Here is a 56,957-nt window from a genome sequence, read left to right on the forward strand (position 1 = left end):
GTGGTGGAACTGATTGCCAGCGCCTTAAAGCGTATTGAGCAATTTATGGCGATCGCGCCGCTTCCCGTTGCCGAACGCGGGGAGATGCCGGAACGTTATGATATCCGCTTTGACAATATTCATTACCGCTATGACGACAGCGGCGCTCCCGCGCTCAATGACCTCTCTTTAACCTTTCCGGCGGCCAGTATGAGCGCGCTGGTGGGCGCTTCCGGCGCAGGTAAAACCACGGTCAGCAAACTGTTAATGCGCTATGCCGATCCGCAGCAAGGGCGGATTTCTATCGGCGGCGTCGATATTCGTCGCCTGACGGCGGAGCAGCTCAACAGCCTGATTTCCGTCGTTTTCCAGGATGTCTGGCTGTTTGATGACACATTGCTGGCGAACATCCTGATTGCGCGCCCGCAGGCGACCCAGCAGGAAGTGGAAGAGGCCGCCCGCGCGGCGCAGTGTCTTGAATTCATTACCCGCCTTCCTCAAGGCTGGCTGACGCCAATGGGCGAGATGGGCGGACAGCTATCGGGCGGCGAGCGCCAGCGGATTTCCATTGCCAGAGCCTTATTGAAAGATGCGCCGATCGTCATTCTTGATGAGCCGACCGCCGCGCTGGATATCGATAGCGAGCTGGCGGTACAGAAAGCTATCGATAACCTGGTTCACAACCGGACGGTGATTATTATCGCCCATCGCCTGTCTACCATCGTCGGGGCCGGAAACATCCTGGTGATGGAGGAGGGCAAAGTGGTTGAACAGGGCACCCATGCGCAGCTGCTCTCTCTTCATGGGCGTTACCAGGCGCTGTGGCACGCGCAAACGGCCGCCCGCGCCTGGCGCGCCGAAGGGAGTTCCACGTCAGAGCAGGTGGCGCATGAGTGACGTTCCGTCGAATGTGAAATCGCTGACGTTAACCACCGGGCGGGTGATTTTCGCCATTGCCGGCATCTATGTGACACAGAGTCTGGTATCAGCGCTCTCGATGCAGTCCTTGCCCGCGCTGGTGCGCGCTGCTGGCGGATCGCTTGCGCTTGCCGGGGCGACAACCCTGTTCATGCTGCCCTGGGCGCTGAAGTTTATTTGGGCGCCGTGGGTCGAGCGCTGGCGGCTACCTCCTGGTAGCCCGCAGCGCCGTTCCCGCATGCTGATCCTGCGCGGGCAGGCTGCGCTCGCGGCGATCCTGGCGATTGCCGCCGCGATTGGCGGGACAGGGCGAGAAGGCGGATTGCCCGAAACGCTAGTCGTCGCGCTATTTGCGCTGTTTATGGTGGCGGGTACGATCGCCTCAACTATTGATATCGCCAGCGACGGTTTTTGCGTCGATCAGCTGACCCGCGCAGGGTACGGTTGGGGAAACAGCGTGCAGGTCGGCGGCAGCTATCTGGGAATGATGTGCGGCGGCGGGGTGTTTCTGATGCTGTCGGCGACCGTCGGCTGGCCTGCGGCCATGCTGATGATGGCGGCGCTGATCCTGGTCTTATCCGTACCCCTGTGGCGCGTTGCCGAACCAACGCGCGCAGCATCTGTTCCGCATGTTCCGGCATTGGGTTATGCGCTTAGAAGGCGACAGGCTCGTCTGGGCTTAATGCTGGTATTGATGCTGAATTCCGGCATGCGGTTTGTGCTGCCTCTTCTGGCACCGCTGCTGTTGGATCATGGTCTGAGCATGTCAGCGCTCGGCGCGCTGTTCAGCGGCGGTAATATTGCGGCGGGCATAGCCGGAACGCTGGCGGGTGGATTGCTGATGAAATACCTCTCACCCGGCAGAGCGCTGTTTGCGGCTTATGGCGTGCAGGGCATCGCGCTGCTGGCGGTAGTGATGACGCTGCTGATAGCGCCGGGTCCTCTACTGCTGCCGATTCTCCAGGGGTTGATCGTTGTTCAATCTGTTTCGCTGGCCTGCGCGTTGGTCTGTCTTTACGCCACGCTGATGGCGCTTTCTTCGCCTTTGCAGGCCGGTGTCGATTTTACGCTCTTTCAATGTACTGACGCCGCCATCGCCATTCTGGCCGGCGTAGTCGGCGGCGTTGTCGCGCAGCGCTTTGGCTATGCGGCCTGCTTCCTGTTTGCCGGCGTATTCACGTTGCTGGCGGCGTGGATTGTTTCTATCCGACTGCGTTCGGCAAAAGAACTAATGACAAGCTCAATTGATTGATCCGGGAATAACACAGAGAGGTAAGGGATGAAAATCAGTGAATTTTTACACCTGGCGTTACCAGAGGAGCAATGGCTACCGATGATTTCTGGCGTCTTACGTCAGTTCGGAGATGAAGAGTGCTATGTCTATGAGCGCCAACCTTGCTGGTACATAGGTAGAGGATGCCAGGCGCAACTGCAGATTAATGCCGACGGCACCCAGGCGACATTCATTGATGATGCCGGAGAACAAAAGTGGGCGGTAGATTCGATTACCGACTGCGCGCGTCGTTTTATGACGCATCCGCGGGTGAGAGGATGCCGGGTATATGGCCAGGTTGGGTTCAACTTTGCGGCCCATGCGCGGGGAATGGCCTATGATGCCGGCGAGTGGCCGCTGCTAACGTTAACCGCTCCCCGTGAAGAACTTATTTTTGAGAAAGGAAATGTTACCGTTTACGCGGACTCCGCCGACGGATGCCGCCGTCTGTGCGAGTGGGTAAAAGAGGTCGATACGGCGACACCATGCGGGCCAATGGTTGTGGATACCGCCCTGGACGGTGAAGCGTATAAACAGCAGGTTGCGCGCGCCGTTTCGGCGATCCGCCGCGGCGATTACGTTAAAGTCATCGTCTCACGCGCGATTCCTCTGCCAGCGCGAATTGATATGCCCGCTACGCTGCTATATGGACGACAGGCCAACACGCCCACCCGTACGTTTATGTTTCGCCAGCAAGGACGCGAGGCGCTGGGTTTTAGTCCGGAACTGGTGATGTCGGTGACGGGAAAGAAAGTGGTCACTGAACCGCTGGCGGGCACCCGCGATCGCATGGGCGATACGGCGCATAATCAGGCAAATGAGAGGGAGCTGCTGCACGACGGTAAAGAGGTGCTTGAGCATATCCTCTCGGTCAAAGAAGCCATTGCCGAACTGGAGGCGGTTTGCCAGCCCGGCAGCGTGGTGGTCGAGGATTTGATGTCGGTTCGCCAGCGCGGCAGCGTCCAGCATCTGGGGTCTGGCGTCAGCGGCCAGCTCGCGGAAGATAAGGATGCCTGGGATGCGTTTACCGTGCTGTTTCCGTCAATTACCGCGTCAGGTATCCCTAAAAAGGCGGCCCTCAACGCGATCATGCAAATTGAAAAAACGCCGCGGGAGCTCTATTCAGGCGCAATCCTGCTGCTGGAAGATACGCGCTTCGATGCGGCGTTAGTACTGCGTTCCGTGTTTCAGGATAGCCAGCGCTGCTGGATACAGGCGGGGGCGGGTATCATCGCGCAATCTACGCCGGAACGCGAACTGACGGAAACCCGTGAGAAATTAGCGAGCATTGCGCCCTATTTAAAGGTGCCCGCGTGACGGTTATCGACCCTGTTTAAGGTTAAAAGTGCCAGCAGGCTGGCACTCTCTTTTGCCGGGTTCAGGCGCTTATTGTGCGTCGGCCAGCGCCAGCATCCATGGGCTGCACGGAGGTCAGAAACTTCGTCATCAGGCACAACAACGATCGTTCCATGAATCACGATAAATAATATTACCCTCCGTATACTTCCAGGTAATCGCCTCATAACGCAATTCGAGTGTTTCCAGATGTGTGCTACTCATGCCATTAGGGGCAAGGTATGGGGAAACCGTCGTTATTTTGACGTTTTCCAGGATGATATTGAAATATTCTGACTCAATGCCCGATTCCAGTATTCGGTACATCTTGATTGTTGCTTTTTTCAGTGTTCGGCCTTCACATACGGCGCGATACAGAACAGGTGTCGTTTGGTCAAATTCTTTTACTATCGTGATCGGGCTATGAACGCGCGTTCCAGTAAGTTTGCCCCAACTGGGGTCTACTGGAATGGTTACACCATGCGAAAATGATTTTAATTCGATAGAACCTAAACGCAGGGGCATTAAACAACTGCCAACAATCGGCGATCCGTTTTCATCTTCAAGCCATAAATGAGCGGGAGTAGACATATAATTTCCTTATCAGTGATGATTTAAATAACAGTGATATTCACCCTGTCACCATTTACAATAACGCGTAAAAACAACAATCATAATCATTGCAAATACGCCTATAGGCCAAACAGGGCTCTCAGGAAAAAAATACCCCTGAAGCAGCGCAAAAATAATCGTGAGGATCACAGGTCCGTACAACGATGATAAAAACCTGAGTTGCCACAGTAGAAATTTCTTTAGTGATTGAATCATGATTATCTAATCATCCGGGTGATAATATTTGCTATGCCAGAATCAGACACCCATTGCGCTTCAAAGGCACCTGCGCGCTCGAATAGGGGCTCAATCAAAAAATACATCATTTCTAGTTGTTGCATGTAAAGTGCTGAATAATAGGCTGGGTATTGGACGTGTAAACGATGGGCGCTATCCGCCGCTTTCTGAACCAAACCATATGTAGCCAAAACCCCCGCAACCGTACCCGCAGCGCGTCCCGTAAGGGCACTGAGTTGCATACTTAGATTCAATCCAATACGAATGCTGGTAGCGACCGCTAAAGCGTACCCTGCACCTGTAAGGGTGCTGGCAGCGATATGGACATTCACGGCCATAAGCGCTTTTTTAATATGCTCTAATTGAGCATTAGTTTTGTATTTGAATATTTCCTCAAAGTAGACCCGAAGCATTTCAAAGACAACGTCACCATGCTGGATAATGCGTATAACAGCATTCCTGAAGCGCAAATCTTCTGTCTTTTGCTGCTGGCAAACATCGTTGTATTCATCGGTGAAACAGGACGTGTAATACAGCAGGCGGGTTGCCCCCTTCCCTAATGCATCAACCTGGTTTCTGACCTTTTCGCCGACAGCAGAAACAGCATGATCGAGCTTCAGCGCAAGAATCTTGTTGGCTTGTAGGTAACTGATGACTTCATTGTTGTTGTACATAATCGCTCCTTGCTGATTTTTATTAAATCCGGTTTTCCATTATTTCCCCGGGAAAGCGTCCGATAGACCGTGGGGCGGGAGACGGAGAATAATTCAGCCAGATCGCTGATAGAGCATTCACCGCTTCCGTGCATCCTGCAAAGCTCTTTCTGCTGTTTATCTAACAGCGTCGACTGCTTCCCCCGCAGTTTTCCTTGCCCCGGGCAATAGCCATCTCTTCGCGCGTGCGAAGACGTATCAAGTCTCCTTCGAATTCGACAAACGTTGCCAGCACGTTAAAGAACATCTTAACCATCGAATCCGCAGGGTCGTAGAGGCTGTTGCCCAAAGCAAGCTTTACGCCACGGGCCTTTCTTGTCCGTCATTTTATGGCCTGAGTAAAGAGCACTACAAGAGCTTTTAGCGAAAATTGAGGGGGAGGGTGTCTATTTCCTTGCCCCTGATTTTTTGCGTTTTATTAATCGTATGACAAATAGTGGTTGTTATCTCTGCACGTGAATTATATAAATATCCAGCACGTTAAGTACACCCATACAAATAATAACGTATTAAAAATGATACTTTAAAAAATAATAAGATTTCAGTACTAATTTTGATGCGTTAAAAGGTGCCACTATAAATCAGGTTATGTGATCGCTGTTAGTGAATCAGCATAGTTGCATTTTATAAAATAGCCAAACAAACACAGCGTTTTTATTACCTGAATCAGAGTCAAATTAATTTGACCCTACTCTATATTACTGAGGCCATATTATGGAAACCGTTCAAAATACCCTCGTTGCTCGCGAGAGCAGCGGCTGGAGAAAAAGTGATACCGTGTGGATGCTGGGCCTGTACGGTACCGCAATTGGTGCAGGGGTGCTTTTCCTGCCAATTAACGCCGGGGTCGGCGGTTTAATTCCGTTAATCATCATGGCCATTCTTGCCTTCCCGATGACCTTTTTTGCCCACCGCGGTTTAACCCGTTTTGTCCTGTCGGGCAAAAATCCGGGAGAAGATATTACCGAAGTGGTGGAAGAACATTTCGGCACCGGTGCAGGTAAGCTTATCACGCTGCTTTATTTCTTCGCTATTTATCCGATTCTGCTGGTTTATAGCGTTGCTATTACCAACACCGTCGACAGCTTTATTACTCACCAGCTTGGTCTGGTGTCTCCGCCGCGCGCTATTTTGTCGCTGATTTTAATTGTCGGCATGATGGGGATTGTCCGTTTTGGCGAAAAAATGATTGTTAAGGCCATGAGCGTGCTGGTGTTTCCGTTCGTGTTCGCGTTGATGATATTGGCGCTGTATTTGATCCCGCAATGGAACGGCGCGGTACTGGATACGCTGTCGCTGAGCAGCGCTTCGGCAACGGGAAATGGTCTGTGGATGACCCTGTGGCTGGCCATCCCGGTCATGGTCTTCTCCTTCAACCATTCGCCGATTATCTCCTCATTTGCGGTGGCTAAACGTGAAGAATATGGCCAGGACGCCGAGCGCAAATGCTCCCGTATTCTGGGCTTCGCCCACATCATGATGGTGCTGACGGTGATGTTCTTTGTGTTCAGCTGCGTACTGAGCCTCTCCCCGGAAAACCTGGCGGAGGCGAAAGCGCAGAACATCTCCATCCTCTCATATCTGGCGAACCACTTTAACGCGCCGGTGATTGCCTGGATGGCGCCGATCATCGCGATGATTGCGATTACTAAATCCTTCCTCGGCCACTACCTCGGCGCGCGTGAAGGCTTCAACGGCATGGTGATTAAGTCACTGCGCGGAAAAGGGAAATCGATCGAAATCAACAAACTGAACAAGATCACCGCGCTGTTCATGCTGGTGACCACCTGGATTGTTGCCACCCTGAACCCCAGCATCCTGGGGATGATTGAAACGCTGGGCGGCCCGGTCATCGCGATGATCCTGTTCCTGATGCCAATGTATGCCATTAACAAAGTACCGGCCATGCGCAAGTACAGCGGCCACATCAGCAACGCGTTTGTGGTGGTGATGGGACTGATTGCCATCTCCGCTATTTTCTTCTCTCTGTTCAGCTAAGTTTTCAGCGCCGCCTGTCACCGGCGGCGCATCCGTTTTGCTATGTAACCGCGTGGGTGCCATATGATTAGCGTTTTCGATATTTTCAAAATCAGCATCGGGCCGTCCAGCTCACATACCGTTGGGCCGATGAAAGCGGGAAAACAGTTTGTTGATACCCTGCAGGAAAAAGGCCTGCTGCATAAAGTGACTCGGCTGGTGGTGGATGTGTATGGTTCCCTCTCATTGACGGGTAAAGGTCACCATACCGATATCGCCATTATTCTTGGTCTGTCAGGGTATCTACCGGATACCGTTGATATCGACGCCATTCCGGGCATTATTCGCGATGTCAACACCATGCATCGTCTGTTTATTGAAGAAGGCCAGCGCGAGATACAGTTCCCGGTGGCGGAATGCATGCGCTTTCACAATGAGTTTCTGCCGCTGCACGAAAACGGGATGAGCATTACGGCGTTTTGCGATGGCAAAATCGTCCACTTCCAGACTTACTATTCCATCGGCGGCGGTTTTATCGTCACGGAGGAAAACTTTGGTAAGAACCTGGAGGCGGAGGTTGATATTCCGTTCCCGTTCTATTCTGCCCGCAACCTGCTGGCGCACTGCCAGAACAACTGCCTGTCGATTTCCGCCGTGATGATGAAAAACGAGACCGCCCGCCACGGCCGGGAGAACGTTGAGCAAAATATGGCGAAAATCTGGGAGACCATGAGAAACGCCATTAACCGGGGGATGAATACGGAAGGTATTTTACCGGGGCCGCTGAAAGTGCCGCGCCGGGCTTCTGCGCTGCACCGCGTGCTGGCGCCGCAGAGCCAGTCGATTACGCCACTGAGCGCGATGGATTGGGTCAATATGTTCGCCATGGCGGTGGGGGAAGAGAACGCGTCGGGCGGGCGAGTGGTAACCGCGCCGACCAACGGCGCCTGCGGCATTGTTCCGGCGGTACTGGCCTATTACGATCGTTTTATCAAAGAGGTGACGCCGGAAATCTATATGCGCTATTTCCTGACGGCGGGCGCGATAGGCATTCTGTACAAGATGAATGCCTCCATTTCCGGGGCAGAAGTCGGTTGCCAGGGCGAAGTGGGCGTGGCCTGCTCGATGGCGTCTGCCGGACTGGCCGAGCTGCTGGGTGGCAGTCCGGAGAAGGTGTGCATCGCCGCGGAGATCGGCATGGAGCATAACCTCGGCCTGACCTGCGATCCGGTGGCCGGCCAGGTGCAGGTGCCGTGCATCGAGCGTAACGCGATTGCGGCAGTGAAGGCGATAAACTCGGCCAGTATGGCGATGTACCGTACCAGCGATCCAAAAGTCTCCCTGGATAAAGTTATCGAAACGATGTTTGAGACGGGCAAAGATATGAACGCCAAGTACCGTGAAACCGCCCGGGGCGGTCTGGCGATTAAAGTCGCGGTGTGTGAATCCTGAGTCCCCTAAAAACCGCCTGCCTGAGCCGCAGGCGGTTTTCTCTTCCCTGATCTTTAAAATCATCTGAAGCCTGTTAGCTTTTTTTCTCTCCGTCGGACGGCGTAAAAGACCACACCACGCTGTTAGAAGCCGATGAGGTGTACCATTCGTTAATCGTGGCGTCAGCCTCTTTGGTCTGGGCAGCGGCGGGCAATTTCTCTTTTGGCTGATGCGTTTTTTTCCGAATACGGATACGGGAAGGGGTTCCGGCACTGAGCTGCGCCTTAAATGTACGCATGTGCGAGTCAAATAAAATCGACTCCAGCTGGTGCAGCCGATCGAGACCGCGCAAAATACCAATCAGCGTACTGAGGGTAACGGATTCGCCTAATTCAACGCGTTTAATGGTTGCCGCGCCGACCTGAGCGCGTTCGGCCAGCTCAATCTGTGACAGGCCCAGCTGTATACGCGTTTCTTTAATTCTTCGGCACAGTTCAGAAATAATTTCACTGTCGGGCATGGTACTGAAACGCATCTTAATTCCTCTACTGCGTAATAAAACCTGACTAATTATTTAGCAAGCCAATTTATAAATAAAGCGAATAATTTCTCTTTTGCGATAGCGGCGACAATGTTTTTTGCCAATGCCATCAAAGAGTTGGGTATAGGGTCGTTCCTGCAAATCCCGCGGTTTCAGGCGCCGAATAAAGAGGCTTCGGATCATTCGCCTGGGGCGATACTCCGTGGCGCAGGGATGAGCCTCCGTCTCTGCCATAATGCAATTACGGCGAATTATGGTTATATATATCCCTTTCTGCGGCCCGGTTTCGCCGCAGCCACTCTTACGGATGATAACGATACGCCATGAATCTTCGTGAAAATATTGTGAGCCAATTCAGCCTGCTGTCGCCCGAACTCCAGCGCGCGGCGGAATTTTCCCTGCAAAATGCCAACCAACTGGTGGTGCAATCAATGCGCGCTTTCGCCGCGGAAGCCGGCGTTAAGCCTGCCACGCTGCTACGCCTGGCGCAGCGTCTGGGCTATAACGGTTGGCGGGAGCTGAAAAGCGCATTTATCGACGATCTCGGCTTAGGAAATGATACATATGTATCTAAGGCTGAAAAATTGATCGCCAAAGGGACGCAGCCCGCGCTGTACGAAGAGGTGTTCCTCGCGCATCAGGCCAATCTGGCATTCACTCAGGCAGAGAATCAACACGCTATGCAGCAAGCGGTTACGTTGCTGGATGAAGCGAAGCAGGTCTATATTTGCGGCTTCCGCGCCAGCTTTCCTATCGCCTGGTCGTTGTTTTATGTCTATCGATTGTTCAATCGCCAGGTATCGCTGATTGACGGGCTGGCCAGTAATATCGAAGTCTTCACCCGTGAGATCAACGCGGAAGACTGCCTGCTATTGACCAGCTTTTCTCCCTATTCCCGCGAATCTCTCGACGTTCTCAATGCAGCCAGGCAGGCCGGGGCACGGATTATCGCCATCACCGACTCTCCGGTTTCGCCGCTGGCGCAAACGGCGGACTGCACGTTGCTTTTCTCCCTCAGCAGCCCCTCTTTTTTCCCTTCGATAGTGTCCGGTATGGGCGTCGCCGAGTGTTTGCTGGCGATGCTGGTTGCCCGCCACGGTAGGGAGGCGGTGAATAAAATTGAGAGCGCAGAACGTTATCTGCAACGCTCCGGGGCGTATGTGATGCCCGATAAGTCCTGATAAATGATTCATTTGCTTTTATCATAAGAAAATTAAATACATTTGAATCATTATTGAATTGACGAGATTCAAATGGATCCTGCAAGATGCTTTCAACTTACGCGAAAGCGATTTCTAAAGCAGGATAAAAGCATGAGTCAAATCATTCACCGCAGCCTCCGTACCACCCCAGCAGTGGCAGTCAGTGCCCAGGGCGCTTACATCACCGATGCCAGTGGTCAACGCTATCTGGACGCCTGCGGCGGGGCGGCGGTTTCTTGTCTGGGTCATGCCCACCCGGATGTGCTGGCGGCGATGCACCGGCAGATCGATCGGTTGGCCTATGCCCACACCAGTTTTTTCACCAGCGATACGGTGGAACAACTGGCAGAGCAGCTTGTCCGCACCGCGCCCGGTTCCCTGAACTATGCCTATTTCGTCTCCGGCGGATCGGAAGCGGTTGAAACGGCGCTGAAGCTGGCGCGGCAGTATTTTGTGGAGATCGGGCAGCCGGATCGCACGCTGTTTATTGCCCGTAAACAAAGCTACCACGGCAATACGCTGGGTGCGCTGGCCGTTGGCGGTAACGAGTGGCGCCGCCGCCAGTTCGCGCCGCTGCTGATGGATGTGGTGCGCGTGTCGGCCTGTAATGAGTACCGTGACCGTGAGGCGGGTGAAAGCCAGCAGCAATATACCGAGCGCTTACTTGGCGAACTCGAAGCGGCAATTCTGGACGCCGGGCCGGAAAAAATTATCGGTTTTATCGCCGAAACGGTGGTTGGCGCAACCACCGGCGCAATGCCGCCTACGCCGGGTTATCTGCAAGGCGTTCGTCGGCTGTGTGATAAATACGGCATTCTGTATATCGCCGATGAGGTGATGTGCGGCATGGGCCGTACCGGCACGTTGCACGCCTTTGAACAGGATGGCGTTGTCCCTGACATCGTGACCATCGCAAAAGGTTTAGGCGGGGGTTATCAGCCCATTGGCGCAGTGCTGGCCAGTGAGCAAATCGTCGCCGCGCTGCAAGCCGGTAGCGGAATGTTCCAGCATGGTCACACCTACATCTGCCACCCGACCGCCGCAGCGGCTGCGCTGGCCGTGCAGCAGGTTATCGAGCGAGATCGTTTGCTCGAGCAGGTGCAGCAGCAGGGCGCGTATTTGCAGCAGGCGCTGCATGATGTGCTCGGCGGATTACCGTATGTCGGTGATACGCGCGGTCGCGGTTTGTTCGCCGGCGTGGAGCTGGTATGCGATAAAGAGCGCAAAACGGCATTCGATCCGCTGCTGAAGCTGCATGCGGCTATCAAAGCGCAGTGCATGGCGCACGGGCTGCTGGTCTATCCGATGGGCGGAACCATTGATGGCCAGCGGGGCGATCATATTCTGATTGCGCCGCCGTTTATTGTCAGCCGGTCAGAACTCGATTTCGTGGTGGATACCCTGCACAAGGTCATCAGCGAAGAGACGCATAAACTGATGAGACGTCAGCCATGAACCGTTTACCTGCGCTGTCAGAACAGCAGTGGAGCGATGAACAACGCCAGCTTGCGGAGGAGATTATCAACGGGCCGCGCGGCGCGCTGCTGCCGCCGTTTGAACCGTTGTTGCGCAGCCCGGAACTGATGGCCCATGCGCAGCGAATGGGGGAGTATCTGCGCTACCGTAGCGCGCTGGGGCAGCGGTTGTCGGAACTGGCCATCCTGCTGACCGCGCGTCACTGGTCGCAGCCGGTTGAATGGGCCATTCATGCGCCAATAGCCAGGGAAAAAGGGATCCCGGCGCAGGCGGTGCAGGCAATCAATGAACGGCGTCAACCAGAGGCGCTGGCGGCTGATGAATGGGTGGTTTACCATTTTTGCCAGCAGCTGCATCAGCATAAAAAAGTCAGCGATGATATCTGGCAACAGGCAATCGATCTCTGGGGGGAAAAGGGCGTTGTCGATCTGATTGGCATCAACGGTTATTACAGCTTTCTTTCAATGATTATGAACGGCGCGCAGACGCCAGTACCCGACACCAGGGATTTTATTCTTCCCGCATAAATAATTCGCACGCCTTCATTTTTATATCGCGTGCGAATGTAGGGATACTGTTTTTATTCTCAACGCCAATATCAGTTTTAGGGTATTGCGTGAAAACTCATGTCTGCTGTCTTAATTACGCTGAGGATTATTATGTCTGCATTATTGAAAAAATTAAAGATTACCCTGGCACTGGTTGCCTGTTCGGCGAGTTTTGCCGTCATGGCACAAGATAAATTATTAGTCGGTGTGGATACTGCCTTCGTTCCCTTTGAATTTAAACAAGGCAATAAATATGTTGGTTTTGATATCGATTTATGGGAAGCCATTGCGAAGAAAATGAATGTCAGCTACGAATTACGCCCTATGGATTTTGGCGGTTTAATTCCTGGGCTGCAATCGCGTAATTTAGATGTGGCAATGGCCGGGATCACCATTACCGATGCCCGCAAACAGGTCGTTGATTTCAGCGAGGGTTACTACGATGCGGATCTCTTAATGGCGGTGAAAAGTGGTGATAATTCCATCACCAAATTCAGCGAGCTTGCCGGTAAAAAAGTGGGGCTGAAGCAGGGCACCGCCGCGGCCAGTTTTATGAAATCCAAATATAAAGCCAACTATGTCGAATTCCCCAATATTGATAACGCCTATCTCGACCTGCAGGCAGGCAATCTGGACGCGGTCGTTCACGACTCCCCGAACGTGCTCTACTACGTGAAAACCGCAGGTGGCGGTAAGGTAAAATCGACCGGGGAAACGGACAGCATTCTGCCGCAGAAATACGGTTTTGCCCTGCAGAAAAACAGCAGCCTGACGCCGAAGGTCGATGCCGCGTTAAAGGCATTACGCGCGGATGGCACCTACGACAAAATTTATTTCAAATGGTTTAACAAGCAACCTAAATAACCCCCGCCGGGCCGGGTAACCCCGGCCAGAACCGAGAGTAAAAGACCGCATTATGAATTTCGAAACGAAATATATATGGGAATCCCTGCCGTTATTATTACAGGGGCTGCAGCTGACAATATTGATCTCTATGGTCGGTTTGACGGGCGGCTTTATCATCGGTCTGCTGGCAGGAATCTGTCGTGCACTGGGAGGCGGTATCGCGAAAACATTATCATTAATTTTTGTCGAGCTGATTCGCGGTACGCCAATTATGGTACAGGTGATGTTTATCTATTTTGCCTTGCCAATGATTCTGCCTGTTCGTATTGACCCCATCACGGCCGCGATGGTCACCATTATTATTAACTCCGGCGCGTATATTGCGGAAATTACGCGCGGCGCAATTTTGTCCATCAATAGAGGATTTAAAGAAGCCAGTCTGGCGATGGGATTATCGCAGCGCGCAACGCTATGGCACGTGATTATGCCGCTGGCCCTGCGCCGCATGATCCCGGCGTTGGGCAACCAGTGGATTATCAGCATTAAAGACACCTCGCTGTTCATTGTTATCGGCGTCGCGGAATTAACGCGCCAGGGGCAGGAGATCATCGCCGGGAACTTCCGTGCCCTTGAGGTCTGGACAGCGGTAGCCCTGATTTATCTTGTCGTCACCCTGTGCCTGAGCTTCCTGCTGAAGCAACTGGAGAAAAGGATCCATATTTTATGAGCATGGTTGAATTTAGCGCGGTCGATAAACATTTCGGCACCACCCAGGTGCTGCACGATATCAATCTGAAAATTGATGCCGGTGAAGTGGTCGTGATTATCGGTCCTTCAGGTTCAGGTAAATCGACGCTGCTGCGTTGTATTAACAAGCTGGAAGAGATCTCCTCCGGCACCTTGCTGGTTGCCGGAATGCACCTGACCGATCCTCACGTCAACGAGTGCGAAATCCGCCGCGAAGCGGGGATGGTATTCCAGCAGTTTCATCTGTTTCCGCATCTGACGGCGCTGGAAAATGTGATGTTTGGGCCTATTCGCGTACGCAGAATGAGTCAAGCGGCAGCCCGCAAACAGGCGCTGGCGCTGCTGGAACGTGTCGGCCTGGGCGAACGGGCCGAGCACTATCCGTCGGAGCTTTCAGGCGGCCAGCAGCAGCGCGTGGCTATCGCCCGCGCGCTGGCGGTGAAACCGAAAATGATGCTGTTTGATGAGCCAACCTCTGCGCTCGATCCGGAGTTGCGCCATGAAGTATTAAAAGTGATGCGTTCACTGGCGGATGAAGGGATGACGATGGTTATAGTGACGCACGAGATTGGCTTTGCACGCGATGTGGCCTCTCGATTGATTTTTATCGATGGTGGAACCATTGCTGAAGATGGCCCACCTGATATCCTGCTGAATGCCAGTAGCAATCCGCGCCTGAAAGAATTTTTACAGCACGTTTCCTGAACATAAGTGAATCCATCCCATGAAGAAAATCGACATCAGTGGTTCCCCGTTTGAGATTGGCCTTCGCCTTGGCGAGCTTGGCCGTGAAGCATGGCATCAGAAACTGATGCTCACGCCATTGTGGCAAACGGTGATGACCCTGCAGGCATCCCCTGAGACCCGGTTAATGCGCACCGAGGTGCAGCGGCATTATCCGCTCATCTGGCAGGAGCTGGAGGGGTTGGCGCAGGGGCTGGAGGCCAATGTTGATCAGGTCTTTGCCTGGAACTGCCGTGGCGATCTGGTGCGCTCAACGTCGGATGGCTGTACGACGGTGGCCGGGGTAAACGCCGCAGGCGAGCGGATTATCGCGCACAATGAAGACGGTTTTCCTCAGTTACGGGATGAATGCTTGCTGGCTACCATTACCCCGAGTCGCGGTCTGAGCTTTACGAGTTTTGCCTATCCGGGGTCGATTTGCGGCCACACCTTTGCGGTGAATGAAAAAGGTATCGTTAACACGGTGAATAACATCCGTGCAGTGCATCGTCCGCAGGGATTACCGCGTCAGATCCTGGCTCGCGCCTCGCTGAATGCGAACACCCTCGACGAGGCCATCACTATACTTATCGGCCAGCCGCGATCCGGGGCGTTTCACCATACGCTCGGGCAGCTGGGCGATGCGCGGCTGTTCAGCGTTGAGGCCACCGGGCAAGGCTGTTCCGTTCTCCCCCTGACGACGGTAACCGGGCATGCCAACCATCTGGTGCATGCGGCACTGGCTGGCGTTGAGCAGATCGTTACCGACAGTTCAGCGTCGCGGCAGTTACGCCTCGTGCAGTGGCGGGAAACGCAACCTCCGTTTGACGCCGCGGCGGCAAAAGCCATTCTCTCAGATACCCATGACGCCGAACTGCCAATTTACCGGCTGGCTGCCGACGATCCGGATGAGGAGAACACCCTCGCCACGGCAGTTTTCACCCTCGATGCCAACCACGTCAGGTGGCAAATTTTCGACATTAACCGCGACGATGCTAAATTTCAGGGAGAAGTGCGTGGGTGAGATAGCCGGTCGTCAGTCATAAAGGGCAGGGTAGTACCGTTGGCCCGGCGTTCGATAGTACCGTCCGGATACTGCCAGATATCGGCGTCCAGGGAGATGTCCTGAAGCGCGGTGTCCGGAATATTCAGGTTTGCGTCTCTATACGATTCGGGCCATCGCCGTTTCTCATCTGCCTCGTGCGTGCCGAAGCATACTCTCACGGACATACTACGAAAAACAAAATGTCTTGTTCAGTTATGTATGGCTTTCAGGACACCGCCTGTTAATTAGCCCTTACACCTTAGTTGATGATTTCAAGGTTACCGCTGTTTCTGCTTTCTTATCCTTTCGTATGTCGCCTGCATCTCACTAAAAAATTTATACAACTTTGTCAGAGTTACACTTTTTTACGTATTAACTTTTTTTTGCCGCGCTTAAAAACGCTTGACAAAATCAACACCAAAGTTAAATTTGAGCGACTGCTCTAATTTTATGTCATGCATTTAGAATGGTAAAAATGGTTCTTAATGATTTACAAAACACTCTATGACAAGGGGAATAGCGTGATGCCACTTTTTTTCCAGGAAACTCAGTTGAAGAGAGCAAATATGATTACCCTTGCTCTGGCTTTTACTTTCTCTATTTTTTCCGCACCAATCTCAGCAAATGCCTCACCATCAAAAAGTTATCGTATCGCTGTTTATAGGGGAGATGCCGGGTGCGCGGGGTGTTCAGAAATGGTGGTGAAATCGCTCGTCGGTACTGGCCTGCCGCTGAACATCGCTTATGTGGGTGAAAAAGAAACGCTGAAAGTGAATGAGCAAACGCTTAAAAAATTCGATATCTACATTCAACCCGGCGGCGGTCAGGATATACCCGGTTCTTATGACGTCATTGGTGATGATGGCGCTGAGGCTATCCGTCAATTTGTGAAAAGCGGCAAAGATTTTATTGGTATTTGCATGGGGGCATATCTTGCCGATAAAGACTGGATTGGGCTCATTGATGCTCCCCTTGAGTCAGAAGTGGGAAGACCTGGTTCACGCGCCTATGATGAGGGGGATTACACCTTGCAAGTGAAATGGAATAATAAACAGGAACCTTTTTACTATCAGGATGGCCCCTATCTGAACAACACAACCTCAAATGCTGGGTTCCAGGCGATAGCTTATTACGACAATGGGGATGTCGCTATCGCCAGATATCAATATGGGGAAGGACATGTCATATTATCAGGCCCTCACCCTGAAGCCGATGAGACATGGATAGATGCCCGAGTTGCGGGTAACACCACAGCGGAAAGTAAAATGAAACGCATTTTAAGCTATCTGGACATAAACAAGCGCTAATTTCCCCTGCGGGTTTTTCATGCGCTTCAGAAGGATTTACCAAGGATTTTAAAAGAAATCTCATATATTTCATTAAGAAAAGCGGTTCTTTTTTCTTTTGAATAATCGAGGATCAGCATACTCGAGTATCCATCTATTAATGCATTTATTTGTCTGGCGGATACCGAAGCGTTTATCGAGGAAAACTCGCCCTCATTAATTCCGGAGTCGATGATTTCTTCGAGTATATTGATCCATTGGAGTGATTGATTATGGACCAAATTAGCATAATCACCGTCGCGCGCGGCCATCGGCCAGAGTTCAAGGTAGAGCAGCCAGTGCGCTGATGGCGCATCAGGTAACAGCGTTTTGATATACAGCCTGACCCTGTCAGTTGGGCTCATACTTTCCGAGGCATTAAACGTTGCATGACATTCCTCGATGTCATTATCAAACATATATTTTATGGCCGATTTTTTTAATGCTTCCCAGTTACTATAATAATGATAGATGTGGCTCCTTGAAATATTAAGCTTTTGTGTAAGATCGCGGGTGGAGACATTGTTGAATCCTTTTTCTCTAAAAAGCTGCAGAGCGGCTATCTTTATTAGTTCCGAAAAATTTGTTGCTTTCAAAATTTAACCTTCATAGTGCGTAAAATTATCGTGTCGCAGAAAACGCTCTATCATTGCTCTGCACCTAATCAACAGCCAAATTTACTACACAGTCATGGCCAGAGGCAATGACTGGGTTTTACACAGGACGGTGAACGTTACCATCATGGCGTGGCGGTTTCTTACATCTGCGATTGCTCCCTGAACGATTTCCGAGAGGCGTTCGTAGGTAGAGCAGGGAAGCCAGCCGGGTCAGCGCGGCACAAACCGGCGCACCGTTATGCCATTATACTATCTGTAGCGCTCGTAGGTCACACGCCAGCCTTCACCTTTATCGACAGGCGACAGTTCAAGTTTATTTCCTGTTAAATGAAAAGCGCGCTCCATTTTGTGACCAATTAATACACTGGCAAGTGCAGAATTCACCGTTAAGATGAAACGCCCGGCAACATCGTCAATTTTAATATCACCATAAAGTGCTTCATAACCGTTTACCGTATAGGCGGAGTCAGGTACTGTTTTGTCCGGATTGCTTGCTTGCGCAGACAAGGTTCCGGCATCGGTGATAATAAGTTGTCCGGTGTAAGGTATCTCTTTCAATTCTTCACCAGTCCCGGTTTCAAATTTGACCATTTTCCACGCGCCAATCAGGGCGGACTGGTTGCTGTCTTTCCCTGATAAGGCACCTTTCTCTGTACAAACCGGCTGGACATTATTGCCATTGGCCATGACGGGTATAACCCGGGTGGCCATAAAAAGAATGACCGCAACCTTGATGTAAAAACGCATATATATTCTCCATTGTTTTATGATTAGAAATCTGAACGGCTGATTATAGGATTTTGATTCCTGTGACCTTTTGAAGATAGCTGAATAGCTTATCCTGATAAGCGATATGACTAATTCTCCTTGTAGCTGATGCGATCATTCGGCTTCGTCCCGAATTGGGTGTGGGAATGCATATTCACTGTTGATTTTTACAATCAGAAAACTGACCAATCCCGCTACGGTCATTAATAAGACATATTTCCGATTCCACGACCGGGTAACGATAGTTAACGGAATAGCGGCAAATAATGACCCGAGGGCGTAGACGGTGACCCACTGGCCTGCGCTAGCCAGCGAAATATTCATTGCCTTACTGATTTCTGGCAATAATCCTGCTGGAATAGTTTCCGTCATGATGCAAATAAATCCGGTCATCGCAAAAGCCATTAATGGCATATAGGGAAATGTGTCTTTCATTTTCTGCATTCTGCAATACCGTTAATGATTAATTAAGCCTGCCAGGTGCGCAGGCTTAGCGCCTAATGGAGTAGGTTGTTAGGCAATTAAAGTGCCATATTCAGTATTGTTTCCGCCACTTCAGCAGTAATTTTTCCATGTTCACCTAATGCGATATGCCCATGTTCTTTTAACTTGCCGATAACGGCTGAAATATCTTCCGCGCCCAGACCATAATCAGAAAGTCGGGTTTTAACGCCCATCAGTTCAAAAAATTCCACGGTGGCATTGATAGCCTCATCGGCCATTTTTTCGCTATCAGACTCAGGAATATTCCAGACACGCGCACCGTACTGAGCCAGCTTTTCTGCTTTTTCCTTTTTGCACAAGCGCCATAGTGCAGGCATAACGATAGCGAGGGTACGGGCGTGGTCGATTCCGTATAATGCAGTAATTTCCTGGCCAATCATGTGAGAAGCCCAGTCAGTTGGGACACCTGCGCTCAACATTCCATTCAGGGCCATCGTCGCAGCCCACATGATGTTAGCTCTGGCATCGTAGTTCTGGGGATTTTTAAGGGCTACTGGTCCTTCTTCTTTCAGCGTGCTCAGCAGTCCTTCCGCCAGGCGATCCTGCACCTTAGCGTTAACCGGGTAAGTGATGTATTGCTCAAGAACGTGGACAAAGGCATCAACAACCCCGTTTGCGGTTTGTTGTTCAGGCAGCGTGTAAGTCATTTCCGGTTCGAGCACTGAAAATTTCGGCATAACGTAAGGGGAGGTGAAAAAGAGTTTATCCTGGGTGGTCACCCGATTAATCACCGCCGTGTTATTCATCTCTGAACCCGTGGCCGCCAGTGTCAGCACGCAACCAAAAGGGAGAGCTTGTTTCACCACGCCGCCATAACTCTTGACGATCTCCCATGGATCATTTTCGTAGAGGGCTGCGGCGGCAATAAATTTAGTCCCGTCGATCACTGAACCGCCGCCCACGGCCAGAAGAAAATCAATTTTTTCTGCTCTGACAATCTCAACGGCTTTCATCAGGGTTTCATAATGTGGGTTTGCTTCTACACCGCCAAACTCATAAACCAGGGTGTTTGTCAGGGACTCTTTTACGCGTTTCAATATACCGTGTTTTATAACGCTGCCCCCGCCATAGACAATCATGACCTTTTTACCCTGCGGGACTTCTTGTGCTAACGCAGAAATTTGATCGCGACCAAAAAGAATTTTTACCGGATTATGATAGATAAAATCTTGCATAATGATTACCTCATTTTCAGAATTAAAAGCCGTCACTACAACGAGGACATATTCACGTCGTGGAATATAAAGTACCATTTTAAATTTTATTTATTAATCAACATAAATTTCACTTACTTGTGAAATTTATTTGATAATTAATGACAGGCTGGTACGCTGACGTCTCCAGTAGGGACCGAGGAGGAGGAATCGTGTGGATGAATTAAAGGTTTTTTTAACAGTGGCCAGGCTGAAAAGCTTTACCAAAGCCGCAGCTGAAATAGGTGTGACACCCTCAGCCATCAGCCACACGGTGAAATCTCTTGAGGAAAGGCTTGGGATCCGCCTGCTGGCCAGAACCACCCGCAGTATCTCCACTACGGAAGCAGGTGAAAGGCTCATTAACGAAGTTGGCCCGTTAATGGAACAGGTTGATGATGCTATTAGTCGGTTGAGTGAGCTTAGGGAAAAACCCACTGGCGTCATACGCCTCACGGCGGCAGATGATGTTATCCAGTATTTGATCCGTCCTGTATTACCGGACTTTCTGAGTCGCTACCCAGATATTCAGATTGAAATCGGCATTGACTATGGATTTACAGATATTGTTGATCAGCGTTTTGATGCCGGGATTCGTCCGGGCGATGTTCTGAATAATGATATGATTGCCGCAAAAATAAGCCAGAACTGGCGCCAGCTTGTTGTTGCTGCACCAGATTATTTTAAGCGTTATGCTAAGCCCAGGAAGCCGCAGGATCTTTTGAACCACAACTGCATTAACGTCCGCTATTCTGATACGAGTGGATTGTACGCCTGGGAATTCGAGAAAGATGCTCAGAAATTCAGTCTGAAAGTCAAAGGGCAATATATTGCGAACAGCACGATTCATCAGCTCGATGCAGCATTAGACGGGCTGGGGATTGCCTATATTCCCGAGTATGTTGCAGATGGATATATCAAAAGCGGCAAGCTGATTGCTGTTCTGACCGAGTGGTGTCCATATTTTGACGGCTACCATATTTATTATCCTCACCGCCGACAGGATTCTCCTGCGTTTATGGCTTTTCTGCAAGTTTTGCGTGACAGGTACAATAATGGAATAAGATAAATTTATGAGTAAAGGATTATGTCCACGATAAGCACCTGGGTCGATTCCTGGGAGGCGGCCATGAGGGTAGGGAAGCGCCGTCCCGTCAAGTCAGCGTAATGCTCTGCCAGTGTTACAACCAATTAACCAATTCTGATTAGAAAAACTCATCGAGCATCAAATGAAACTGCAATTTATTCATATCAGGATTATCAATACCATATTTTTGAAAAAGCCGTTTCTGTAATGAAGGAGAAAACTCACCGAGGCAGTTCCATAGGATGGCAAGATCCTGGTATCGGTCTGCGATTCCGACTCGTCCAACATCAATACAACCTATTAATTTCCCCTCGTCAAAAATAAGGTTATCAAGTGAGAAATCACCATGAGTGACGACTGAATCCGGTGAGAATGGCAAAAGCTTATGCATTTCTTTCCAGACTTGTTCAACAGGCCAGCCATTACGCTCGTCATCAAAATCACTCGCATCAACCAAACCGTTATTCATTCGTGATTGCGCCTGAGCGAGACGAAATACGCGATCGCTGTTAAAAGGACAATTACAAACAGGAATCGAATGCAACCGGCGCAGGAACGCTGCCAGCGCATCAACAATATTTTCACCTGAATCAGGATATTCTTCTAATACCTGGAATGCTGTTTTCCCGGGGATCGCAGTGGTGAGTAACCATGCTTCATCAGGAGTACGGATAAAATGCTTGATGGTCGGAAGAGGCATAAATGCCGTCAGCCAGTTTAGTCTGACCATCTCATCTGTAACATCATTGGCAACGCTACCTTTGCCATGTTTCAGAAACAACTCTGGCGCATCGGGCTTCCCATACAATCGATAGATTGTCGCACCTGATTGCCCGACATTATCGCGAGCCCATCTATACCCATATAAATCAGCATCCAGGTTGGAATTTAATCGCGGCCTCGAGCAAGACGTTTCCCGTTGAATATGGCTCATAACACCCCTTGTATTACTGTTTATGTAAGCAGACAGTTTTATTGTTCATGATGATATATTTTTATCTTGTGCAATGTAACATCAGAGATTTTGAGACACAACGTGGTTCCCGCCATGTGAAAATCCGGCCAGACCAACATCATTCTGGCGCTCCGAAAGAAGGGATATTCGCCGCCGTGACTAGCCTGAAGCGGATCGCATAATCTTTGGCCGCTTCGTAGTCGAGGAACATGGCATCGAGCGTGCCAATAAATTTTGAGCTTGATAGGATTTTGATGTTATGCTATGAAAAAGAATCATTTACAGGTCTGGAGGTAATTTATATGACGCCAAAAGAAATACTTTGCCAATGGGTTGACGCATTTAATAATGCAGATGTAGAAACTATTTCAGAATTATATGATGATAATGCAATAAACCATCAGGTAGCCAATGAGCCAGTTATTGGGAAAGAGGCTATAAAGAAAATGTTTGAACAAGATTTTTCTTTTCCAGAAATGGTTTGTATCGTTGAAAACATTTTCGAAGATGGACAATGGGCAATTTTAGAGTGGCGTGCCCCATTAGGTTTGAGGGGTTGCGGTTTTTTTCAAATAGTAAATAATAAAATTATATTTCAAAGAGGCTATTGGGATAAGCTATCTTTCTTAAAACAGCACAATTTACCTATTGAATAAAATTCATATATACCTTATATGAATAGCTTGCAAATTTCTTAAAGTGTGCATTAAGGGAAGCATAATAACTTCCCTTAACCAATCTGTGGATTCTTTACACCATCGTATAATGTGATCCTGCTTTTCCAGGTAGCCCCGGGTGGCCTCAAAATAGGTGAATGTCGATTCCGGTTTTACAAATCGAAGCTGCATCAGGTGGCTCGTCGCGTCGTCGACGTAGATCAGTGCGGTACAGGCGGGTGCACGGTTCTCGAACCAGCGATGGTTGCTTGCAGCCATCAATCTGCATCAGTTCGCCGCAGCAGGCCCGGCGATAGCGTGGCTGCTGAATCTTTGGTGCTCGTTGTTTGCGGGGGATCCAGAGACCGGCTTTGACCATGAGTGAACGGACAGTCTCTTTGGACAGGTGAACATCGTGCAGTTCTGCGAGTTTCACATATGCAAGCGTCGGCCCAAAGTCGGTATAGCGATCTCGGATTATATTGAGCGCGTACTGTGCAAAACCATCAGGCAGCTGGTTATTGCTCAGGGTTCCTCAACGGCGGTTAGCCATACAAAGCGGGCCAGATTCACGGTAACGCGACAGAAGACGCCGGCACTGACGAGCGGAGATACCGTGGCGCTGCGCGGGCATCTGCGTTGTCAGGTGCCGGTCGACAACATGGGTTAACTTCATCCAAAGTAAAAAACTGCGCTGAATGGGCCAGAGCAGAATCCCGGGATGGTTAACTGAGTTCTGATCAAAGCCGCATAATCTTGCTACTTCCATATTTGTCAAGGCTCGATAGAAATGTCTATTTGCTGGCTCATTAGAAATGTCCAACTGCTGAAGGGAAGTGGATACCACGCCCGCAGACTTATGTTGCACAAGGGCGAGAAGGTCAGCTATTTACTAGGCATCTTCCCGCTGTAGCACATTTAAAGGTTTTAATTTTATTTTCTTTATATACATATTGTTATGTAAAAAATTGACGTTTTTACACGATGTGTTGAAGTGGGAGGTAATTTATTCTGAATGGTTATTACCTAGTAGACAGGTAAATCGTGCAACAATTTTTAAAGGTAAGTAGTTAATCTCTATCCTCATAAAAGGGTGTTCTACTTGCATAACGGCTTCCAATGTGTTTTTGAAAGGGTAGAATGGCGCTCTCGGTATTACCGATGATATGCACCATAGCTTGGGCCGCCACTTTAGTATTGAACTCAGTAACAGTGGCCTCATCAACCTGATTTTTGCCTGGTAAAAATCGTTTGGAATCGCAGATGATATAGGCAATGCGAGGCGAAATTGGGTAATAGAAATCAGCGTGTTCAGGTGCAGAGAATTCTGTCTCTGAGATACACGCATGTACATTGACGATCGGCTGATCGGACGTAATGAAAGGATGCTCTGTGTCATTTACCAGCAATGCATGTCTGGTGTCGTGTCGACTTGAGTAGAGGCTGAATCCGATATTCATTCCAAACATGTAGCTTAGGAACCACCATGCGTGTGTCATCGCATCGGCTACTTCAATTTCAACAATATTGCGGCGAGGCTGAGCCCTGAGCACACCATCTCGAAAAGCTTTCGTCCGGGCGATTTGATGACCCAAAAACATCATGAACTCTATCATCTGCTGCTTATCTTGCAGTATATCAAGCTGTTCATCAGCTAACTCTGATAAAATCGGTAGTACACTTTTTTCGTGGGAGGCATGGAGATTTTCCATTAGGTTACACTTCATTGCATGGAGAAGAGCCTCAGCTTCCGGAGCTTGAATATCAGACTCATTATAAATGGCCTCCAAACGCTGCATTTTAAGGAAATCATTAAGATACGACATGTGCTGTTGTTGAAGATGCTCGGGACTTTGCCGGGAAAAGCTTTTTATCACTTCAACATGCTTACTTGTCAGCATTGTAGTTTTGTAGAAATAGTTGTCAGCAGCTATGGCACGCACGCTGTCATAGGCTATCTTGCCAGTCTTCGTAGTATAGAAAACGTTTTTCGTCCCTTTACCCCAGCGGGTGAGGTACTTCGCCCAGACGTAATGATGTCGCTTCTTGGCTTCGAGATTTTTGTGTGACATAGAAATTTGTTCCGTAGATTGCAGTAGTACGCCAAGGGGGCTGATTTTTACACATTAAAATTATCAGGTATATTAATTCGTTATTAAAGACAGCCAACTATAACTTAGAGTAAAGCATAAAATTTGTCCTAGTACTTATAGTTATTCAGTTTTGGGTTTGGGTTTGATTCCATACCAAGAACTATTCCAGCCCCCTAACTCTAACGGTATGTCAATTATCTCATAGTCAACCATATTTTTTGGAAGATATTGACGCTCCTCTAGCCATTTAACAGTGGATTTTAAATTTTTCCTCTGTTTGAGTTCATCGGTGAAATGACGAATCTTTATTATCGGAACTATCGGGTTCTGTACATCAAAGTGCCCGATCCAATTTCTTGAACCCACAGCCACCTTAAAGATGTATTCTTGGTCTATTTTCAATAGATTATTGAGCAAATCTTCGTCATTTCTTTCAAATTTTCTCATGAAATTCAATGCCTGCTCGACACCTTTTTGAAGCTCCTTTGATCGCTGAATAACTTCTCGAATCTCCGCAGGTTCGATGAACCATTTCAGTTCGAACGCAATACATAGCTTTTCTTTTCTATCTATAATTGCGAGATCGAGATCGGTATCAACAAGTTTTCCATTGACAACCTCAAAGCCGAGTGGTTCAATTTCACTTTTCAATAAATCACGTAAAATATCTTCTTTCTGTTGGACCAAGTTAGAGTATAGTTTTCGATCATTTTCGACCTGATTCAATAGAACGCTTAAATTTCTCTCTGCATCTGAATTCATAAACACGAATGAGGAAAGTGCAAGATAGCCGTTTTTAAGGTCAACAATCGGCTGGATGGCAATATCTGGATTTCGAACATCAACGCCTCCGAATGTTAAATAATCGAGAATGGATTCTATAGTTTCATTTTTTAAAGATGTATATCTAGACAATCGAGAGGTTAATTCAGAGCAAGAAAGTACCCAAACCGAGTCCGGATAGCCAATTCCTCTCAATCCCTCACTTGCCAGTTTTGTTCTGGCAATAAAACGCCCATAAAGTAAGGACTGAAGCGTTGTAAATATCTTTTTATATTCACCAAGTGTAAATTTATCGAACTGCCAGTCATCAGGAAATCTGTATCGCTCATGCGATACAGAATGATAATTTTCTATTAATATAGAAGCTAATTTAGGGGTTAGATTCATTTTAAATCTATTACTTGTAGACGATACATTGGCCATAATTGCTGAAAGAACATCATTTGGATTAACAGCTTTATCATAGGCTATTCCATCTTTACCATTTAGCCGATTGTATACTTCATATGCAATTTCTTTGCTTTTATAGTCATTTGTATTTAGTACATTACCTTCTATAGTGAGTTTTATTTTTTTATTCCACCAGAGAGGGAATATAGAACAAAAAGTATTATAGGTTATAGATTTCTCAAGCCAATCCACAGCAAAGCCATAGTGTTCATCTATAATCTCATGCTTTATTTTTGTGCTGGGATTATTATTATTTCTAACAATTGATCTCAATGGATGAGTCAGCGCATTTAAATATACATCGGCATGAGCGCGCTTTTGCTCTGACGGTAGCTCATCAATGTAAGTAAACTTCAGAAACTTGTCTTCCATTACTGATAAAATGGTCCAGAGTGCTTGAGAATATGAAATCCCATTCAAAGAATTGCTATCATAAGCCTTATCAATTTCCGCCTCACACTCTTGAACTTTATTTGAACTCATTTGAAACCTCACAGTGCCAACTATGTAAACTTTGTAGTCAAAATTTATCATGACTCTGACCGCAAGCTCTTAATATAATAAGTGCATATCGCATTAGCTCCTCACTTCGCTGTGGCTCAAACCATCGGCCGTTGAATTTTCCTCCGTGAAAAAGATTGTTTCTTACGCGACATATCAACAGCAAGATAAGTTCAGCTTTGCTGCTGTGAGCCGGTAAGGTTTCATCCCAGGTTAGAACACCATCTCTAACTATCTGCTTTTTAGGCGGATATTCCATAAAGTAGTTTATTGATTCCATAAGATCTGGGGATTGAGGTAAGTCAATGATTTGCGTGACCTCGGCCGCATACTTGCTCCAGCTTGCCTTTGCAGCACGAGTGCCTTCTAGGAGACCAATTGATTTGAGGCAGTACTCGTAGCGAGCAAACTCTCGAAAAAACTCATAACCTAAATCGTCAAGCATTATAATTATCCTATTGGGTGATACGTCCACCAATTTACAATAAATTATAAGTACAGATCGGTGTCATGTCTGCGGCAGATGTGAGAAAAATTGTCTAGTGACGCGGATAAATCTTTAGACCATATGATACAGTGAAGCAAATATCTGAAAAGAGGAAGCCGTCCGTCAAATCAAGGAATGTGGCTATTTCGTTGCCGCACACAGCTTTTACACGTGGCTACGGACTATTAAACCAGATAACAGCGAGCAGCATACCAGCGATTTACTGGAAGCCAAAAGCGAGGTCCTTCAGCTACGGGCGAAGTTGAAACGCACCGAAGGGTAAAATCATGACACTTAACCCGAGAAGCGACTGTGATTTGCTTCTGGTTCTCGCCTCAAACGACAGGCAGGAAGCATTTATGCAGGGAGGGTATTCCTTTTCCTCAAGTCAGATGATTTTTGGCGGGGGTTGGTCAATACTCGAGGGAGGACTTGACTGAAAAATGTCCGTTTGAGGAGGCTCAGTTAAATGGTTTTGGTGTTGTACGGGAGCACTGGCGAAACACTTGTATGAGGGGAATATGCAGCAATTTTCTAAAACCGAGATTTTGTCTCTGTCCGCCAAAACCTGCGACCGCTGCGGCCGACGTGCTGAAGTAGGCGATTCTGAATTTCAGGAGTTTTTGTCGGTTGACCGTGTTGCGGGTTTTGGCTCTGTATTTGGTGATGGGGAGCTAATCAGACTGGATTTGTGTCAACACTGCGTCAAAATTGTTGTAGGCCAATGGATGCAAAAAGGCAAAACCGCCTGACTGATGGAGGAAAAAAATCCTTGAGACGCAAAATCGTCAGGCGCAATAAATTGAGGTTGACCCGCCGTTTGCGGGCTAATCGGGAGGCTTTTTTTGTTGTTGAACCGGTCATTGCAGGATGTCAGTGAGGGGTTATTTATTGACTCTGCTGAGCTTCTGGCACAGAGGCGGCGAAAAAAAATTTAGATTGGGGGAATGTTGAAGCGTATAATTGTTAGACGCAATATAAAGAAAATACAGATGGCTGATGCAACCTTATTTCTTCCTAAATATAACGTCAGATTCAGTCTGAAGTTTGGTCAAAGCCTCCAGCATATCGTTTTGGTTAAGTGCTCTCTGTGATTTTTTTCCTTTTCCCCCGAGACGATTGCGAGTAAAGTCAGGGCCGTCAACGGAGGGTACAGATCTTGATCTGGTGTTATCTCTTTTTTTCTGAACCTCCTGTGCCATTTGCAACGTATGCCCGAGGCGCTTATTATTTACAATCTGTCCTTGGTCTACTACTGAAAGTTTATCGTATGTAATATAGGGTAGGGGAGAGCCATTCATCCAAATCTCTTTGTGATCATTCGGGAAGTGGTAAACCTCCACGTATTTACCAATAGCTTTGCGGCTTTGTTCGTTATCCTCAATAAGATATAATACTTTATCGTATTGAATAGTAAGGCTTTTTGAGACTCTGCGAGGTTCTCTCCAAGTAAAAATCAAATCGAGATTGTCACTGGGATCAAGAGGGCGGTTAGCGTTAAAATCGTGGCGAGGCGGCTTAGCAAATCTATAATTATAATCGTCGATGAAATTATCAATATATGAATTCGCATCTTTGATGTTATTAATATTATTGAGCCTAAGCTCCTTAACAAGCCGGTCTTGTAGAGTAAGATGGGCGCGTTCTACTCTTCCTTTTGCCGAGCTGGTTTCTGCGCATATAGTTTGTATATTCAATTCATGCATAGCTCTGCCAAATTGGGTGAATCCGTCTCCGCTTGTTGCATTTTTGTTATTAATACGAAATACGCTTGCTTTATCACTGTAAAATGCCATAGGTTTTCCATGCCGTTCGATATAACCTCGGGTTGCTTCAAAGTAAGAGAATGTAGATTCTGACTGAACAAATCGCAGATGCATCAACTGGCTGGTTGCATCATCAACATAGACCAACAACGTACAAGGACGAGCTCGATGTTCGAACCAGTAATGATCACATCCGTCAATCTGGATAAGCTCACCGACACATGCACGCCTATAGCGCGGCTGCTGAATTTTTGGCGCACGCATTTTTCTAGGAACCCATAAACCAGCTTTAATCATGAGCCTTCTGAGTGTTTCTTTACCAATAATCAATCCATGAACTTCTTCCAGTTTCTCTCTAGCCAGCGTAGGACCAAAATCCGGGTATTTTTCCTTGATGATATCGAGTGCCTGATCGGTAAAAGCTTTGGGCAGTAAACGATTGCCGGGGTTGCCTCGGCTACGGTTACTGATGCCCAGCGGACCATGTTCACGATAACGGCTGAGTAAACGACTACAATGACGCGGTGTGACGCCAAGTAGTTCAGCAGCTCGGCCAGATGTCGTCCTGCGGTCAATGACATCCTGAAGGATCTTAATGCGGTTTATCTCTTTCAAAGTAAACAGTCCTGAGCTTTCTGCACTCATGGCCATTTCTCCAGGAAGTTTCCTTTTCTTTAACCCCCCGGAAAAAGAAAGATTATAAAAACCCCACATGAGCAATGTAGCGCAGACATTAGGATTGAGCCAGAAATAGACATTAGCATTGAGCCACTACAATGTTGGTGCGCATAATGTATATTATGTTAAATACGATTAAAGAAGCCGAGTCTGCGCAATACGCCCCCATATCCTTACCTTACCCCGCGCTAAGCCGGGATATTCAAATCATTTCCCGTCGCTAAAGAACTAACGCCATCGTGTCATCCACCTGCCGCCGCAACGCCTGGGAGCGCCTTCCGTCACGCGCAGCTCGCACTCATGCCGCGCAGACTCAGGAGTCTGACCCGGTGTGCCTGTTCGATGGCGTCGCTCCCTGCTGCTCTTTGGGCAATAATGAGCGAGGCGAGATGCCAAAGGCTTTGCGGAAGGCGTGGCTGAAATGAGAGAAATCAGAGAAGCCGAAATCCAGCGCCGCCTGGGACACGCTACTGACTCGTCCGCGTTCGAGGGCCTCTCGGCTCGCTCGCAGCCTCTCCTGCCAAATCACGGCCATCGGCGTTTTTTTGTGGCGGGCGAAAGCACGCGTGACGGTGCGAATGGAAACATGGTGCGCCCGAGCCAGGCTCTCAATGTTCAAATCTGGATCGACAAGCTGCCGCCGAATGTAAATCATCATCCTGGCGTACAGATCGCGCTCAGCACTCACGTTATCCAGATCCTGCAATTCCAGACTCAGCACCAGCAGATCCAGCATCGTCTGGGAGAAACGGCCAGAAATATCTGGGTTGTCCAGACACGCGGGCATCGCTGTCGCCTGACGCAGCATTTCACGCAGTGGAATCACGCCGGGCCGACTGTCGTCCAGTACCATAGCGGTGAGCGTTTCAATCCTCGGCAAACGACAACTCAGCAGATGCCGCGGGATCCTCACCAGGTGATTATCGCCCCCACCCAGGCTGAAACTGAACGTCTGCGCGGCGTCGTATAACACCAGGCTATCCGCCGCCAGCGCCGCCTTGCGCCCTCCCTGTTCAAGCTGGCCGTACCCGCCTTGCATATAGCCCAGCCACAGATCGTCGTCTGGCCCCTGCCTCAGATAACGTGCGGTGCGTTCCCAGCGGTGCAACGGCGCGGACAACGAACAGATATCCACCATCCCCACCCCGCGTACCGCAAGCCGGGCGTCAAAGTCGACCCCAGCCATGGGCACGCTGGCGGCCGGAATGCAGTGACGCAACACCACGTCGTTCCAATACTCGAAGCGGCGCGACTCGGCAACGCCAATGGTCGAATAGTGGGAGCAGACCGCAGACGGCATGATGCTATTCATAATTGCTCACCTCGCACCTTAATTCCCGCATCAATAACAGACACGGGTTCACAGACAGCAACTATCGTGCCAGCACTCAGATGTCCCTCCAGCTCTCACTCGCATCCGCGCTAAGGCAGAGGAAATATCGCTGACGCTCCGTCGATGCGCCAGGCGTCCCACGTCGCGAATGGCGTCGAAAAAGCGAGAACCGCACTCAAGGTGTGCACATCTGCGCTATGACGGAGCATCACGCTATGGGCCTTTTCAGCCTGCCCGCCCGTTGTCCCTGCCAGCCAAACGACTGTCCTTATGAAACAAGTACGCAGCAAATTTCTCCCTAATATCTGTAACCGTAAGGTCTTCCGGCCACGTTGGTACCGGGAAATAAACAAGAGATATCAGACATGAGGGTAACGTTATGACTGTTAGTGGCACCACATCTCGTATCAGCCTGGTCGCCTGCACACTCTGGCTGGCGACGATCCCGGCCCATGCGGTCGATCTCAACTCACAGGATCTCATTCCGGCTCCTGCCGGTACCGATGCCATTCTGGCGTATTTCACCTACGCCACGCGAGACAGCTTTACCCCCACAGGTGGCGACGAAATTAAGCAAGGCACCGGGCTGGACTCCTTCGTCAGCATCTTTCGTTACGTCCACTATATGGATGTGGGAGGCTTCACGGTCGCGCCGCAGGTGCTGATGCCCTACGGACGTCTTTATAACGGCTCCCTGGGCGGTACCCGCCTCGATTCCGCCAGCGGCCTGGGCGACCCCATTCTGGCCGCCCCGGTCTGGCTGGTGAACAACCCCAGCACCACCTTCGCCCTCGTGCCCTACCTGTACGTCCCTGCCGGTTCCTACGATGCCGGGCGCACGCTCAACGTCGGTGAGAACCGCTGGAAGTTCGATCTGCAGCTTGGCGGCGTGCAGCAGCTTGGTAACGGTTTCGCCACGCAGCTGTCCGCTGATGCGATGTGGTATGGCGACAACGACGATGCCACGGGCATCGGCACCGGCCGCCTCAAACAAGACAACACCTATCAATTTCAGGGCTGGGTAAGCTGGACGCCGCCCGCAGACACCACCTGGACCGTCTCCGCCGGTTACGCCAAATTGTGGGGCGGTAAACAGCAGATCGACGGCGTCGAGAACGGACAAGCGACGCGTTCGGATCAGGTAAGGCTGGAATTGTCGAAATTCATCACCCCCACGGTGCAAGTGCAGGGCTTGCTCCAACGCGACATCAACGTCGATGGCGGTTTTAAGGAAGATCTCCACACCACCCTGCGCGTGATGAAACTGTTCTGATTGAACAGAGGCCTATGCACCCCCTTCCACTCACATGTTACGGAGAAATCCACCATGAGCGAACAGCAGCAAAAGCCGTCTCTCTATGAACGTCTCGGCGGGTATGACGCCGTCTACGCCTTCGCAGGCGAAGTGTTGAAGACCTGTATGAAGCATCCCGACATCGGCCATATCTGGGCGCACGTGTCCGAGTCTTCATTTCAGAAAGAGCATATCAACTTCGTTGATTTCTTGTGCAAGCACTGGGGTGGCAACACCGTCTATCGGGGACGAGATATGGTGACCGCGCATCGCGGCATGGGGCTGACCGAGGTGCACTGGAAAGCCGTATTCGAGTCTATCGACGAGTGTTACGAAAACTTCAATGTGCCGCAGGATATTCGTGAAGAGGTCAACGCTTTCCTGACCCAATTCAAGCCCGCGGTCATCGGCAGTCCTTCGTATCGCGACGTGGTGCTCTCACATCCGGACATGGACGTGACCAAAGGCATGAAAAGTGTCGGTATCCACTGGCCTAAAGCCGATAAGCCGTCTTAACACCTTACGGACACCCACAGGCTGCGCGGGTGTCCATTTCAGCCAAACGACTGACCCGGATAACCAAGTCAGGATGGCATTCCGGGCTTATGTTCAAGACAGGCGCATGAGCAAACACAGAAAAAGGAAACAACATGGCTATTCAACGTCCCACTGCCGAACAACTCCAGGAGCTTGCCGGTCGGCTGCATATCAGCCTGACGACGGCGCAGGCCGAGGAATATCTGGCGGTGATGCAGGCTAACTTCGACGCCTACGATCTGATCGACTCCCTTCCCGACGATATCCCGGAGGTCCGCTATCCGCGCACCGCCGGCTATCGTCCGACTGGCGAGGAAAATCCGCTCAATGCCTGGTATTACAAAACGGAGGTAAAAGGTGCAGCGACTGGCGCGCTGGCCGGGCGGACCATCGCTCTGAAAGACAATGTCTCGCTCGCCGGCGTACCGATGATGAACGGCGCCTCCACGCTCGAAGGTTTCGTCCCATCCTACGACGCGACCGTGGCCACCCGCCTGCTGGATGCCGGGGCGACGATTCTCGGCAAAGCCACCTGCGAGCACTTCTGCCTCTCCGGCGGCAGCCACACTTCCGACCCGGCCCCGGTGCACAATCCCCATCGTCATGGCTATTCCTCCGGCGGTTCGTCCTCCGGCAGCGCCGCACTGGTGGCGGCTGGCGAAGTGGACATGGCGATAGGCTGCGATCAGGGCGGTTCCATCCGTATCCCTTCCGCCTTCTGTGGTACCTACGGCATGAAACCGACCCACGGTCTGGTGCCTTACACGGGCATCATGCCGATTGAGGCGACCATCGACCACGCCGGTCCCATCACCACCAACGTGCGCGACAACGCGCTGATGCTGGAAATCATCGCCGGAAGTGACGGGCTTGACCCGCGTCAGTACGCGCCCGTTGTAGAGAGCTATACCGCCGCCCTCGGAAAAGGTGTGCGCGGCCTGAAAATCGGCATTCTGACCGAGGGATTCCAGTTGCCGAATATGGACCCGCAGGTAGAAACGAAGGTGCGGGACGCCATCGCCCGCCTGCAAGCACTGGGCGCCATTGTTAGCGAAATTTCCGTGCCGGAACACAATCTGGCGGGCGCTCTTTGGTCGCCTATCGGCTGCGAAGGTCTGACTGCCCAGATGATGCACGGCAACGGCATGGGTTTTAACTGGGAAGGCCAGTACGACGTCAGCCTGCTGGACAAACACGCGCAATGGCGCGACAGCGCGGATGCCCTCTCCCCGTCGCTCAAAGTTTGCATGTTCGTCGGCCAGTATGGGCTGGAGCGCTATAACGGTCGCTACTACGCCAGAGCGCAGAATATCGCGCGTCGGGCCCGCGCCGGCTACGACCGGGCCCTGAGCGATTTCGACCTGCTGGTGATGCCTACCGTGCCTGTCCTCGCTCAGCCGATACCAGGCCCGGACTGCTCCATCACCGAATACATCTCGCGCGCTTTCGAAATGATCGGTAACACCGCTGCGCAGGACATCACCGGTCACCCGGCCATGTCTATCCCCTGTGGCATGGTCGACGGTCTCCCGGTGGGCATGATGCTGGTAGGACGTCATTACGCTGAAAACACGCTCTATCAGGCCGCCGCCGCTTTCGAAGCCTGCGGTGACTGGCGGACGTTTTAACCTTAACTCTCGGGAAGCCTAAAATGAGCCATAAACACGACCACGACCATACCCAACCCCCGTTGATATCGAGCTACGCGTCCGCGCACTGGAATCCCTGCTGCAGGAAAAAGGCCTGATCGACCCGGCTGCGCTGGATGAGCTGATTGACACCTACGAGCACAAAGTCGGCCCCCGAAATGGCGCACAGGTTGTCGCCAGAGCGTGGAGCGACCCGGAATACAAACGTCGACTGATGGAAAACGCCACTGCCGCTATTGCTGAACTGGGTTTCTCCGGAATACAGGGCGAAGACATGCTGGTCGTGGAGAACACGCCGGACGTGCACAACGTCACCGTTTGTACGCTGTGTTCCTGCTACCCCTGGCCGGTGCTGGGTCTGCCGCCGGTGTGGTACAAATCAGCGCCCTATCGTTCGCGTATCGTCATCGACCCGCGCGGCGTTCTCGCCGAGTTCGGGTTACACATACCAGAAAACAAAGAGATTCGCGTCTGGGATAGCAGCGCCGAGCTGCGCTATCTGGTCCTGCCAGAACGTCCGGCAGGCACGGAAGGCTGGAGCGAAGCGCAGTTGAGCGAACTCATTACGCGCGATTCGATGATTGGCACCGGTGTGGTTAGCGCACCATAACGAAAGGAGAAAACCATGAACGGGATACATGATCTGGGGGGGATGCACGGCCTTGGCCCGATCCCTACCGAGGAAAACGAGCCCTATTTCCATCATGAGTGGGAACGCCGGGTATTTCCTCTGTTCGCCTCGTTGTTCGTCGGCGGACACTTTAACGTCGATGAATTTCGCCACGCCATCGAACGTATGGCGCCGACCGAATATTTGCAGTCGAGCTACTACGAGCACTGGCTGCATGCATTCGAAACGCTGCTGCTGGCAAAGGGGGCGATCACCGTTGAAGAACTGTGGGGTGGCGCGAAGCCTTCCCCCTGCAAGCCTGGCACACCTGTGCTGACGCAGGAGATGGTGTCGATGGTTGTCAGCACCGGCGGGTCTGCTCGGGTCAGTCACGATGTTGCGCCCCGCTTCCGGGTGGGCGATTGGGTACGAACGAAAAATTTCAACCCGACCACCCATACCCGCCTGCCACGCTACGCACGCGATAAAGTCGGTCGTATAGAGATCGCTCACGGTGTGTTTATCACGCCAGATACTGCGGCGCACGGGCTGGGAGAACATCCCCAGCATGTTTACAGCGTCAGCTTCACCGCACAGGCGCTGTGGGGAGAGCCGCGCCCTGACAAAGTGTTCATCGATCTGTGGGACGACTATCTGGAGGAAGCATGAATACGGTAGCACAACACGATTACGCCGCCCTCGGGTTACCGCGCGATGAGGAAGGGCCGGTGTTTGATAAGCCCTGGCAGGCAAAAGCGTTCTCCCTGATAGTCCATCTCCACCGGGCCGGGCTGTTCCCGTGGGCAGAATGGGTACAGACATTCAGTAAAGAGATCAAAGCGGCGCCGGCGCAACCGGGTGAAAGCGCGAATGATGCCTACTATCGTCAGTGGACGGCGGCGATGGAAAACATGATGACGGCACTCAACCTGACGGTGCCGGATGAAATCAGCCGACGGACGCAGGAGTGGCGCCAGGCGTACCTCAACACGCCCCACGGCCAGCCGATTGTACTGGCGAACGCCAGTTGCCCGCCGGCACATAGCCATCATCACCTTTCGCCGGGCGTGCCGGTCACGGTGAGTCCGGCACTCGCTACCAACAGCAAAATCGATAATGGAGTTACACCATGAGTGATATCACCCTTAATGCCCACACCCCGGCTGCCCCCATTCCTGTCGCGAAACTGCTGCCCTGGGCGCTGTTCACCGCCCTGCTGGCGCTGCTGGCCATCTATTTCGTTGGCGCAGAGCAAGGCGCAACGTCGATGTTTTCCGGCACGCAGGTGCATGAATTCTTCCACGACGCACGTCATCTGCTGGGCTTTCCCTGCCACTGAGGAGGCGGAAATGATTGGCAAACTGTTATTTAAAGGGATGATGGCCGGCGTTCTGGCGGGACTGGTGGCGTTTGCTTTTGCGCACCATTTCGGCGAGCCGCAGGTCGATCGCGCGATTGGCCTGGAAAAAAGCATGTCAGCTCACGCTCACCATCACGGCGCGTCAGCAGACGGCGAAGAAGAAGAGGTGTTTAGCCGACAGACCCAGTCCGGGATCGGCCTGATGACCGGCATGGCGCTGTTTGGCGCCGCGCTGGGCGGCGGTCTGGCGCTGGCGTGGGCCTTTAGCTACCAGCGCTTTGGGCCATCGGACCCGCGTGTGCTGGCGTTGTGCCTGGCGCTGGCCGGCTTCCTGGCAATGAGCCTGATGCCAGGTCTGAAATACCCGCCCAATCCGCCCGCAGTCGGCAACCCGGAGACCATCGGCTATCGTACCGGGCTCTATTTCGTCATGATGCTGCTTTCTATCGGCATCGTCATCGCGGCCGCGTGGTTATCACATCAGCTCACGCCGCGCCTCGGCAGAGGGAATGCGATGATGTGGGCAACGCTGTTCGCCGTGGCGCTGATGCTCGTGGTTTGTGCCCTGATGCCGACAGTGAACGAAGTCTCCGACCCCTTCCCGGCGGACCTGCTATGGCGTTTCCGCATAAGTTCCTTCGGCACGCATCTGGTGCTCTGGGGCGTCATCGGCGTGGCTTTCGGTGCTTTAGCCGAACGCACGCCGACGACACGCGAACATCGCCCGGCCTTCCGGCGCGGTTAACAACATGAGAGCGTCGCTAACGCTGATTTGTCAGGGAGAAACGGCAGCCTCCAGAGGTTCACACTTTCCCTGTGATGACCCTCTGGAGGCGCGGGAGTGGCAACGGGCGCGCCAGCTACAAAGCAGTGTCGCCCGTTATCACCGCGTCTGGTTCTCCCCGGACGCCGCCGCCAGGCAAACCGCCGCAGCGCTCTCTTTACAGGGTACGCCAGTGACGGAACTGGCGGAGCCCGACTACGGCATCTGGGCCGGTCGGCCAGTGCATGAGGTGATGATGCAAGACGCCGAAGCGTTCCAGGCCTGGCTGGAGGGTGCCGCTCCCCCGGGCGGAGAGTCACGTGCTCAGCTGCTGGCGCGCTGTGGCAGCTGGCTGGCTAAACACGTCGATATTCGAGGTCGCCACTGTGCCATTGCGCCTGCCGCCGCAATCCGCGCCACGATCGTCGACGTTCTCGGCGCCCCGCTTCACTCATTTGCGCGTATCGACATCCACCCGCTGAGCATCACCGAGTTGCGCAGCGACGGACGGCGCTGGAATTTGTGTTTATTAAAGGGCCATATAAATAGTGAATAGACCACGTTCAGCCAGCGGACGGACGTCTGTTATACACGTTGTTCAGTGACTGGCGTAGGGATGATTAACTCCCGGACGCTTTACATTTTCCGTGACGGAAAATTCACGAAGGTAATATCTCAACCGTGGCCGCTCTGGCGCGAGCTCCCGTCATTGCGGAAACATAGCTGCTGCCGGAATATTTTATCTGGTAGGCCCGATCGATTTTACTTTCAAGAGCCGGGTCCGCGGGTTTTACGAACCGCACGTCAAATTCCTGCCCGATAGCCACTATCTTACCCGCCCGTTGAGACAGTGCTGCCTGATACCATTTAGAACGGGTACCGCTATAGGCACGGACGAAAAGTCGGTTATCCACCGTCACTTCCCAAATCCAGGTTGGCGTGCCGGTGGTATTCATATCGGGACGGTACGGCGCGATTTTCAGGTCGTCCGCCGCATCTATTTTTGCTAAAAGCTCGCGGTTCCAGAGCATAAACCTTTCCTCTTTTCTATACGTTATTTCGTATATTATAAAGTTGGTAACACTGCGTCGGAGAATATCGAACGGTGTTATGATTTATTTATTAAGGTATTTATTAAAAAATGCCGTGATGTTATCAAACGGAATCTTATCCATGCGGTCATATAAATCAACATGGGTGGCATCTTTAACAATCAGAAGCTCTTTAGGCTGATTTGCCGCTTCATATGCCGTTTTAGAGAAATAAAGCGAATGCGCTTTTTCGCCATGAACAAACAGGATTGGGCGCGGAGAGATTTCCTTAATATACGTCATCAGCGGGAAATTCATAAAGGACATCGGCGTTGTCACGGACCATGAGTTTCCGGAGTTGACGGCACGTGGATGATATCCGCGTTTGGTCATATAGTAGTCCGCGTATTCCACGAGGAACTGCGCTTCGCCGCCCTTCAGTTTATTGTAAGCTGGCTGATAGGCCGGTTGACCGTTTGCCGCATCGTCCCAGCGCTGAAGGCTCATCTTCTCAAGCGCCTGCTCGCGTTGCGCCGGCGTTACGCTGTCATTGTAGCCCTTTGACATCACGCGGCTCATATCATACATGGTGCTGGCAACAACCGCTTTTACGCGTTTATCCACGGCAACAGCGTTCAGCGCGATCCCCCCCATACCGCAGATACCGATGACGCCGATACGTTCACGGTCCACATAAGATTGCAGCCCAATAAAATCAACGGCTGCCATAAAGTCTTCGGTATTAATATCGGGTGACGCGATATTGCGCGGTTCCCCACTGCTTTCGCCGGTATAAGACGGATCAAATGCCAGCGTCACAAATCCGCGCTCGGCTAAGGTTTGCGCATAAAGACCTGAGGCCTGCTCTTTTACCGCGCCAAAGGGCCCGGAAATAACCAGTGCCGCAAGCTTCTTGTTTCCGCGATCTTTAGGAAGATACACATCTGCGGCCAGCGTAATGCCGTAACGGTTTTTAAAAGTTACTTTTTGATGATCCACTTTGTCGCTCCTTGGGAAGGTTTTATCCCACGTCTGAACCAGGCGTACTGAAGAATCTGCTGTGCCTGCTGCCGGCTGGGCGACCGCAGATTCTGTTGAAATCATTGCCAGCGCTCCGGCAAGGAGTGCGCCATTAAAAAAGCGGGTTGAAGTTTTTAGCGTCATGATAGTCATACCTTCATTCAAATTGGATGCGGATTGGGTTGTAGTCAGCGCCTCATTTCGGTATGGCTATTTTGGATGTCGCTAATGAAATCTGTTATTAAAATACTCTGTATTATTTGCCTGATCCTATTAACATGATGCCAAAGCGTATATTTCACTTTTCATAACGGGTAAGTTGACGACGTCGCACAGACTTAACAAATATGAGGCGTGACGGAATGATTTCAGACAAATCGGTTGAGAGACGACTCGGCAAGCTCTCCCGGGATATTGCTCAGCGCACGCCCGGTACCGGTGATTTTCCCACCGCGGTTGAAGGGCTGGAACTCTTCCGGCGCAACGAACCCGCCCCTCCGGTGAGCTGCCTGGTCCCTCCGAGTATCGTTCTGGTGGCTGATGGCGCGAAGATCATGTGGGTTGGCGGTGAAGCTTATGAATATAATACGGAAAAATTCCTCATCACCTCCCTCGACTTGCCAGCCAGTTCGGAAGTGTTACAGGCATCGCCATCACGGCCCTGCGTCGGCGTCGCCTATAAACTTGACCAGCGCGTACTGATGGAATTAATTGCCCAGGGATGCCTGCCGCCAGTCAAAAAACGAGATGCGGGAACGGGGGTCGGTATAGGAACCATGACTGATGTTTTACTGGAGCCTTTCTGCCGCCTGCTTTCACTGCTGGACGAACCCGAAGCCATTCTCGTTCTCGGCCCGCTGATTCAGAGGGAGATACATTACCGGCTGTTGATGAGCGATCGGTCCGATCGTCTCAGACAGATTGCGGCAGTCGACGGCCATGGTTACCGTATCGGTAAAGCTATCGACTGGTTAAAGACCAATATTGCTTCGCCGCTGCGTGTCGAAGAGCTGGCAAGTCGCGTGCAAATGAGCACGCCCTCCTTCCACCACCATTTCAGACAGCTTGCGGGAATGAGTCCGCTCCGCTATCAGAAATGGCTGCGTCTCAATGAAGCAAGGCGACTGATGCTGAATGAGCATTACGATGTCACCACAGCGGCCTATGCTGTCGGCTACGAAAGCTTATCCCATTTCAGCCGGGAATATACGCGGATGTTTGGGGAATCACCCAAGAGGGATATTACTGTGCTGAGAGAGTCTGCCGGTAGGCTTTAGTAAATTCTGCCCTGCTCTGCCTCCCCCGGTGAAATCTATTGTACGTGAAGGCTACAGGAGATGCTAAAGACCTGAACTCAAAAATATTTGCGCATCACTGACATTATTAATCCAGTAACTTCATTTCCAGAGCCCGACTCATGGCTTGCGTACGACTATTGACTTTGAGCTTGGCGTAGATGTTCTTGATGTGCCATTTCACCGTCTCAGTAGAGATAGTCAGGGAGCGAGCGATTTCTTTGTTCATCTGACCGTCAGCAATGAGCTGTAATATCTGCAGCTCTCGCTCACTGAGCTCCTGGTTAACATCAAGGTTTTCATGCTCAATCCGCTTGCCTTCAGACAGGCTCCCTTTCCCGGGCCAAGGGTCATCCCCTTCGCTGGCTGCCGAGGTTTCGCGTACATGGACAAGCAGAGGCTGCAATGCATCGCCAGCATCAAGAAAAATACGTTTGAGATGCTGTTGTGCCGCTAATTGCAGGACGGGCTGCAATGCAGCCACGGCCGCCGCGTTTTCGCCACTATTCCACAATGATAATGACCATAGCGTACGAAGACGCGCTGCGGAGAGCCGGTCGCCCCGACGCTCCTGCTCAGTCACGAGTTCGCCCAGCAAAAGGCTGGCTTGTGGCGCCTGACCTGACGCCAGAAGCAGGCGGCTGCGGCTGACATTGGCATGCTGAGCTATTGCGCGTTGACAGGGGTTTTCGGCATCAATTGTGGCACGGGCCGCCAGTTGTTCGAGTTGCCGATGCAGCTGCTCCGCGCCTGGATAATTCGCGCGCTGCAGGCGCACTCTCGCCTGCTCTGCTAACAATAAAGCCTGCGGCCGTTGCCATCCTCGAGACACCGCTAGTCGCTGCGCGTGTTCCAGCAGCCGTTCTGCCTCATGCGGCATATCGTCATTCAAGGCCTGGCGCGCAAGGTAGGTATAGCAGCGACTCAGGGCGTCGGGTGGACCAAACCGATCGATGAATTCGAGTCTATCTGCTAACAGCGTATTTAATGAGTCCAGGTTCATACGTTCGTAAGCCATTTCCGCCAGCAGCGGCGCAAGCGTCGCGCCGCTGGTCGACTGAGGGCCGGTATAACGCTCAGCCTGGCGCAATGCATTCTCTGCATGCCCCCAGGCGTTCTCCAGGTCACCCTGACCAAGATGGCACTGAGTGATGATAAAAGCGCGATAAACCGAGACAAATAGATTGTCTAATGGGCTTTCCGGGCAAGGCATATGCCGTTGAACCTCAAGAGCGTCGCTATAGCGCTGGTTAACCACGTGGCAGTAGCTCAGAATATTGCAAATGAGACCATCGACCCAGGTGTCTCCGCAGGGCACTTTAGCCAGCAACGGCTCAACAATCGCCAGGCTTTCCGGGATTTTCTCGGCAAAAGCTTCGCAAATTGCGCGCACGACACGTAATTTGAGCCAGGCGTTGGGGGTTATATCATCACGATGATTAACGACCATTTGGTCAAGATTATCAAGTAACTGCCTCGATTCATCGAAGCGAAAATAGTGCGCCAGCGCCCAGGCCAGATTGATTTGCAGGTCAATGCGCGAAGGGTCAGTACTCGCAGGTAAGTGATGCATCCAGGAAACCAGGGTATCTATATCCCCTTCTTCCGCCAGCGACTGCGCGCCCGCGCCATCCTGCCCGGGATTATGGATCGGCTTGCCCGCTGCCAGTGCGTGGCGTACCGCCTCGGACCACAATCTCTGCTCAACGAACCAATGACTGGCTAATTCATGTAAGTGCTTGAGGTTGATATCGTTGTTCTGCTGCAATATCGTTCGCAGGGTTTCCTGCAGAAGAGGATGGTAGCGAAACCAGCAGCCTTGTTCGTCCAGGGCTGACAAAAAAAGATTGTGCCGCTCAATCCATGCCAGTATCGCTTCACTATCATCACGCTCTGTAACCCCGTTACATAACCCGGCATTTAAACGATTAAGAAACGATGTTTTGACCAGAAAATCAAAAACTTCCTGTGGCAATGGATCAAGTACCACCTCTTTCAGATAACGGGCGATAGCGCGGGTTCCACCACGAATATTGCGCAGCAGATGTTCTGGATCATTGAGCAATTCTGGGGATAACGAAGCGATTTTCATGCCGGCGATCCACCCCTCTGTCGCGGAAAGTAGCCGCTGTACATGCTGATTACTGAGTGGTATGTCAATCGTCTGGCTGAAATAGTTTCTGGTTTCTTCAAGCGTAAATTGCAGGTCTCGATCGTAGATTTCCACCAGTTGGTCCTGTGCCTGAAGCAGGCTCAGAGAGAGACTGGGGTGGAAACGGCTGCCAATGATCAGGTGCAAGGCGGCAGGAGCATGCTTGAGCAAATATCCCAGGGCTTCATATACACCGGCATCATTGATCATATGGAAGTCATCAACGATCAGATACAGGTCGTGCGGACAGTAATGTAGTTGGTTAATCAACCCGGCCAGCAGCTGTTGAGAACTGGAGGGCGTCTGTTCTTCTATGTTGCGCCAAAAGTCGGCGTCCCAATCGCCATAGAGCGGCCGCAATGCTTGCAGCAGATAAGGAATGAACTGCCATACGCCATCATCATCCTCATCGAGGCTAAGCCAGGCAACGCGTTCACCCTGGGCAATCATTTGCTGATACCACTGCGCCAACAGCGTGGTTTTGCCAAATCCAGCACCCGCGCAAACGACGCCCAGACGGCGTCGCTGCATGCGATCGAGGAGGAGCAGAAGCCGTGAGCGCTGTAGCAGCCGTATCGAAGAGCGTGGTGGAACGAATTTGGTCAGGATTAGCGGCAAATCTCTCGTCAGCCGCAATGGCCCGGAGACCAGTGAAGTTGCCTGGCGACTTTTCAAATCCGATGGCTTCATCCGTAGTTATCTACTCGTATTATTTTTTTATCAATTGTACGCCAGAGCCCGGGATGGCATGGAGCCACCCCTCTCGATAGATACATAAAATTTACAAAGTTTGACCTCAAGCATGAAAACCCCCTCCTACCCCCCCATGAAGGTGGCTTCGCACCTCCTCGTCGCACTCGTAGATTCATTGCATCGGCGTGGTTAAGGGGCTTCCAGCCTGTCAAACCCCCGCCTGACGACCTTTACTGAGGAGAATTAAGTGATGCTTAACAAACAGGCTTTACTCCAGGCTTACCGTAAGATGCGCGAAATCCGGACGTTTGAGGAGCGTTTGCATCAGGAAAACACCAGCGGGGATATTCCGGGCTTCATTCACCTTTATACCGGTGAGGAAGCCATTGCGGTGGGGGTCTGCGAAAATCTCACTAACGCTGATTTCATTGGGTCCACGCACCGTGGGCATGGCCACTGTATTGCCAAAGGCTGCGATATTCACGGCATGATGGCTGAAATATTCGGTAAGGACAGCGGATTATGCCGGGGCAAGGGAGGCTCTATGCATATTGCCGATCTGTCGAAAGGTATGCTGGGTGCGAACGCTATCGTGGGTGGCGCCCCTCCGTTAGCCATCGGCGCTGCTCTGACGGCCAAAACCCTCAAGACCGGTAACGTTGGGGTCTCTTTTACCGGTGACGGCGGTTCTAATCAGGGCCTGGTATTTGAAGCCATCAACATGGCAGTGGTGCTGCAACTCCCTGCCATCTTTATTTTCGAGAACAACGGTTATGGCGAAGGAACTGGCCATGACTACGCCGTCGGTGGTCGTGATATCGCCGGGCGCGCCGCGGGCTTCGGTTTACCGGCAGTGACGGTTGATGGCACAGATTTCTTTGCCGTTTACGATGCCACCTCAGAGGCCGTCAAGCGCGCCCGAGAAGGTGGAGGCCCAAGCGTCATTGAGGCCAAAGCTTTCCGCTGGCACGGTCACTTTGAGGGCGATCCGGCGCTTTACCGCGCTGAGGGCGAAGTTCAACGTCTGCGCGAACAACATGATCCGCTGAAGATTTTCACCGCCAGGGTCAAACAACACATCTCCCTTGAGGAACTGGCGGCGATCGACGCGGCGGTTGAAGCACTTGTCGATGATGCTGTATTCAAAGCGCGAGCCGCTGCCTATCCGGCTCCGGAAGACCTGCTTACAGACGTTTACGTCTCATACTGAGGGTGATAACAATGCCTATAAAAACCTATCGAGAAGCGGTCAAGGAAGCCCTGGCCCAGGAAATGGAGCACGACGAACGCGTCGTTCTGATTGGTGAAGACTTGCGCGGCGGTCACGGCGGAAATGCGCCCGAAGAAGCAAGGATAGAGGCCTTTGGAGGTGTGCTCGGAGTCACTAAAGGGCTGTGGACGCAGTTCGGCTCCGACCGGGTGATCGACACCCCCATTACGGAGTCGGCGATCGTCGGCATGGCTGCCGGCGCCGCTGCAACGGGTCTGCGGCCGGTGGCGGAGCTGATGTTTATGGATTTTTTCGGTGTTAGCCATGATGCGCTGTACAACCAGGCGGCAAAGTTTCGCTATATGTTTGGTGGCAAGGCCAAGGCGCCGCTGGTGATGCGGGGCATGATCGGTGCTGGTTTTTCTGCAGCAGCCCAGCATTCGCAGTCACCCTATAATATTTTTGCTACCACACCGGGGCTCAAGGTGGTCGTGCCATCGACGCCTTATGATGTCAAAGGGCTGCTGATCCAGTCGATTCGCGACGACGATCCGGTGGTGTTCTGCGAGCATAAAATGCTCTATGACCTCAAGGGCGAGGTACCGGACGAGATTTATACCCTCCCCCTGGGCGTCGCCAACTATACCCGTGAAGGTGAGGATGTCACCATCATCGCGTTGTCTGCAATGGTACATAAAGCAAACCAGGTCGCCGACAAACTGGCCAGGGAGGGGATCTCGGTGGAGGTGGTCGATCCACGTACAATCTCGCCTCTGGACGAAGAAGGTATTCTGGAATCAGTGGCTTCTACCGGCCGCGTGGTCATTGTCGACGAGTCAGCCGCGCGTTTTGGCTTTGCTCATGATGTCGCAGCGCTGATTGCTTCCCAGGCATTCCATTTCCTCAAAGCGCCTGTTGTTCTGGTGACACCACCACACACCCCGGTACCGTTCTCCCCTGCTCTCGAAAAACTCTGGATCCCTGGCGTTGAACGTATCGAAGCTGCCGTCCGTCAAGTGCTGGAGGATTAAGCTATGAGCGATATCAGGACACTTGAAATGCCGAAGTGGGGCCTTTCAATGGAGGAAGGCGTGCTCGCGCGGTGGGCCATCCAGGAGGGTGACCGCTTCGCCAAAGGGCAGGAAATCTGTGAAATTGAGACCAGCAAAATCGTCAATGTTCTGGAGGCCCCCTTCGCCGGTACGCTACGGCGGATAATCGCCCGGGTGGGAGATACCCTCCCGGTCGGCGCTGTTTTGGCGCTGGTAGCTGACTCTTCGGTAAGCGATGCTGAACTGGATGCCTTTGCCGCCAGCCTGGCCGCGGCGCAGCCAGCAGCGCCTGTCACGCAGACTACCGAGCCTGCTGTAGCGACCGTCGCGCCCTCCATTATACCGGCCCCCGCCAATAAGCCTGCGGCATCCATTGGGCAGACCGAGGTACCCACCAGCCTGCAAGGCATAACCGATCCGACTCAGGTGAATGCCACTCCCCATGCGTTACGTCAGTCTGCGCGGTTGGGCGTTGACTTGAAAAAGGTCCAGGGTAGCGGGCGTGGCGAGCGTATCTCTGTCGCTGACCTGGAGAGCGCGATCGTTGCCGCAGGCGGCCGCATCGCCTCTCCGCCGCCGCCCGTTCGTTCCGGCAAAGCGCCGCGATCGCATACCGATGATAGCCAGGTATCGGCAACCCCGTTGGCGCGCCGTCTGGCCAACAAACTGGGGATCAACCTGCACGACTGCCGCAAAAGCGGTTCACTCGGACGGGTGAGCCGTGATGATGTGCTGGCGGCCGCTTTGCTGCTTGATGGGCTACCCCAGGCCGGGGCTCCACAAGCCACGTCAGCGACAGCCTTTGAGACGTTGCCGATGTCCAGTATGCGGCGAGCGATCGCTGGCCGTTTGCAAATGTCCAAGCAACATGCACCCCATTTCCGTTTGACCGTCGATCTCGATCTGGAGCGACTCTTAGCATTGCGTAAGGAAATCAACAGCGAAGTACCCGGCGTCAAGATTTCGGTTAACGATATGCTGGTTAAGGCCTGCGCCATGGCGCTGATAGCCGTGCCGGACGTCAACATACAGTTTGATGAGGCTACCCAGAGCATCCGCCGTTTTGCCGATGCCGACATTTCCGTGGCCGTTGCGCTGCCAGACGGGTTAATTACCCCTATCGTACGTTCGGCCAACAGCAGGTCGATAAGCGACATATCAAACGAAGTTCATTCTCTGATAACCAAAGCCCGGGCGGGCATGCTCAAGCCCGAAGAATTCCAGGGCGGCACCTTTAGCGTGTCAAATCTGGGCATGCTCGGAGTACGGCAGTTTGATGCCATCATAAACCCACCCCAGGGCGCGATCCTTGCGATTGGCGCAGGCGAGCCCCGAGCGGTAGTTCGCGATGGACAAATCGTCGTCCGCCATCAACTGACCGTATTGCTGTCCTGCGATCACCGGGTCATCGATGGGGCGTCAGGCGCGGCTTTTCTCCAGGCGCTCAAGCGGCTGGTTGAAACACCGACGCTGTTGTTTATCGAGGAGACGAGCTATGCACGACAAATATGATGTACTGATAATAGGTGGCGGGCCTGGGGGGTATGTCGCCGCCATTCGTGCCGGCCAGCTAGGGCTTCGTACAGCATTGGTGGAAAAGCAGCATTTAGGGGGGATCTGCCTGAACTGGGGATGCATTCCAACCAAGGCGCTGCTGCATGGTGCAGAGGTGGCGCACAGTATTGCGCATGCCGATCGGCTGGGTTTTAGTCTCAGAGAGGTGAGTTTCGATGTGCAGAAACTGGTGCAGTTTAGCCGCGCCGTGTCGCAACAGCTGACCGGAGGTGTCGAGTACCTGCTGAAGAAAAATGGCGTTACTGTCATTACCGGCACCGCCCGGCTACGTGGAAAGGGGCAAGTAACGGTCGCCGATCCCCGAGGGGAAGAGCGAGACTATCGCGCTGGTCATGTGATCCTTGCGACTGGCGCCCGGCCGCGAGCGTTACCAGGAGTAGAGCCAGATGGTGAGCGAATCTGGACCTATTTTGAGGCCCTGCAGCCTGAGCGCTTACCGGAGTCTCTATTAATCATCGGATCAGGGGCCATCGGAGTCGAGTTCGCCAGCCTTTATAACGATCTTGGCAGTAACGTGACGCTGGTCGAACAAGCCGCGCAGATTCTGCCCGTTGAAGACGCCGAAGTATCCGCTACCGTGCGTAAATCGTTCGAAAAACGCGGTATACACGTCCATAGCCAAACGCTGCTGACGCAGGTACAGCGCACCGATACGGGCGTGCGCTGCACCTTGAAAACCACCGGCGCCGAACAGACCCTTGAAGTCGAACGTGTGCTGTTGGCAGCGGGCGTACAGCCTAATGTGGAAGGCCTGGGGCTGGAAGCGCTGGGAGTCGAGTTGGACCGCGGGTTTATCAAGACGGATGCAGCTTGCCGAACCAACGTATTTGGGCTCTATGCTATCGGCGATGTGGCCGGCCCGCCGTGTCTGGCGCACAAAGCCAGCCACGAAGGCGCGATCTGCGTCGAGACGCTGGCTGGCGTCAAAGGCGTACGCCCTCTTAACCGCGACTATGTGCCCGGTTGTACCTATGCCCGGCCACAGGTTGCCAGCCTGGGCTTGACAGAGGCGAAGGCTCGCGAGACGGGACGGCCAATCAAGATCGGTAAGTTCGCATATCAGGGGAATGGTAAGGCGCTGGCCAGCGGGGAGACGGAGGGTTTTGTAAAGACTGTTTTCGACGCCGAAACCGGCGAGCTGCTGGGCGCGCATATGGTTGGTGAGCAGGTCACTGAACAGATCCAGGGTTTTGGTATCGCGCATCATCTGGAGGCCACAGATGAGAGTCTCTTATCGATGATCTTTGCTCATCCAACGCTTTCTGAAGCCATGCATGAATCCATCCTTGCCGCCAGTGGTCAGCCGCTGCATCAATAATGACAATATAAACCCGGCATTCAACGCCGGGTTTGTCTGAGGCTTTAAGGCCGTCTGAAAAGGGCAATGCTGCGCCCGGCCAGAACAAAATCAATTGTCTCGGTAATGATGACGCCGTCCGTTTTTTCTTCAGCGGTCGACAGCTCAAGAACCCAGCCGCCTTCGCCAAACTGCGGGATCTGGAACGGAACATCGCCCTCAAAGGGATTGAACAGCATCAGCACGTCATGCCAGATGCCCTCCTCCTGTTCAAGATCGGGTCGGCTGATGGCGAGACCTAACGTCGAACCTTCATCCCATTGTTCAGATTGCTGCAGACCGCCGCCGGCGTTAAACCAGCGTATCTCGAGCCCGTCACGCCAGCTTTCACGGCGTAAAAGCGGTTGCTCCGCACGCAGCGCTATCAGACGCTGGGTGAAATGGCGCAACGCATGGTCCTGCTCGGACTGTGCTTCCCAGTTGACCCATGAAATCTCGCTGTCCTGGCAGTAGCCGTTATTATTGCCCTGCTGAGAACGGCCAAACTCATCGCCGGCCAGCAGCATCGGCGTACCGTGGGAGAACAATAACGTGGTCAGGAAATTCCGCTTCTGGCGTTCGCGGACGGCGACGATATCCTGGTTTTCTGTCGGGCCTTCTTCGCCATAATTGCAGGAGCGGTTGTCATTATGCCCGTCGTTATTGTCTTCACCGTTGGCTTCATTATGCTTCTCGTTATACGAAACCAGATCGTTCAACGTGAAGCCGTCATGGGCGGTAATAAAATTGACGCTGGACCACGGACGACGGCCGCGTAAATCGTACAGATCGCCGGAGCCCAGTAAACGGGCGGCAAAGTCGTTGGAAACATTATCCCCCTTCCAGTATTCCCGCACCGTATCACGATATTTGTCGTTCCACTCGCCCCAGCCAGGCGGAAAACCGCCGACCTGATAACCCCCGGGACCGATATCCCAGGGCTCACCAATCAGTTTAAGCTTCGATAAAACCGGATCCTGGGTTATCGCATCGAAAAACCCGCCTCGCGGATCGAAGCCTTCGGGTTCGCGCCCGAGAATGGTCCCCAGATCAAAACGAAAGCCGTCGACGTGCATAGCTTGCGCCCAGTAACGTAGCGAATCCATGACCATCTGCAGCACCCGGGGATGCGAGGTATTCACCGTGTTCCCCGTCCCGGTATCATTTATGTAATAGCGATGCTGGTCCGGCATCGTCCGGTAGTAGGAAAAATTATCAATGCCTTTAAATGAGAGCGTCGGTCCCAGCTCATTGCCTTCCGCGGTGTGGTTGTAAACCACGTCAAGGATCACTTCGATACCGGCATCATGAAATGCGCGCACCATGTCGCGGAAGCCCGCGATACCCGCAGGTCCATAGTAACGGGACGCGGGAGCGAAGAAGCCCAGCGTATTGTAACCCCAGAAGTTTTTTAGCCCTCTGTCGAGCAGATGCCGATCGTCCGGAAACCAGTGTACGGGAAGCAGCTCAACGGAAGTGATGCCCAGGCTCTTGATATAATCGACGGAAGCCTGATGCCCAAGCCCCTCAAATGTGCCGCGAAGCTCCGGGGGAAGCGCCGGATTGCGCTGGGTAAAACCCTTCACATGCGTTTCGTAGATAACCGCATGCGGCCAGGGGACGTCGGGACGATTTTCCCCCTGCCAGTCGAAGGCATCCGGGTCGACAACCTTGCATTTTGGCGTAAATGGCGCGCTATCGCGGGTATCAAAGCTCAGATCTTTCTCCTCATGGCCCAGCTCGTAGCCGAAATGCGCATCGTTCCATTCAATATCGCCTTCCAGCTCCCGCGCGTAAGGATCGATAAGCAATTTGTGTGGATTAAAGCGATGGCCGTTCTCCGGATCGTACGGCCCATAAACCCGATAACCGTATAAGGCTCCGGGCTGCAGACCGGGTACGTAGCCGTGCCAGATTTCGTGTGTATATTCAGGTAGTTCAAGCCGGGCTATTTCCGTTTTTCCGCAAGGATCGAATAAGCACAGCTCAACCCGCTCAGCGTGCGCTGAAAACAGCGCAAAGTTCACGCCCTTTCCGTCAAAATTAGCCCCCAGCTGCTGGCCGTCACCGGGCTCTATTGCAAACGTTTCTTTCATTGTCCCTGTTCCTCTCCACTTTTCTTTTCACTAATAAGCGTCACTAACCACCCCGTTGCTGACGCCAGATCGAGCGCCTCTTCGACAAGACGGTTTTCGCCGGTTAACGCATCGCGATAATGTCGTCCTGCCAGATCTTCGGGTATGGCTACCGCAGAGTTGCCCCACAGCCTGACCGGGGAATCAGCCAATCCGTGCGCCGCGACGTCAAACGCCAGGCGAGGAACCACCACGATAAGGGCCTCCTCGTCGTTGATGCGCGCGTAGGCGATAAGATTCTCTTCCCTGTCACCGGTGACCTTTAATGGTACCCAGTCACCATAATGGAAGAGCGCGGAATGCCGCTGCCTTAACCTGAGAAACGACGCGGTGACGTACTGCTTCAGCTGCCCGTCTCGCCATGCGTTTTCGCTATTAAACAACTCAGGGCCTTCGCTATCGAGGTTATGCGCCAGGACGGCGAAGTCAGGTTCACGTCGGTTATCCGGATCGACAAGGCTGAAGTTCAGCGCCTCGCTCCCCTGATAAATATCCGGTACGCCGGGCGCGGTCAGTTTGATGACCGTCTGGCTGAGGCTGTTCACCAGGCCGGCACGGATAAAAGGCTGCAGGGCGGTGTGAAAATCGTTGAGAAAGAGCGAATTATCCGCAGCGAACAGCTGTTGCGCATAGTTCAGCACAACGCTTTCATAGCTTTCATTGCTGTCGATCCAGTCGGTTCTTTGCTTGGCCTCGCGCAGCGCTTTTTCCATAAAAGCAAGAAAACGCGTCTCGAGTTCTTTCAGCCCTGCGGTATCGTCGGGCAGCAGCGTTGCAGGCCACACGCCGGCGAGCGCCTGATAGATCATCCACGTATCCGCCGCGTTCGGCGCCGTACCGTCGTTCAAAAAACGCACCTGGGTTTGATTCATCTGACGCCAGCGCGCAAGGTTTTCCGCCCACAGCTGCGGGGCTTCCGTTAGGGTGTAAAGGCGGGCGCGCGCATCTTCCCCGCGTTTAGTATCGTGCGTCGACGTTCCCAGCAGCGCGTCGGGCTGGCGGGCAAGACGAATGCGCATCTCCTGGTGAAAACGAGAGAGAGAAAAAGCGCGAGGAGTAGGATCGGCCCCGACTTCGTTCAATGCCAGGTCGAGGTTATGGCGAAAGAACAGCGTATCCTCGACCGATTTAGCCATCAACGGCCCCGTCAGCTGCTGAAAGCGGGTTCTGAAGAGTGACGCGGTGTCGAGGCTACTTCCGTGCAGATTGCCGGTCAGGATGGCGATAATGACCTCAAGCGCCCTGGCATCGGGTTTGTCTTCCCTGGCGTTCACCTGGTCAACCACCCGGTTTAACAGCGTAATATCGCCTGCGGTCAGTCCTTCGGCGGTGCCGTAGGTACGATAGACCGGGAAGGCCAGCAGCAGTTCACGCAAGGCATGGCGCAGCGCGTCGCTCTCAACCGCCATGCTATTACGCTCCGCCAGTTCGGTGGCCAGCCGCAATAAGGTGGTAAATTCACCCTCAAAATTGCGATCCACCATCAGTCCTTTCGCCTCGCGCAGCGCGGTATGGCGATCTATCGCTCCGCCGAGCGCTTCATCATGAACCTGCTGCAGCAGATCGAGGTTATTGTCATCCACCAGCACTTCCGCCAGCGAAGCGATAAACTCATATCCTGTGGTGCCGGAGACGGGCCAGTCGGCGGGCAGCTGCTCGCCTTTGGCGAGGATTTTTTCCACCGTAATGTAGCACTCTGGCCCGGCTGCCTGGCGCAGGCGCTGCAAATACCCCAGCGGGTCGGCAAGGCCATCGATATGGTCAATGCGCAGACCATCGACGATGCCAGAATGCACCAGTTCAAGAATAAGGCGGTGGGTGTCGTCAAACACCGCCGGGTCTTCAACCCGGACGCCAATCAGGCCGGTAATTTCAAAAAAGCGCCGCCAGGAGAGCTGCCTGGGCGCTTCCCGCCAGGACATCAGCCGCCAGCTTTGCGCCTCGTGCAGGGCCAGAATGGCGTCGCGATCCGGAGATGTTAGTAGTTGCTCACCTGTCGCCAGGGTTTGAGGATTCAGGGGCCAGGCCTGGTCATAGTAGACGAACGCCGGCTTCCCGGTTTCCGGATCGCGTTTTAGCGCGAGCGCCCCGCTCTCCAGCTCTGCCTCAAAGGTATCCCCCAGAAACGGCAGCGTAACGGGACGCGTCCAGTCAATATCGAAATAATGGGCCCAGGCGCTGTTTTTGCCCTGCTCGATGACGTCCCGCCACCAGCGATTCTCCAGCGAGGTCGCCATATGGTTGGGAACAATATCCAGAATCAGGCCAATTTGCGCGTTTCGCAGCGCCTTCACCATCCGGTCAAACCCTTCGCGGCCCCCGATGGCCGGATCGATCTCGTTAGGATCGGTAATATCATAGCCATGGGTTGACCCGCTGGTTGCCGTAAAAATCGGCGAGGCGTAAAGATGGCTGATACCCAGGTCTTTGAGATATGGCGCCAGCGCCGCCGCGCGATCGAAGGTCATGCCGTTACGGAACTGAATACGATAGGTTGCGGAAGGGATCATGATGAGGCTTCTCCATGTGCAAAACGGACAACAATACTGTTTGGCGATAACGCCTCCTGCCGCTCCGGCCAGCTAAAAATGACCTCGCCCGCTATTTCCGGCATCGCTGCCCGCTCCTCGCCGATATTCAGCGCCACGGAGAGCGTGCCGCCGGAGAATTGCCAGCTCACCGCCAGCGCCTGCGCCGCCGCGTGCAGGATCATGCCCTCCACGGCCCCTCCCGCCGCGAGCAGCGGGACAATGTAGCGATGGCGCAGCTGGATAAGGTGGCGCGTAAAGCGCAGCCAGGCTTTCCCCTCCTCGCTTGCCGCCTTCTGCCAGTCGAGCTTAGAACGGATAAAGGTCCGGGGATCGTTCGGGTCAGGGACTGGTGCATCGTGTCCCGCGTGCCCGGCAAACTCTTTAGCCCGCCCTTCCCGCACCGCCTTCGCGAGGTCGCCATGAAAATCGGTAAAGAACAGAAAGGGGTTCGTCTCCGCAAACTCTTCGCCCATAAACAGCAAAGGAATGTGGGGCGACAGAAGCAATGCGGCGAGCAGAACGCGCGTTTTCCCGGCGCCGGCAAGAGAAATCAGCCTCTCCCCCTGCGCACGGTTCCCGGTCTGATCGTGATTCTGAATAAAGTCGACAAAAAACTGCGGCGGCTGAGCGGCGCAGGCCACGCCGCGTGGCTTTCCGGTTTGCGCAGAAAGCTCACCCTGGTAGACAAACCCTTCGGCCAGCGCCCTTGCGACATTCTTTGCCGGCTGATGCGCAAAATCCTGATAATAGGCGTGCGTTTCGCCGGTCGCGAAAACGTGGGCGGCGTTATGAAAGTCATCGTTCCACTCGGCGGTAAAGAGCGGCGTCTGTCCGTTCTCATCGCGCGGATGGAGGAAAATCACGTTCCGGCTGTCTTCGGTGGTGAGGTGGATGTGGCGGTCGGGAATCGCGGCGCGGATATTTTCGGCTATTTCTATCAGTACGTGCCTGGCGGAGCGATCTTCAATCTGATCGATAGCATCAAAGCGCAGCCCATCGAGCTGGTATTCGGTCAGCCAGAACAGCGGCGCCTCGGTAATATACTGCCGCACGGCCTCGGTTTCATAGGCGATAGCGTTACCCCACGGGGTCATCCGGTCCTGATGAAAAAAGCCCGGCGACAGCAGAGAGAGATAGTTGCCTTCCGGGCCAAAATGGTTCAGTACGATATCGAGAACCACCGATAGCCCTAACCCGTGGGCGGCATCAATAAAGGCGTGAAAATCCTCCGGTGCGCCATACGCTGCGTGCGGCGCATAGAGTAATACGCCGTCGTAACCCCAGCCGCGGGAACCGCCAAACTGGGCTACGGGCATGACCTCTATCTGGGTGATCCCCAGCTCCGCCAGATAAGGCAGCTTTTCGATGGCGGCCAGAAAGGTGCCATCCGGCGTAAAGGTGCCCGGATGAAGTTCATATATCACGGTTTCTTCCCACGGACGTCCTTTCCAGCCAGCGTTAACCGGCTGAAAACGCCTGGGGTCGATGACCACCGAAGGGCCGTTAACATCATCGCGTTGCGCGCGCGACGCCGGGTCCGGAATGCGCGTGCCGTCGGCTAAACGGAGCATATATTCATCACCATGCTTTACGCCGGGGACGTCAATCTGGAACCAGCCCTCTCCCGCGGCGTCCATCGGAATATCCCGGCCCGTCAGGCTCAGCGTCATCGTTTTTTGACCTTCGGCCCAGACGCGAAAGCGGACCGTGTCCGCGGCAATGAACTCCGCCCCCCAATGTTTTTTAAATACTCTGGATTCCATTAAATATCCTCAAATGACCTGTGGAAAATGCGGCATGAATATAAGATTAGACCAGGTTTAAACGCGTGCGCTGTTGTTGGCGAGGCTGATATTTTTAAAGGCGTTGTCTATGATTAATAAATCGCTTAAAAAACAAGGAATGCTATGCAGATTCGTAAAGGATTAAATTCCGACCTGGCTCGTCTGGAATATTGTGATTTTTCCTTCACCGTCAGCCAGATTGCCACCGGCCCCTTTGTCAATAATGATCTGAAAATTGAAACACTTCCCAGCACTTATAATAAAACCTATGAACTGGATATCCAGACGCTGGAAAACCACTGCGTTAATCCGGATGCTATATTTTTAATCGCGGAAACCGACGCGGGGCAAGTGGCCGGATTTATTACTGCTTCCTTGATCTGGAACAAGTTTATTTCCGTGGATTATATCGCCATCGAGCGCTCACAGCGCAGAACGGGCGCGGCCAACAAGCTCATGGCGGCAGCCCATATATGGGCCCGGAGCATGAGCGCGGCGGGATTAAAGCTGGAAACCCAGAACGTCAACGTTCCCGCCTGCCTTTTCTATCGAAATTATGGCTTTACCCTGGGCGGATACGATCGTTATCTCTACAGCGCGTTACCGGAAAAAGATGAAATTGCGTTGTTCTGGTATTACATGTTGACTTAAAAGCCAGGTAAATAATTCCTGGTTTTACGATGTTAATTATTCCTGGTTTGCGCTTTTTTTATCGCCCAAACGCAGTCATTGACTAATCTTAAATTTCATTTATTAAGGAGGCCGGTATGACAACAGGAAATAACCCAACGCTACACTATCCACTTCCGCCGTTTGTCGAGCAGCCGCAGCAACCCCCGGGGCTGGCATCCGAAATGAAGCCCCTTCCCGATCACGGAGAGACCAGCTATACCGGTTCCGGAAAGCTGGCGGGGAAAAAAGCGCTGATTACCGGCGGTGATTCGGGAATTGGTCGGGCTGTCGCGATTGCCTACGCGCGGGAAGGCGCGGATGTCGCTATCGGCTACCTGCCGGAGGAGGAGTCCGACGCGGCTGCCGTTATCGCGCTGATCCAGGCCGAGGGAAGAAAAGCCGTCGCCATTCCCGGCGATATTCGGATTGAGTCATTTTGCGATACCCTGGTTGAAAAAGCGGTCGCTGAGCTGGGCGGGCTGGATATTCTGGTTAACAACGCCGGCAGGCAGCAGTATTGTGAATCCATTGAGACGTTAACGACCGCCGCGTTTGACGCCACGTTTAAAACCAACGTTTATGCGCCCTTCTGGATAACCAAAGCCGCGCTTCGTCATCTCTCTCAGGGGGCGGCGATCATTAACACCTCTTCCGTGCAGGCGTTTAAACCCAGTGAGATCCTGCTGGATTATGCCCAGACCAAAGCCTGCAACGTGGCGTTTACCAAATCGCTGGCTAAGCAGCTTGGTCCGCGCGGTATCCGCGTTAACGCCGTGGCGCCCGGCCCGTACTGGACTCCGCTGCAGTCAAGCGGCGGCCAGCCGCAAGAGAAAGTTCAGCATTTTGGTGAGGATACGCCGCTCGGCAGACCGGGACAGCCGGTCGAGATTGCGCCCCTTTACGTTCTCCTCGCCTCAGATGCCTGCTCGTACGCTTCCGGTCAGGTCTGGTGCTCAGACGGCGGTACCGGCGTCGCATAAAAGAAGCGCTCGTCGCTGTCGCGCGCTGTTCCAGCTCGCCGCAGCGGCGAACGCTAGCCGCAGAGAAGAAACTGGATGAGGGTAATCAGCAAATAAAAACCGCAGACGATTTGCAAAACTCTCCAGCCCCACCTGAAATAACGCCACTGATAACGCTCCCTGGCATTCGCCTGCGCAATAGCGGGTTCCAGGACCTGCTTTTTCTGCTTCCTTCTAACCATGCTCCAGCCCCACCCGACAATGGTCAGGATGACGATAACTTTATAAAGGATAATGTTGTCCATGCCGCCGCCATTTCATGATGGGATAAATCTCCCCGCCAGTGTAGCGCACTTCCCGCCTCGTTACCTGCATTCCTTATTTACGTTTAAATGCGTTTACGATGGAACACTCTTGCTTTGTCAGCGTTGCTGACGCAAGCCTCACCCTGGAATAATCTTATATATGTCAGAAAGGTGAATTGGGGCTTTTCTATTTAT

Annotated in this window: 51 protein-coding genes and 4 pseudogenes (1 of these 55 cut by a window edge); 32 read left to right on the top strand and 23 right to left on the bottom strand. The window is 52.5% G+C overall.

Features of this window, described 5'->3' with window-relative positions:
* The 3 genes in view from ybtQ to ABLU67_RS16970 are tightly spaced (at most 27 nt apart) and all read left to right on the top strand, a layout consistent with a single transcriptional unit that may run on beyond the window.
* Positions 1–876, top strand: partial view of a yersiniabactin ABC transporter ATP-binding/permease protein YbtQ gene (gene ybtQ / locus ABLU67_RS16960; protein WP_348852398.1) — the 3' end only. 927 nt of this gene lie to the left of the window's left edge; the window shows 876 of its 1,803 coding nt (coding positions 928–1,803); its start codon lies off the left edge, out of view; its stop codon occupies positions 874–876.
* Positions 869–2,149, top strand: coding sequence for a yersiniabactin-associated zinc MFS transporter YbtX (gene ybtX, locus ABLU67_RS16965; RefSeq protein WP_348852399.1), 1,281 nt, complete (start codon positions 869–871; stop codon positions 2,147–2,149). Before ybtQ ends, ybtX begins: the two co-directional genes overlap by 8 nt.
* 27 nt (positions 2,150–2,176) lie before the next feature.
* Complete coding sequence (locus tag ABLU67_RS16970) at positions 2,177–3,487, top strand: salicylate synthase (protein WP_064374685.1); 1,311 nt, start codon at positions 2,177–2,179, stop codon at positions 3,485–3,487.
* A 129-nt stretch (positions 3,488–3,616) separates the two neighbouring features.
* Here ABLU67_RS16970 and tssD read toward each other — a convergent pair whose 3' ends face one another.
* From tssD to ABLU67_RS16985, 3 genes and pseudogenes are all read right to left on the bottom strand, one after another.
* Positions 3,617–4,096, bottom strand: a complete 480-nt coding sequence (tssD, locus tag ABLU67_RS16975) for a type VI secretion system tube protein TssD (protein ID WP_071998075.1) — start codon at positions 4,094–4,096, stop codon at positions 3,617–3,619.
* A gap of 239 nt (positions 4,097–4,335) precedes the next feature.
* Entirely contained in the window at positions 4,336–5,028 is a 693-nt protein-coding gene (locus ABLU67_RS16980; protein ID WP_046877585.1) for a hypothetical protein, read from the bottom strand.
* A 44-nt stretch (positions 5,029–5,072) separates the two neighbouring features.
* Positions 5,073–5,380 (bottom strand): annotated as a pseudogene (locus tag ABLU67_RS16985) (helix-turn-helix domain-containing protein); the annotation flags it as partial.
* 401 nt (positions 5,381–5,781) lie between these two features.
* On the opposite strand from ABLU67_RS16985, the gene ABLU67_RS16990 reads away from it, so the two are divergent.
* Both ABLU67_RS16990 and ABLU67_RS16995 read left to right on the top strand, forming a co-directional pair.
* Positions 5,782–7,065: an HAAAP family serine/threonine permease gene (locus ABLU67_RS16990; RefSeq protein ID WP_014229376.1), complete on the top strand. Its 1,284-nt coding sequence runs from the start codon at positions 5,782–5,784 to the stop codon at positions 7,063–7,065.
* A 63-nt stretch (positions 7,066–7,128) separates the two neighbouring features.
* Positions 7,129–8,496, top strand: coding sequence for an L-serine ammonia-lyase (locus tag ABLU67_RS16995; RefSeq protein ID WP_049079826.1), 1,368 nt, complete (start codon positions 7,129–7,131; stop codon positions 8,494–8,496).
* Between the two features lie 73 nt (positions 8,497–8,569).
* On the opposite strand, the gene ABLU67_RS17000 is transcribed toward ABLU67_RS16995, so the two are convergent.
* Positions 8,570–9,010: a helix-turn-helix transcriptional regulator gene (locus ABLU67_RS17000; RefSeq protein ID WP_348852400.1), complete on the bottom strand. Its 441-nt coding sequence runs from the start codon at positions 9,008–9,010 to the stop codon at positions 8,570–8,572.
* Between the two features lie 329 nt (positions 9,011–9,339).
* Between ABLU67_RS17000 and ABLU67_RS17005 the strand changes: the two genes are divergently transcribed.
* From ABLU67_RS17005 to ABLU67_RS17040, 8 genes are all read left to right on the top strand, one after another.
* A complete protein-coding gene (locus ABLU67_RS17005) occupies positions 9,340–10,197 on the top strand; it encodes a MurR/RpiR family transcriptional regulator (RefSeq protein WP_049070604.1) in 858 nt (285 codons plus the stop codon).
* A 132-nt stretch (positions 10,198–10,329) separates the two neighbouring features.
* Complete coding sequence (locus ABLU67_RS17010) at positions 10,330–11,673, top strand: aspartate aminotransferase family protein (RefSeq protein ID WP_014229371.1); 1,344 nt, start codon at positions 10,330–10,332, stop codon at positions 11,671–11,673.
* On the top strand, positions 11,670–12,221 hold the full coding sequence (locus tag ABLU67_RS17015; RefSeq protein ID WP_004850921.1) for a hypothetical protein: 552 nt from the start codon (positions 11,670–11,672) through the stop codon (positions 12,219–12,221). Before ABLU67_RS17010 ends, ABLU67_RS17015 begins: the two co-directional genes overlap by 4 nt.
* A 132-nt stretch (positions 12,222–12,353) precedes the next feature.
* Positions 12,354–13,106 carry a glutamine ABC transporter substrate-binding protein GlnH gene (gene glnH / locus ABLU67_RS17020; RefSeq protein ID WP_044112285.1) on the top strand — a complete coding sequence of 251 codons (753 nt, stop codon included), beginning with the start codon at positions 12,354–12,356 and terminating at the stop codon, positions 13,104–13,106.
* Positions 13,107–13,158: 52 nt separating this feature from the next.
* A complete protein-coding gene (gene glnP, locus ABLU67_RS17025) occupies positions 13,159–13,815 on the top strand; it encodes a glutamine ABC transporter permease GlnP (protein ID WP_224293084.1) in 657 nt (218 codons plus the stop codon).
* Between the two features lie 2 nt (positions 13,816–13,817).
* Positions 13,818–14,540 carry a glutamine ABC transporter ATP-binding protein GlnQ gene (gene glnQ / locus ABLU67_RS17030; RefSeq protein ID WP_254540073.1) on the top strand — a complete coding sequence of 241 codons (723 nt, stop codon included), beginning with the start codon at positions 13,818–13,820 and terminating at the stop codon, positions 14,538–14,540.
* Positions 14,541–14,559: 19 nt separating this feature from the next.
* Positions 14,560–15,582, top strand: a complete 1,023-nt coding sequence (locus tag ABLU67_RS17035; RefSeq protein WP_348852401.1) for a C45 family peptidase — start codon at positions 14,560–14,562, stop codon at positions 15,580–15,582.
* Between the two features lie 545 nt (positions 15,583–16,127).
* Entirely contained in the window at positions 16,128–16,910 is a 783-nt protein-coding gene (locus ABLU67_RS17040) for a BPL-N domain-containing protein (protein WP_348852429.1), read from the top strand.
* Positions 16,911–16,936: 26 nt separating this feature from the next.
* Here ABLU67_RS17040 and ABLU67_RS17045 read toward each other — a convergent pair whose 3' ends face one another.
* From ABLU67_RS17045 to ABLU67_RS17060, 4 genes are all read right to left on the bottom strand, one after another.
* The gene (locus ABLU67_RS17045) at positions 16,937–17,524 is read right to left on the bottom strand and encodes a TetR/AcrR family transcriptional regulator (protein ID WP_025106354.1); all 588 of its coding nucleotides are present in this window, start codon (positions 17,522–17,524) and stop codon (positions 16,937–16,939) included.
* Positions 17,525–17,794: 270 nt separating this feature from the next.
* A complete protein-coding gene (locus tag ABLU67_RS17050; protein ID WP_348852402.1) occupies positions 17,795–18,292 on the bottom strand; it encodes a hypothetical protein in 498 nt (165 codons plus the stop codon).
* A gap of 135 nt (positions 18,293–18,427) precedes the next feature.
* Positions 18,428–18,748 carry an MFS transporter gene (locus ABLU67_RS17055; protein WP_148721515.1) on the bottom strand — a complete coding sequence of 107 codons (321 nt, stop codon included), beginning with the start codon at positions 18,746–18,748 and terminating at the stop codon, positions 18,428–18,430.
* Between the two features lie 86 nt (positions 18,749–18,834).
* Positions 18,835–19,992 carry an iron-containing alcohol dehydrogenase gene (locus tag ABLU67_RS17060; protein WP_025106357.1) on the bottom strand — a complete coding sequence of 386 codons (1,158 nt, stop codon included), beginning with the start codon at positions 19,990–19,992 and terminating at the stop codon, positions 18,835–18,837.
* A 193-nt stretch (positions 19,993–20,185) separates the two neighbouring features.
* On the opposite strand from ABLU67_RS17060, the gene ABLU67_RS17065 reads away from it, so the two are divergent.
* The gene (locus ABLU67_RS17065) at positions 20,186–21,079 is read left to right on the top strand and encodes a LysR family transcriptional regulator (protein ID WP_025106358.1); all 894 of its coding nucleotides are present in this window, start codon (positions 20,186–20,188) and stop codon (positions 21,077–21,079) included.
* A 136-nt stretch (positions 21,080–21,215) separates the two neighbouring features.
* On the opposite strand, the gene ABLU67_RS17070 is transcribed toward ABLU67_RS17065, so the two are convergent.
* Both ABLU67_RS17070 and ABLU67_RS17075 read right to left on the bottom strand, forming a co-directional pair.
* Positions 21,216–22,031 carry an APH(3')-I family aminoglycoside O-phosphotransferase gene (locus tag ABLU67_RS17070; protein WP_348852403.1) on the bottom strand — a complete coding sequence of 272 codons (816 nt, stop codon included), beginning with the start codon at positions 22,029–22,031 and terminating at the stop codon, positions 21,216–21,218.
* A 145-nt stretch (positions 22,032–22,176) separates the two neighbouring features.
* A pseudogene (locus ABLU67_RS17075) lies at positions 22,177–22,278 on the bottom strand (amino acid ABC transporter substrate-binding protein); the annotation flags it as partial.
* Between the two features lie 76 nt (positions 22,279–22,354).
* Between ABLU67_RS17075 and ABLU67_RS17080 the strand changes: the two are divergent.
* Positions 22,355–22,708, top strand: a complete 354-nt coding sequence (locus ABLU67_RS17080) for a nuclear transport factor 2 family protein (RefSeq protein ID WP_038423437.1) — start codon at positions 22,355–22,357, stop codon at positions 22,706–22,708.
* Positions 22,709–22,828: 120 nt separating this feature from the next.
* Here ABLU67_RS17080 and ABLU67_RS17085 read toward each other — a convergent pair.
* The 4 genes and pseudogenes from ABLU67_RS17085 to ABLU67_RS17100 all read right to left on the bottom strand — a co-directional run.
* Positions 22,829–23,415: pseudogene (locus ABLU67_RS17085) on the bottom strand (ISNCY family transposase); the annotation flags it as partial.
* A 363-nt stretch (positions 23,416–23,778) separates the two neighbouring features.
* A complete protein-coding gene (locus tag ABLU67_RS17090; protein WP_221841963.1) occupies positions 23,779–24,780 on the bottom strand; it encodes a DUF4238 domain-containing protein in 1,002 nt (333 codons plus the stop codon).
* A 141-nt stretch (positions 24,781–24,921) separates the two neighbouring features.
* Complete coding sequence (locus ABLU67_RS17095) at positions 24,922–26,517, bottom strand: hypothetical protein (protein WP_348852404.1); 1,596 nt, start codon at positions 26,515–26,517, stop codon at positions 24,922–24,924.
* Between the two features lie 37 nt (positions 26,518–26,554).
* Entirely contained in the window at positions 26,555–26,980 is a 426-nt protein-coding gene (locus ABLU67_RS17100) for a hypothetical protein (protein ID WP_348852405.1), read from the bottom strand.
* Between the two features lie 563 nt (positions 26,981–27,543).
* On the opposite strand from ABLU67_RS17100, the gene ABLU67_RS17105 reads away from it, so the two are divergent.
* Positions 27,544–27,774, top strand: coding sequence for a hypothetical protein (locus ABLU67_RS17105; protein WP_123754362.1), 231 nt, complete (start codon positions 27,544–27,546; stop codon positions 27,772–27,774).
* Positions 27,775–28,029: 255 nt separating this feature from the next.
* On the opposite strand, the gene ABLU67_RS17110 is transcribed toward ABLU67_RS17105, so the two are convergent.
* Positions 28,030–29,433 carry an ISNCY family transposase gene (locus tag ABLU67_RS17110; protein WP_221841960.1) on the bottom strand — a complete coding sequence of 468 codons (1,404 nt, stop codon included), beginning with the start codon at positions 29,431–29,433 and terminating at the stop codon, positions 28,030–28,032.
* 346 nt (positions 29,434–29,779) lie between these two features.
* Positions 29,780–30,778 carry an AraC family transcriptional regulator gene (locus ABLU67_RS17115; RefSeq protein WP_014838485.1) on the bottom strand — a complete coding sequence of 333 codons (999 nt, stop codon included), beginning with the start codon at positions 30,776–30,778 and terminating at the stop codon, positions 29,780–29,782.
* A 400-nt stretch (positions 30,779–31,178) separates the two neighbouring features.
* Here ABLU67_RS17115 and ABLU67_RS17120 point away from each other — a divergent pair, with 400 nt between their 5' ends.
* From ABLU67_RS17120 to ABLU67_RS17160, 9 genes and pseudogenes are all read left to right on the top strand, one after another.
* On the top strand, positions 31,179–32,072 hold the full coding sequence (locus ABLU67_RS17120; protein ID WP_046877576.1) for a transporter: 894 nt from the start codon (positions 31,179–31,181) through the stop codon (positions 32,070–32,072).
* Positions 32,073–32,609 (top strand): group 1 truncated hemoglobin, encoded by a 537-nt coding sequence (locus tag ABLU67_RS17125; RefSeq protein ID WP_224226510.1) that lies wholly within the window; start codon positions 32,073–32,075, stop codon positions 32,607–32,609.
* A 134-nt stretch (positions 32,610–32,743) separates the two neighbouring features.
* On the top strand, positions 32,744–34,258 hold the full coding sequence (locus ABLU67_RS17130; RefSeq protein WP_254540059.1) for an amidase: 1,515 nt from the start codon (positions 32,744–32,746) through the stop codon (positions 34,256–34,258).
* Positions 34,259–34,281: 23 nt separating this feature from the next.
* A pseudogene (gene nthA / locus ABLU67_RS17135) lies at positions 34,282–34,889 on the top strand (nitrile hydratase subunit alpha).
* Positions 34,890–34,904: 15 nt separating this feature from the next.
* Complete coding sequence (gene nthB / locus ABLU67_RS17140; RefSeq protein WP_109240358.1) at positions 34,905–35,558, top strand: nitrile hydratase subunit beta; 654 nt, start codon at positions 34,905–34,907, stop codon at positions 35,556–35,558.
* The gene (locus tag ABLU67_RS17145; protein ID WP_122117903.1) at positions 35,555–36,022 is read left to right on the top strand and encodes a nitrile hydratase accessory protein; all 468 of its coding nucleotides are present in this window, start codon (positions 35,555–35,557) and stop codon (positions 36,020–36,022) included. Before nthB ends, ABLU67_RS17145 begins: the two co-directional genes overlap by 4 nt.
* On the top strand, positions 36,019–36,228 hold the full coding sequence (locus tag ABLU67_RS17150) for a CbtB-domain containing protein (protein WP_004850884.1): 210 nt from the start codon (positions 36,019–36,021) through the stop codon (positions 36,226–36,228). The genes ABLU67_RS17145 and ABLU67_RS17150 overlap by 4 nt, the downstream gene beginning before the upstream one ends.
* Positions 36,229–36,238: 10 nt before the next feature.
* Positions 36,239–36,994 carry a CbtA family protein gene (locus ABLU67_RS17155; RefSeq protein ID WP_348852406.1) on the top strand — a complete coding sequence of 252 codons (756 nt, stop codon included), beginning with the start codon at positions 36,239–36,241 and terminating at the stop codon, positions 36,992–36,994.
* A gap of 4 nt (positions 36,995–36,998) precedes the next feature.
* Positions 36,999–37,568 (top strand): histidine phosphatase family protein, encoded by a 570-nt coding sequence (locus tag ABLU67_RS17160; RefSeq protein ID WP_064374975.1) that lies wholly within the window; start codon positions 36,999–37,001, stop codon positions 37,566–37,568.
* 103 nt (positions 37,569–37,671) lie between these two features.
* Here the strand turns inward: ABLU67_RS17160 and ABLU67_RS17165 are convergent, their stop codons facing one another.
* Positions 37,672–38,043, bottom strand: coding sequence for a DUF2255 family protein (locus ABLU67_RS17165; RefSeq protein WP_032749095.1), 372 nt, complete (start codon positions 38,041–38,043; stop codon positions 37,672–37,674).
* 84 nt (positions 38,044–38,127) lie between these two features.
* Positions 38,128–39,216 carry an alpha/beta hydrolase gene (locus tag ABLU67_RS17170; RefSeq protein WP_162557583.1) on the bottom strand — a complete coding sequence of 363 codons (1,089 nt, stop codon included), beginning with the start codon at positions 39,214–39,216 and terminating at the stop codon, positions 38,128–38,130.
* Positions 39,217–39,425: 209 nt separating this feature from the next.
* Here ABLU67_RS17170 and ABLU67_RS17175 point away from each other — a divergent pair, with 209 nt between their 5' ends.
* On the top strand, positions 39,426–40,340 hold the full coding sequence (locus tag ABLU67_RS17175) for an AraC family transcriptional regulator (protein ID WP_348852407.1): 915 nt from the start codon (positions 39,426–39,428) through the stop codon (positions 40,338–40,340).
* Between the two features lie 106 nt (positions 40,341–40,446).
* Here ABLU67_RS17175 and ABLU67_RS17180 read toward each other — a convergent pair whose 3' ends face one another.
* A complete protein-coding gene (locus ABLU67_RS17180; protein ID WP_348852408.1) occupies positions 40,447–43,200 on the bottom strand; it encodes a LuxR C-terminal-related transcriptional regulator in 2,754 nt (917 codons plus the stop codon).
* Between the two features lie 253 nt (positions 43,201–43,453).
* Between ABLU67_RS17180 and ABLU67_RS17185 the strand changes: the two genes are divergently transcribed.
* From ABLU67_RS17185 to lpdA, 4 genes are read left to right on the top strand one after another with little or no spacing between them, the layout of a single operon-like run.
* Positions 43,454–44,413: a thiamine pyrophosphate-dependent dehydrogenase E1 component subunit alpha gene (locus ABLU67_RS17185; RefSeq protein ID WP_162557587.1), complete on the top strand. Its 960-nt coding sequence runs from the start codon at positions 43,454–43,456 to the stop codon at positions 44,411–44,413.
* An 11-nt stretch (positions 44,414–44,424) separates the two neighbouring features.
* Positions 44,425–45,444 (top strand): alpha-ketoacid dehydrogenase subunit beta, encoded by a 1,020-nt coding sequence (locus tag ABLU67_RS17190; protein WP_014229353.1) that lies wholly within the window; start codon positions 44,425–44,427, stop codon positions 45,442–45,444.
* Positions 45,445–45,447: 3 nt separating this feature from the next.
* A complete protein-coding gene (locus tag ABLU67_RS17195) occupies positions 45,448–46,977 on the top strand; it encodes a 2-oxo acid dehydrogenase subunit E2 (protein ID WP_348852409.1) in 1,530 nt (509 codons plus the stop codon).
* Positions 46,961–48,358 carry a dihydrolipoyl dehydrogenase gene (lpdA, locus tag ABLU67_RS17200; RefSeq protein ID WP_032749104.1) on the top strand — a complete coding sequence of 466 codons (1,398 nt, stop codon included), beginning with the start codon at positions 46,961–46,963 and terminating at the stop codon, positions 48,356–48,358. Before ABLU67_RS17195 ends, lpdA begins: the two co-directional genes overlap by 17 nt.
* Positions 48,359–48,402: 44 nt before the next feature.
* Here lpdA and glgX read toward each other — a convergent pair whose 3' ends face one another.
* From glgX to treZ, 3 genes are read right to left on the bottom strand one after another with little or no spacing between them, the layout of a single operon-like run.
* On the bottom strand, positions 48,403–50,472 hold the full coding sequence (glgX, locus tag ABLU67_RS17205; RefSeq protein ID WP_348852410.1) for a glycogen debranching protein GlgX: 2,070 nt from the start codon (positions 50,470–50,472) through the stop codon (positions 48,403–48,405).
* The gene (gene treY / locus ABLU67_RS17210; protein ID WP_064380387.1) at positions 50,469–53,021 is read right to left on the bottom strand and encodes a malto-oligosyltrehalose synthase; all 2,553 of its coding nucleotides are present in this window, start codon (positions 53,019–53,021) and stop codon (positions 50,469–50,471) included. The genes glgX and treY overlap by 4 nt, the downstream gene beginning before the upstream one ends.
* Complete coding sequence (gene treZ / locus ABLU67_RS17215; protein ID WP_348852411.1) at positions 53,018–54,805, bottom strand: malto-oligosyltrehalose trehalohydrolase; 1,788 nt, start codon at positions 54,803–54,805, stop codon at positions 53,018–53,020. Before treZ ends, treY begins: the two co-directional genes overlap by 4 nt.
* A gap of 144 nt (positions 54,806–54,949) precedes the next feature.
* Here treZ and ABLU67_RS17220 point away from each other — a divergent pair, with 144 nt between their 5' ends.
* Positions 54,950–55,477, top strand: a complete 528-nt coding sequence (locus tag ABLU67_RS17220; RefSeq protein WP_014229347.1) for a GNAT family N-acetyltransferase — start codon at positions 54,950–54,952, stop codon at positions 55,475–55,477.
* Positions 55,478–55,593: 116 nt separating this feature from the next.
* Positions 55,594–56,478, top strand: a complete 885-nt coding sequence (locus tag ABLU67_RS17225; RefSeq protein ID WP_025108367.1) for an SDR family oxidoreductase — start codon at positions 55,594–55,596, stop codon at positions 56,476–56,478.
* A 53-nt stretch (positions 56,479–56,531) separates the two neighbouring features.
* Here the strand turns inward: ABLU67_RS17225 and ABLU67_RS17230 are convergent, their stop codons facing one another.
* A complete protein-coding gene (locus ABLU67_RS17230) occupies positions 56,532–56,762 on the bottom strand; it encodes a hypothetical protein (protein ID WP_014838472.1) in 231 nt (76 codons plus the stop codon).
* Positions 56,763–56,957: the final 195 nt, after the last annotated feature.

It is taken from the genome of Klebsiella sp. GN_Kp190 (genome assembly GCF_040061795.1).
In the GTDB taxonomy this organism is placed as follows: domain Bacteria; phylum Pseudomonadota; class Gammaproteobacteria; order Enterobacterales; family Enterobacteriaceae; genus Klebsiella; species Klebsiella michiganensis.

What these genes read in the sequence shown, in the direction of transcription:
- ABLU67_RS16980 (WP_046877585.1), bottom strand. Translation starts at nt 5,028, where the DNA reads ATGTACAACAACAATGAAGTCATCAGTTACCTACAAGCCAACAAGATT.
- ABLU67_RS17175 (WP_348852407.1), top strand. Translation starts at nt 39,426, where the DNA reads ATGATTTCAGACAAATCGGTTGAGAGACGACTCGGCAAGCTCTCCCGG.
- ABLU67_RS17050 (WP_348852402.1), bottom strand. Translation starts at nt 18,292, where the DNA reads ATGCGTTTTTACATCAAGGTTGCGGTCATTCTTTTTATGGCCACCCGG.
- tssD (WP_071998075.1), bottom strand. Translation starts at nt 4,096, where the DNA reads ATGTCTACTCCCGCTCATTTATGGCTTGAAGATGAAAACGGATCGCCG.
- ABLU67_RS17165 (WP_032749095.1), bottom strand. Translation starts at nt 38,043, where the DNA reads ATGCTCTGGAACCGCGAGCTTTTAGCAAAAATAGATGCGGCGGACGAC.
- lpdA (WP_032749104.1), top strand. Translation starts at nt 46,961, where the DNA reads ATGCACGACAAATATGATGTACTGATAATAGGTGGCGGGCCTGGGGGG.
- ABLU67_RS17195 (WP_348852409.1), top strand. Translation starts at nt 45,448, where the DNA reads ATGAGCGATATCAGGACACTTGAAATGCCGAAGTGGGGCCTTTCAATG.
- ABLU67_RS17095 (WP_348852404.1), bottom strand. Translation starts at nt 26,517, where the DNA reads ATGAGTTCAAATAAAGTTCAAGAGTGTGAGGCGGAAATTGATAAGGCT.
- ABLU67_RS17110 (WP_221841960.1), bottom strand. Translation starts at nt 29,433, where the DNA reads ATGAGTGCAGAAAGCTCAGGACTGTTTACTTTGAAAGAGATAAACCGC.
- ABLU67_RS17005 (WP_049070604.1), top strand. Translation starts at nt 9,340, where the DNA reads ATGAATCTTCGTGAAAATATTGTGAGCCAATTCAGCCTGCTGTCGCCC.
- ABLU67_RS17130 (WP_254540059.1), top strand. Translation starts at nt 32,744, where the DNA reads ATGGCTATTCAACGTCCCACTGCCGAACAACTCCAGGAGCTTGCCGGT.
- ABLU67_RS16970 (WP_064374685.1), top strand. Translation starts at nt 2,177, where the DNA reads ATGAAAATCAGTGAATTTTTACACCTGGCGTTACCAGAGGAGCAATGG.
- ABLU67_RS17230 (WP_014838472.1), bottom strand. Translation starts at nt 56,762, where the DNA reads ATGGACAACATTATCCTTTATAAAGTTATCGTCATCCTGACCATTGTC.
- ABLU67_RS17115 (WP_014838485.1), bottom strand. Translation starts at nt 30,778, where the DNA reads ATGAATAGCATCATGCCGTCTGCGGTCTGCTCCCACTATTCGACCATT.
- ABLU67_RS17185 (WP_162557587.1), top strand. Translation starts at nt 43,454, where the DNA reads ATGCTTAACAAACAGGCTTTACTCCAGGCTTACCGTAAGATGCGCGAA.
- ABLU67_RS17145 (WP_122117903.1), top strand. Translation starts at nt 35,555, where the DNA reads ATGAATACGGTAGCACAACACGATTACGCCGCCCTCGGGTTACCGCGC.
- glnQ (WP_254540073.1), top strand. Translation starts at nt 13,818, where the DNA reads ATGGTTGAATTTAGCGCGGTCGATAAACATTTCGGCACCACCCAGGTG.
- ABLU67_RS17080 (WP_038423437.1), top strand. Translation starts at nt 22,355, where the DNA reads ATGACGCCAAAAGAAATACTTTGCCAATGGGTTGACGCATTTAATAAT.
- glnH (WP_044112285.1), top strand. Translation starts at nt 12,354, where the DNA reads ATGTCTGCATTATTGAAAAAATTAAAGATTACCCTGGCACTGGTTGCC.
- ABLU67_RS17100 (WP_348852405.1), bottom strand. Translation starts at nt 26,980, where the DNA reads ATGCTTGACGATTTAGGTTATGAGTTTTTTCGAGAGTTTGCTCGCTAC.
- ABLU67_RS17180 (WP_348852408.1), bottom strand. Translation starts at nt 43,200, where the DNA reads ATGAAGCCATCGGATTTGAAAAGTCGCCAGGCAACTTCACTGGTCTCC.
- ABLU67_RS17060 (WP_025106357.1), bottom strand. Translation starts at nt 19,992, where the DNA reads ATGCAAGATTTTATCTATCATAATCCGGTAAAAATTCTTTTTGGTCGC.
- ABLU67_RS17090 (WP_221841963.1), bottom strand. Translation starts at nt 24,780, where the DNA reads ATGTCACACAAAAATCTCGAAGCCAAGAAGCGACATCATTACGTCTGG.
- ABLU67_RS17015 (WP_004850921.1), top strand. Translation starts at nt 11,670, where the DNA reads ATGAACCGTTTACCTGCGCTGTCAGAACAGCAGTGGAGCGATGAACAA.
- ABLU67_RS17055 (WP_148721515.1), bottom strand. Translation starts at nt 18,748, where the DNA reads ATGAAAGACACATTTCCCTATATGCCATTAATGGCTTTTGCGATGACC.
- ABLU67_RS17105 (WP_123754362.1), top strand. Translation starts at nt 27,544, where the DNA reads ATGCAGCAATTTTCTAAAACCGAGATTTTGTCTCTGTCCGCCAAAACC.
- ybtX (WP_348852399.1), top strand. Translation starts at nt 869, where the DNA reads ATGAGTGACGTTCCGTCGAATGTGAAATCGCTGACGTTAACCACCGGG.
- nthB (WP_109240358.1), top strand. Translation starts at nt 34,905, where the DNA reads ATGAACGGGATACATGATCTGGGGGGGATGCACGGCCTTGGCCCGATC.
- ABLU67_RS17000 (WP_348852400.1), bottom strand. Translation starts at nt 9,010, where the DNA reads ATGCGTTTCAGTACCATGCCCGACAGTGAAATTATTTCTGAACTGTGC.
- ABLU67_RS16990 (WP_014229376.1), top strand. Translation starts at nt 5,782, where the DNA reads ATGGAAACCGTTCAAAATACCCTCGTTGCTCGCGAGAGCAGCGGCTGG.
- ABLU67_RS17150 (WP_004850884.1), top strand. Translation starts at nt 36,019, where the DNA reads ATGAGTGATATCACCCTTAATGCCCACACCCCGGCTGCCCCCATTCCT.
- ABLU67_RS16995 (WP_049079826.1), top strand. Translation starts at nt 7,129, where the DNA reads ATGATTAGCGTTTTCGATATTTTCAAAATCAGCATCGGGCCGTCCAGC.
- ABLU67_RS17010 (WP_014229371.1), top strand. Translation starts at nt 10,330, where the DNA reads ATGAGTCAAATCATTCACCGCAGCCTCCGTACCACCCCAGCAGTGGCA.
- ABLU67_RS17035 (WP_348852401.1), top strand. Translation starts at nt 14,560, where the DNA reads ATGAAGAAAATCGACATCAGTGGTTCCCCGTTTGAGATTGGCCTTCGC.
- ABLU67_RS17070 (WP_348852403.1), bottom strand. Translation starts at nt 22,031, where the DNA reads ATGAGCCATATTCAACGGGAAACGTCTTGCTCGAGGCCGCGATTAAAT.
- glgX (WP_348852410.1), bottom strand. Translation starts at nt 50,472, where the DNA reads ATGAAAGAAACGTTTGCAATAGAGCCCGGTGACGGCCAGCAGCTGGGG.
- ABLU67_RS17155 (WP_348852406.1), top strand. Translation starts at nt 36,239, where the DNA reads ATGATTGGCAAACTGTTATTTAAAGGGATGATGGCCGGCGTTCTGGCG.
- ABLU67_RS17220 (WP_014229347.1), top strand. Translation starts at nt 54,950, where the DNA reads ATGCAGATTCGTAAAGGATTAAATTCCGACCTGGCTCGTCTGGAATAT.
- ABLU67_RS17225 (WP_025108367.1), top strand. Translation starts at nt 55,594, where the DNA reads ATGACAACAGGAAATAACCCAACGCTACACTATCCACTTCCGCCGTTT.
- ABLU67_RS17160 (WP_064374975.1), top strand. Translation starts at nt 36,999, where the DNA reads ATGAGAGCGTCGCTAACGCTGATTTGTCAGGGAGAAACGGCAGCCTCC.
- treZ (WP_348852411.1), bottom strand. Translation starts at nt 54,805, where the DNA reads ATGGAATCCAGAGTATTTAAAAAACATTGGGGGGCGGAGTTCATTGCC.
- ABLU67_RS17190 (WP_014229353.1), top strand. Translation starts at nt 44,425, where the DNA reads ATGCCTATAAAAACCTATCGAGAAGCGGTCAAGGAAGCCCTGGCCCAG.
- ABLU67_RS17120 (WP_046877576.1), top strand. Translation starts at nt 31,179, where the DNA reads ATGACTGTTAGTGGCACCACATCTCGTATCAGCCTGGTCGCCTGCACA.
- ABLU67_RS17040 (WP_348852429.1), top strand. Translation starts at nt 16,128, where the DNA reads ATGCCACTTTTTTTCCAGGAAACTCAGTTGAAGAGAGCAAATATGATT.
- glnP (WP_224293084.1), top strand. Translation starts at nt 13,159, where the DNA reads ATGAATTTCGAAACGAAATATATATGGGAATCCCTGCCGTTATTATTA.
- ABLU67_RS17170 (WP_162557583.1), bottom strand. Translation starts at nt 39,216, where the DNA reads ATGACTATCATGACGCTAAAAACTTCAACCCGCTTTTTTAATGGCGCA.
- treY (WP_064380387.1), bottom strand. Translation starts at nt 53,021, where the DNA reads ATGATCCCTTCCGCAACCTATCGTATTCAGTTCCGTAACGGCATGACC.